Here is a 57,671-nt window from a genome sequence, read left to right as displayed (position 1 = left end):
CGCTGTACATCACCGGGGCCGACTCGCCGCAAGACGCCGAAGCCGCGGCGGTGCGCCATATCGAACAAAAAGAACGAACGGCGTGGACCAATGTCGCCACTGGAATGGAGACGGTCAAGGAGACGGACGGAATACCGAAGCAGCAGCCGTAAACCTCAGCTACGGCGCAGAATCAGGGGATTGCCTTCAGGGGATGGCCGGCGCGCCGGTATCGGCGACCGTCGGGGGAGGTCCGTCGAGCGCCTGTTTGAGGTCGGCGACGAGACTGATCACGCCTTCGAGGATCGCCAGGGCCCAGTCGGGATCGGAGCGCAGTACCGCCCGCAGTTCCTTGCGGGTAAAGGCAAGCAGCTCGCCATCGCTGTTCGCGTGGGCCGAGGCGGCATACGGCTGACCGGTGAGGGCGGAAAAGCCGAGAACCGCCCCCTTACTCGCCGCAAGGGTAAGGCCGTTGTGCTGGCGCGCAATCTCCCCTTCGAGAACGAGGTAGGCGTATTCGGAGGGTTCGCCAGCCGAATAGAGAGTCTGGCCCCGGTGCAAAAAGATCCTGTGCATCGCGTGTCCGTTGGGCAGGAGTTTTTTGACCACCGTCTTTGCAGACGATCGTTCCTCATGACCTTATACAGGATCGTGGGATGATGAGGGCGAGCAATCGCAACCGTGCCCGTCAGTCGGCTTCGGACTGCGCGTCGTCCCAGGTAATTTGAAGGTCGGCCCAGGCGTCGACCGCGCGGTCGAGGTCCTTTTGAACCTTGTCCAGTCGCTTGTGCTGTTCGGCCACCCGTCCCGGATCGCCCTGGTAAAGGTCGGGATCGGCCATGGCCTCGATCAGCCGTGCCTTTTCGCTCTCGAGCGTTTCCACCGCGCGCTCTGCCTGGACGAGCTGCTTCTTTAGTGGCGCCAACGCTTCGCGGCGTTGTTCGGCGAGCCGGCGCCGTTCCTTTTTGCTGCCCGTGGCCTTGTTGCCCAAGGCCTTGTTGCCCGTGGTGCCATCCTTGGCGGAGGCGTTGCGATTATCCGCGCCGCCGCTCCGGCCCAGCAACAACGACCGGTAATCCTCCATGTCGCCGTCAAAATCGCTGACCGTGCCGCCGGCGACCAGCCAGAGGCGATCGGTCGTCAGCGCGAGAACGTGCGGATCATGGCTGACCATGACCACGGCCCCGGTGAAATTGTTGATCGCCTCGATCAGAGCCTGGCGCGATGCGACGTCAAGGTGATTGGTCGGCTCGTCGAGCAGAAGGACATGCGGGCGGTCGGCGGTCATCAGCGCGAACAGCAGGCGCGCTTTCTCACCGCCCGAAAGGTTGCCGATCTTCGTCTCTGCGCGCTGCTGAGAAAAGCCGAAGCGGCCGAGTTGGCTGCGCAGGGCGACCTCCGCGTCACGCGGCCGCCGTCGGCCAAGCTCGACGACCGGCGTCACGGCAACGTCGAGTTCCTCCGCCTGATGCTGGGCGAAGTAGCCGACTCGCAGCTTTCCGGAGCGGACAAAGGCGCCGGCGGACGGCTCCAGCCGGCCGGCCAGCAGCTTGATCAAGGTGGACTTACCGTTGCCATTGGCGCCGAGCAGGCCGATGCGATCGTCCGCATCAAGGCGAAGGGACAGTTTCTTCAACACCGCCGTGCCGTCGTAGCCGACGTCGAGCGCATCCATGGTCATTAGCGGCGGTGCTAAAGGGTCCGGTTCGGGAAAGGTAAAATCGACGGCGCCCTCGTCCTGCAAGCGGACGATCGGTGGCAGGCGCTCCAGCATGCGTAGCCGCGATTGTGCCTGCTTCGCCTTCGAGGCCTTGTAACGGAAGCGATCGACGAACGACTGAAGGTGCGCCCGCTGGGCATCAACCTTCATGCGCATCTTCTCGCTCTGCTCGAGGCGAGCACGGCGGGTTTGCTCGAAACGGTCGTAACCGCCTTGATAGAGCGTCAGTTTACCGCCTTCAAGATGGAGTATTTCCTCGACTACGCGGTTCAGCAGGCCGCGGTCATGGCTGACGAGCAGGAGCGTGCCGGGATAGGTGCGCAGATAATCCTCAAGCCAAAGGGCCGCTTCCAAATCGAGATGGTTGGTCGGCTCGTCGAGCAGCAGCAGGTCGGGTTGGGTGAACAGCAGGGCCGCCAACGCCACGCGCATCCGCCAGCCGCCGGAGAATTCGGCGCACGGCCGCTGCTGCGCTGCCTCGTCGAAACCCAACCCGGCGAGGATACGGGCGGCGCGAGCTGGAGCGGTGTGGGCATCGAGGTCGCGTAGACGTGTGTGAATCTCAGCAATGCGATGGGGATCGGTCGCGGTGTGTGCTTCGGCTTCAAGGCTCGCCAATTCACCATCGGCGTTCAACACCGTTGCGATCAGACTCTGTGGACCGCCGGGCGCTTCCTGGCGGGTGATGCCCACCCGCCAACGCGCCGGCATCTCGATGCGGCCTTCCTGCTGTTCGATATCTCCAACGATCAGCCGGAGCAGTGTCGTCTTGCCGGTTCCATTGCGCCCGACCAGCCCGATTCGATGGCCGGGATTGACGCTTGCGTCGCTCTGGTCGAAGAGCAGACGCGAGCCGATGCGGTAGGTAAGCTTTTCAATGCGCAGCATGCGGCGGGGTTTAGCACGCGCGTGCGAGCGAAGAAACACGCCGCCCGTCTTTTGCGACCCACCGACGCAGCTCTGACGCCGCGACGGTCAAGACAGGTGGGCGAGGGACTCGAATGTTCGCGTCAGACGTCCACTTTCCTCAAGGATGGCCTCGACGAAGCGGTCATGTTCGGGCATCGGCATCCCGCGATAATCGCGAAGGATCTCCGCGGCTGCCCGTATCACTGTCACGGACGTCCTCCACTCGTGCTCCGCGAGGGGGAATCCGTCATCGTGCTCGCCCATTTCTATCGTACCGATCTGTTCCGAGGCGGTTGACGAACTATATTGCGCTGCAGCATTTGCCAATCAGTACATATGCATTCTACGGCATCAGCGCAATCAAATTTCTCCGCGCCCACGTCTCCCCTGCTGTGCTGCTGTCCTAATCACGCCGACGCCGACACTATTTTGTTCGATTTTCATCAAAAAAATTCAACCATCAGGATACTCTCGAACAGGGTATTTCGCAATGAGATTACCCAAGCGATTGATGCCGGTTTGCCAGCGCAGCAACCACCGAGCGAGTTACGCTTTTGCAGCATGGCGGTTACACCCGGGCAGGCGCATGCTATGCGCGGCATGGCTGTTCGCGGCCGTGATTCTTATCGTCACACCAAGTCCTTTGGAGAGTTCCATGGCGGCGGACGGCGAGGGGTCAGGAGTGTCCGCCGGCAAAGGGGTATTCATGGATTTCGCAACCTTGATCCGAGCGAGCAGTCCTAATTCATGGTTGGTGGCGCCCAAGGGCCTGGAGATTCCGCCCCCACCGCCAGATGGCGAATCGCCAGTGTTCAACGTGCCACCCACCGATCTGGCACAGGCATGGATCGCGATCATCAAACGTCAGCCGCGCGTCACGGTGGTTGCTGTCTCGCCCGACGGCCGGCACATCGAAGCAAGACAGGTGAGCAAGGTGTTCGGCTTTATCGACGATATCAGCGCGGCGATTGTGCCTCTCGGCGCGACCGGCTCGACGATCGCCGTCTATAGCCGCTCGCGTGTCGGCTACTGGGACCTCGGCGTCAACCGCGCCCGCGTGCGCGCGTGGCTCGCTGCGTTGAGTGAACGGATCGCCACCACTGGGCGTGACTGAATCCACCGATCTGAGCATGTCCCGGCTTTAGGACGATACCGATCCGGCCCGCCGGCAGCGTGCCCCTGGTTAGGCTGGTATCATCGAAGAGCGTGAACCGCGCCGGGTTTCCCGAAGGCGGGTTTGTCCCAGTCCTACGCTGCCACGGCGCGGGACTCCAGTTCGGCGTCGTAGCTCGCCTCGACCGGCTGGACATCGCCGAGGTCGGTGTGTCCCGTGTGCCGCGTGGCGGCTCGCCGGGTAACTCCTTCGCATAACGGCCTGGTTTTATTGGCGCGCCCGAGAGGACTCGAACCCCTAACCTCTTGATCCGTAGTCAAGTGCTCTATCCAATTGAGCTACGGGCGCATCGGCGCCGCGACGGGCGCCTTCGAGAGCCGCGCGCTAGCGCGGAAGGCAGGGAACCTACCCGTTCGCCGCGCCCTTCGCAACAACAGTCGTTGCAAAAAATCGCAGCCTCGTCCGCGGCCATCACGGGCGTGCCCGAACCAGATACGAATAGGCAAGAAAAGCGAGCGGTGGTTGGCGGAGAACGCAAGCCTGCCCGGTGGCCCTCACCAGGGGGTGGCCGATCGCGCGGGGCGGCAGCCCCGACGGACGGGCCCCGTGGCCGGCCCCTGCTATGGTGACCCCGTGATGGCTTGAGCGATTGCCTTGGGCTGGGATGCTGTGGTGGGGCGCCCGTTTCGGCACGAAGGTGGGGGATTTGCGATGAGCCTCAGTCTCGTTTTCGAATCTGGAATGTACTCCTGGGTCGGAGTCTCGTGGCGGATAACGTGCTCCGCCGACGGACGCTACGTGGCGTTCGTTTACGGCGATCCAGACGGCATTCCGCATACGATGCGTGCTGACGTCGAAACAGGAGCGATCGTCAACATCTCCTTGAAGGCGGATGGGACGTTTGCAAACGGATATGACGCGGCGATTTCCGCTGGTGGTCGTTATGTCGTCTTTGAAGACTATGTTAGGGGCGAAGACTATGTTGGGGGCATTTTAAGCGCTTTTGTCAGGGATACAGAAACGCAAGACATCACGCGGGCAGACATCGGTGAAAACGGCGCGCTGCCAAACGGGGATGTCAGTTATTCCCGATCGAGCCTGTCGGCCGATGGTTGCTTCGTTGCCTTTGGAAGTAATTCATCGAACTTTGTTGAAGATAACAATAACGGCAGTCCGAACGTTTTCGTTAAGGATTTGCAAACCGGCGTATTGACGCGCGTCAGCACTGCGGCCGACGGTACGCAAGGAAACGGGAGTTCATACGAGGCGTCAATCTCGGCGGACGGGCGATATGTGGCATTCTCGAGCGCTGCCTCCAATCTCGTCCTGGACGATACGAATGACTGGGACATTTTTGTCAAAGACTGAAGAGTGGCGCGATTGTACGGGTCAGTATGGCCAACGACGGTACGCAAGCAAACGGCCCATCTGTATTTGCAAGCATATCCGCCGACGGAAAGGTCATTTATTTTTTTTCAGCATTGCTACAAATCTGTTCCAATGGGATACCAATAATTCCTACGATCTATTCCGCGTAACCGATTTCCTCGCCCACCTGATCGAGGGCGACAATACCGGCATCATCTCGTCGGCGGGGTTGACGATGAGACTCTGGCCGGGTACGCGGGGGCGGACACTCTGTACGGACAGGGCGGCGGGGACGTGATCCTCGGCAACGAAGATCGCGATCTTCTCTATGGCGGCGCCGGCGCCGATACCCTCGATGGCGGAACCGGCAACGACCGGCTTCATCGCGGCAACGCCGGCGACGTTGTCCGCGGTGGTCGGGGGCACGATACCCTGATTGGCGGGCTCGGCGCGGATACGCTCGAGGGCGGGATCGGTCACGATCTCTTCATCGTCAACGCCGGTGCTTCGGTCGTCGGCCGCGGCGATGTGATCCAGGACTTCACGAGCGGCGAGGACCGCATCGACCTTAAGGGCGCGGGCGTGACCGCCTTTATCGGCGATGCCGGGTTTACCGGTCACGACGGTGTGATCGAGGCCCGCTTCGATGCCGCTCAGCAGCACCTCGAGGCCAACCTCAACGACGACGGCATCTTTGGCTCCGGGGATCTCGTCATTTCTGGCATCCACACCATCACCGCCGCCGACCTCGTTCTCGCCTGACCCGTCGTTCCCGGCGAGGAGACCTTTCGGCTCACCTCACTGCGGGTTTTCGTCGATCAACCTCTGGACGAAGCGATAGCGCGATATATGCCACCTTCGTCGCCGTCGCCGTCGCCGTCGCCGTCGCCGTCGCCGTCGCCCCGCTGTCGCGGCGCGCCTCGAATTCCCCGGTCGAGGTATGATAGATCTCGATCGACAAAGCCGCTTGGCCTTACTCAGCGGCAAGCGAAGGGAGCGGGGATGTCCGAAGCGCGCACGCCAGCCAAGATCCATTCGTCCTCCTGGCACGAGATGCACCGGGAAGCCGTTGACCTCGCCGGCCGGCTCGCCGCTTGCGGCCCGTATCGCGGCATCGTCGCGATCAGCCGCGGCGGCCTGGTTCCGGCGGCGATCGTCGCCCGGGTGCTCGGCATCCGCCTGGTCGAGACGCTGTGCATCTCCAGTTACGACGGCGAGATCAAGGGACCGCTCGAGGTGCTCAAGACCGCATCGAGCGAAGTCGGCGACGGTGACGGCTGGATTCTTATCGACGATGTCGCCGATACCGGGTCGACCGCCGAGGCCGCCCGCCGGATGTTGCCGCGCGCGCGTTACGCGACGCTCTACACCAAGCCCGCCGGCCAGCCCTTCGTCGATACCTTCATCCGCTTGGTCGATCAGGACGTCTGGATCGATTTTCCCTGGGATCGGGATCCGGCGCCGAAAGCGTGAACGAAATGCGTGATGAAACACCAGGATTCGTCAAAAACAACCAGAAAATACACGCCTTGCGTGCGAAATCGTGGGGCGTTGACCCCATCGGCGAAAAAGGTCACGCGACGCGCCATGCTGTTGCCCGGGGCCTCGGTTTGCCTCTAGTGTCACCCGTCTCGGGCAGAACACGGACCTTCGCAGGAGGCCGGATCTGCCGTGCAGCGGCGCCATCCGGCGACCGGAAGCGGGTCAGGGAAAACGTTCAATGACACTTACATGCGGGTTTCGCACAGCGGCGCTTGCAATCGCGTTGGCGATTTCGGTCCCTGTGCTGGCAAAGGCGCAAGGTGCGGGTGCGCTCGTGCCGTTGCCGGCGGCGATGCAACAGGCGGCCACGAAGTATCTACCGGGGGTCGTTGGTGATCCGGTGCCGGCGTTTCCGATCGATCCGGACCTTGCGATGCTCCGTGCCGGCGAGCGGACCTATGCCATCGTCAGCGGCGCCGACGCGGGAACGACGGAACAGCACGTCATCACCCCTGTCGCTGGCGATAAGACCGGCAGGCAATGGCGCTATCAAGTCGGCGACCGCGCCGTTTATCTCCAGGACACGCCGGGCAAAAGCTTGACGATCGTCTCCGAGGCAGACGGCGATCAGGGTGTTTTGACGCGCTACAATCCACCCGAGCCGATGCTGATCGCCGGGATGAACGCGGGCGACAGCAAGCACCTCAAAATGAAGGTCAAGGTCTACGACATTTCCGATCCCGACGACCTCGAGCACGAGGGTGCGCTGGATGTGACGCTCACCTATGTCGGTGCGTACAAGGTCACGGTTCCGGCGGGAACCTTCGATGCGGCCCTGCTTCGCTGGGACTTCGAGGGAACGGTCGGACCGGCGACCGTCAAGGATATCCAGGGCCGGTTCGTCGCGCCTGGCGTCGGCATGGTTGCTGCGGCGGAACATCGCAACGTTGCCGCGTTCTTCGTCTATAACGACGACACCAAGGTCGGAAAGGTGCTGGCAACGGCGCCGTGAGCCCGCAAGGCCACCCGCGATCAGCGCACCGCAGACGACGGCTTTGATGCTGCGCGGGCAATTCAGGCGAGCTTGCGCAGCAGGCCCTCCCCGGATGCCCGCGTTTCGCACTTAGTCGCCATTGGAACACGGCGACGTCGCCGGTCGCGCACCGCTCATCGGCATGGGAGCACTTTTCCTTTGATGCCAGACGGCCCATGATCGCGATAACCCTCGCCAGTGTTTCTTAGGCGTCGATTTGGCTGGAGGACCGTGCGTGCGAAGAACGCTTTTTGGAATTCTCACTGTCCTTGCAGCATGCTCGCAGACCGCCGAGCCGCGGACGGTTACGGTCTGTACCGGCGGACACTGTGTGCAGCAGGACCCCTCAGTGGTCACCACCGAGCGCGCGGCCGTTGCCCCCACGGCCAAGACCGACAGCCACATCGCCGACCTCGAAGCACTGGCCCAGAACGATCCAAGCGCCGCCTATGATCTCGCGCTGCGCTATTTCCGTGGCGACGGCGTGCCGCAGGACAGTTACCGGGCACTGCAGTGGATGCGCAGCGCCGCTGAGCGCGGCAATGTTCCGGCGCAGACGGCGCTCGGGCGCCTCTATTTCACCGGTCTCGAAGAAATGGGCTCGGACCTGAACGAAGCGTCGCGATGGCTGTCCGCCGCGGCCGCGAGCGGGGATGGCGAGGCACGAAAGCTTCTTGTCGAGGTACAGGAGGCTCAAGCGAACGACGCCGTCTATCGTCGGCAGCTCACGGACTGGCGTTACCAGACTTATTATTATTGGTCACAGGGACTAAGCTATCGCTGGTACTGGAATACACGATATGGTCGATACTACCCATATTGACAGATATTGACGGCGGCAAGAATTAAATCTTGGAAACATTCTCTGGTATCGGCCCGGGGGTGCGGAGAGGAAGGCTGGGGAGCCGCGCGTGGAATCCTTCAAAACAGGCAGCGTCGGCAGGTGGTTAACCCTTCGTTAATCGGTTTCGTGTCATGCTGCCCGCCGATCCACCCTCAAATGCCACGTTGGCTTGGCCGCGCGGGGTGATTCAAGCGCCACGGAGGACGATGCGGTGACCATCGGCAGCAGCTTGAACACGGCACTTGCAGGCTTGCAAACCGCGAGTTCGGGCATTGATGTCACCTCGCGGAACATCGCCAACGCCAACGACTCCGGCTATTCGCGCAAGACGCAGGTGACAAGCACCAGCGTCGACGGCGCGCCCTACGTTGATCGCGTGCAGCGCGCCGTGAACGCCGGGTTGCAGCGGACTTCGCGGGATGCTGCATCGAATGTCGGCCGGCTGGATGCGCTCTCTCGCTATGCCAGCCAGCTTTCCGTCGAATTTGGCACGCCAAGCGACGCGACGTCGCTGTCAACGTTGACGTCATCGCTCGGAGATACCTTCGTTGCGCTCGCCGCCAGTCCGGAGTCCGACACCGCCTATACCGAGGCAGTAAACGCGGCGCAGAACCTGACGACCAGTATTCGAGGCCTCTATCAGCGGGCCCAGAGCGTTGCGACGAACGCCGAAAATGAACTCGGCGAGGCGGTTTCGTCGGTCAATAAGGACCTTCAGCTGATCAATTCACTCAATACTAAAATTCTGGCGACGACAAACGGCGATACGACCGATCTGGAAGACCAACGCGATCAGGCGATCGCGAATGTCGCATCAATGCTCGACATCACCACCTTTACGCGCCCGGATGGCGGCGTATCCGTCTACACGAAGAACGGCACGGCGCTCGTCGACGCCCAGGCCAACACGATCTCAGCGCAGCAAATCGCCGGAACCGGGCCGGTCCAGCTCCTGGTGGAACTCGGCGCTGGCTTATCGACGTCGGCCCAGATATCGCCACGCTCGGGTGCGATAAAGGGACTTCTTGAGGTTATCAATACGACGGTCCCGGATATTCAAAGTCAGCTCGACTCCTTCGCCGATACGCTGACGACGTCATTGAACGGTGTCGGGGTGGAGTTATTCAATGACGGCGGAACAACGACCTACGATTCGGTTTCAACCCCGTCACAACTTTACGGTTACGCCAATCGTATTGCGGTGAACTCCACGATCGTCAGCGCGCCCACGTCCATTCGCGACGGCAATTCCGCTACGGCACTGGCCTTGGGCGATACAACCTTTATTGATGCCGTCGTCGGTGTCTTTCAGTCGAGCGCGCTGTCGTTCAGCGGGCCGGGCATGTCCGCGACGGGCAGCCTCGCTGGTGCGGCATCGGGGATCATCACCGGTCAGAGCAATAACCAGGCGCATCTCAAGGGCGATCTCGATGCCGAACAAGCAACGCAAACCGCCATAGACGCTCTCATTTCCTCGGAGAGCGGCGTCAATCTCGATGCCGAGTTTTCTCATCTTTTGGAACTTCAGCAAGCGTACGCGGCGAACGCCCGCATCGTTTCGACGACGCAAAGCCTGTTCAGCACTCTGATGGTCGCCGCCGGCGGTCCGGCGATCGGCTAGCCCGGGAAGGGGCGCGTAAGCGGACAAACGTCGTCGGCAGCGCACGCACAACCCCGCGCGTCCGCGACCCTCAATCCACGACCGGCAATCCACGACCGGCCGCTTAGGATTCAGCGTGCCAGCACCGTACTTTATCATTCGCCCCTGAAAACGCCGAAGCGCGCTCGTCATCAAAACCTCCTCGCTTCTTATCGCGGTCTGATAAAGCGCCTCTCTCATTCGCGGAGGCGGGGATCGCGCGCATCGTCGTGGAATTTGCCGCATTCTCGCCGTATCAGAGATTGCACGCCCATTGTGGGGGACGGACAGAGAGTAGCAGCGAAAGCGCGGGGCTGGTTTTCATCCATGCTGGGGTGGTGGCGGGGCGGTTGCGTGAAGGATGTCGCGAGCACGATCGGCCCGTCCCGCGCGGCTGCGGGATGCCGGCGAAAGAGAGCGTATTATGGTGGCGGCGGATGCGGATCTGCGGGCCTGGATCGGCCGCAGCGAGACGGCGAGCGAGCGGATGGATCCCGGGCGGGCGCAGGCGCTGGACGCTGCGCTCGATCGCAGCGGACCGCCGATCGAGGACGGCGACGAACTGCCGCCGTTGCGTCACTGGCTCTACTTCTGGCCGTGTGCCGCCAGCTCGGGCCTTGGCCGCGACGGACATCCGCTGCCCGGCGGCTTCCTGCCGGACGTCGGCGCGGCGCGGCGCATGTGGGCAGGCGGGCGGCTTCGCTTCGAGGCGCCGCTGATCGCTGGCGCGCAGGTACGGCGGACCTCGACCATCGCCAGCGTTTCCGAAAAGGCGGGTCGATCCGGCCGCCTGGTGTTCGTCACCGTCCGGCATGATTTCGAGATGCCCGCCGGACTCGCCCTCGTCGAGGAGCAGGACATCGTCTATCGCCAACAGCACGGCGACCCGCCGGCACCGCATGGCGATGATGGGGCCGACGCGCCGGCGCCGGGACCGCCCGCGGCGCCGATTGCGGCGAACGCCGCTTGCGGCCAGCCGATGCGGGCCGATCCAGTGCTGCTGTTCCGCTATTCGGCGCTGACCTTCAACGCCCACCGCATCCACTACGACCGCGACTACGCGACGGGAGTCGAGGGTTACGCCGGGCTGGTGGTGCACGGCCCGCTGCTGGCGACGCTGCTGATCGATGCGGTGCGCGCGGCATGGCCAGCGGAAACGCTTCGCTCGTTCGCGTTCCGCGGCCTCCGCCCGGTGATCGACGGCGCCTTGTTCACCATCAACGCCCGCCGCGACGGCCCCGCCGCTGACGCCTGGATCGAAACCGCTGACCGGCAGGCGGCGATGCGCGCCCGCGCCGTCTTGGGGTGAGGGGGCAGCGCGGCTCCGCCCGATCTCCGGAGTTCATTGGCCGTGTACCGCCCGACTCTCCCATAATGGAATACTGTTCGACAGGTCGCGAGCGAAGAAGGTGGGGTGGGTTAAGCAAAGCCTTGCGCGCGCAAACTCCTCGGCTTTGCCAACACCGTCGTCGCTCGCGAACCGCAGCCTCTTTTCTCGATCCGACGGTAGTGGACGCGCCCCGTCCGAGACGGGCGTTGACTGGCGCTTGTGCCTCTCTACCATCGTGGGCGTGCCAGACGGCCGGATGGCCGCCTTCGCCGGTTGGTCTCGGCCGATCGGTGGGGAGGAAAGTCCGGGCTCCACGGAAACACGGTGCCGGGTAACGCCCGGCGGGGGCGACCCCAGGGAAAGTGCCACAGAAAGCAAACCGCCGGCCGGGGTCAGCGCATGGCGCGCCGGCCTGCCGGTAAGGGCGAAAGGGTGCGGTAAGAGCGCACCGCGTTCCCGGTAACGGGGACGGCATGGTAAACCCCACCGGGAGCAAGACCAAATAGGGACGACACGCCGGGCCTCGCCCGGCAGGCGGGTCTTCGCGCCGTCGTCCGGGTCGGTCGCGCGAGGCGTCCGGTAACGGGCGTCCCAGATGAATGGCCATCACCCGCGGCGACGCGGGAACAGAACCCGGCTTACAGGCCGTCTGGCACCCGCCTGCTCGCAGGCGGAAACGCCGCGCGCGTTGGCCGGTCGCGCTGGGCGCATCGCCGAGCACTGGGCGCGCAGCGCCGACCGCGAGGCGGGAGCGGGGCTCACCCCTGTTCCCCATCGCTCGTGCCGGCCATCCCGCGCCCGCACCAGCGATGGGGAACAGAACATAAATAGAACAAATAATGATCAAAAAAATCAGCTCGTGGGCCCGCGATGCATGCGATTCGCAAAAGTGGGGTCTGAGACGATCATGGCCCCTTGATTTTGTGCTCGAGCGTCCACTGCGACTTAACTTGCCAACATCTGCCCCAATCGCCGCCGGCTGTGGATAAGCACTTCGAAAGACCAGATGAATCCATACCATCCCATTGACCACCATTAATGCCCATGATATCCCATTAGTAGACGGTGCGGCGGTTCAGCCTGGAGCGAGGACTGGGCGAACAAGAACGGGGTAAATCGCGGCGCCCAAGCTCGGAGTTTCCGAAGGGGCTGCAATGCCGCTATTGGTCGGCCAGCACACCAACAGGATCGACCGGAAGGGCCGCGTCTCCGTGCCGAAGCAGTTTCGTGATTTTTATCAGGCGAGGGGCGGGGCGTTTGCCGGCGTCTACGTGTTCCCGTCGCCAAAGCTGGCGGCCATAGAGGGAAGCGACGAACAGTTCATGGAGCGGATCGCGGCAAGCCTCGACGACCTCGCCTTGTTCTCCGAAGAGCAGAATGACCTCGCGACGGTGATCCTCGGCAGCGCCCACGCGTTGCCGTTCGATCCGGAGGGCCGCGTGGTGCTGCCCGCGGAACTGCTGGCCTACGCCGGCCTCGACGGCGAGGCGACCTTCGTCGGTCGCGGCAATACCTTCCAGATCTGGCATCCGGATGCCTACAGGGGGCGTCACGCCGAGGCGGCTGAGCGCGTGCGCGAGCGCGGCGCGACGCTGAGTCTGAGGCCGGGTGCGCGGCCGGGACCGGAGGTGGGGCGATGAGCACGCCCGTGGTCGCGAACGGTGCGCCGGAAGTATCCGCTTACCCGGTCCATGCCCCCGTCATGCTGGAAGAGGTGCTTGAAGCGCTGGCGCCACGCGCCGGGGCGGTCATCGTCGATGCCACGTTCGGAGCGGGCGGCTACAGCCGGGCCGTGCTCGAGGCCGCCGCGTGTTCCGTTGTCGGGATTGATCGCGACGCCGAGGCCTGCGCCAGGGCGACACCACTGATCGCGGAGTTCGCCGGGCGGCTCAGCATCGTGCGCGGGCGGTTTGGTGACCTCGCCGACCTGGCGGCTGAGCGGGGCCTCGAGCAGATCGACGGAATTGCCTTTGATCTCGGCGTTTCCTCGCCGCAGATCGACACGCCGGCGCGGGGGTTCTCCTTCCGCTTCGACGGCCCGCTCGACATGCGCATGGACACGCTCGGTGGCGCGACCGCCGCCGATGCGGTGAACCGGCTGGCGGAGCGTGACCTTGCCGATCTGCTGTTCACCCTGGGGGGCGAACGCGCATCCCGGCGCATCGCCGCCGCGATCGTCCGTGCCCGCGGCCAAGCGCCGATCGAGACAACCGCCCGGCTGAGCGAGATCGTCCATTCGGTGCTGCCGCGCGCCGGCGACGGGCTCGATCCGGCGACGCGGACGTTTCAGGCCCTGCGCATCTGGGTCAACGACGAACTCGGCGAACTCGACCGCGGCCTCATTGCGGCGGAGCGCCTGCTCGCGCCCGGCGGCCGTCTCGTCGCCGTCGCCTTTCATTCGCTGGAGGATCGGATCGTGAAGACATTCCTGAGGCAGCGCTGCGGCGCCGCGGCGCGGGTCTCGCGCCACGCGCCGGAGGCGAGCGCGGCGCAGATGCCGCTGGCGCCGAGCTTTCGGCTGATGACCCGCAGGCCGCTGCGGCCGCGGGACGAGGAGGTCGAGCGTAACCCGCGTGCCCGCTCGGCGCGGCTGCGGGCGGCAGAGCGCACGGATGCGCCGATATGGAGCGGACCGGTCGGAGCGGGACCGGTGGAAACGAGGAGGGCGGCATGAGCGGCTGGTCGACGTTTGTAAGGCAGGCGACGGCATTGTGCCTGCTGCTGGCGGTGGCACTTGCGGTCGTGCTGCTGACGGTGACCCATCAGGTCAAGGGGCTGGAGGAAGAACTCGGCAGCCTGCACGAGAGCATCGCCGACGAGCAGCAGACGATCCACGTGCTGCGCGCGGAATTCAGCTTCCTCGCCGATCCGGAACGGATTCGTCGGCTGGCCAGCGCGCATCTCGGTCTGGTTCCGATCGAGCCGACGCAGTTGAGTTCGTTCGCCGCGCTTGATAACAACGCGCCGCGCAAGCCAAACGATGGAACGATCGTGCGCCCGCGCGCCGGGGTGCGAGTCGCCTCTGCGGAGCGCCGCTGATGGCCGGAGGGGGAGGATCGCCCAAGTCGCGCGCGGCGGCGGTCTATCTCGACGGCGCACGGCACCGGGCACTTGATACCGCGCGTAACCGCCTGCTGGCGACGGGTGTGATCTTTGCCTTGGCGTTCACGGTGATGGCGGGGCGTCTCGTCGATTTGACCGTTCTCGATGGCGGGCGCGATCACCCCCACGCCGCCGGCGCCTCCGTCGCCAAGGCGGATGTTCGCGGCGATATCGTCGACCGCAATGGCGCGGTGCTGGCGACCAGCCTGCCGACGGCCTCGGTCTATGCCGATCCGAAGGAGGTCCTCGATCCGGATGCGGCGGTCACCGCGTTGGCGCGCGTGCTGCCGGACCTCGATACGGCGGTCGTCCGCACCCGGCTGAACAGCCCGTCGCGCTTCGTCTGGGTGCGGCGCGGCCTCACGCCCGAACAGCAGCAGCAGGTCAATAGCCTCGGCATTCCCGGGATCGGGTTCGTCACCGAGCGGCGCCGGGTTTATCCGCATGGCGCTGCCGTCGCCCACGTCGTCGGGTTTACCGACATCGATGATCACGGCATTGCCGGCGTCGAGGAGTCCTTCGATAAGTCCCTGGCGGCGGGCGAGCGACTCCGGCTTGGTCTCGATATCCGCGTGCAGCACATCCTGCGCCATGAGCTTGAGGCGTCGCGGGTCGAATTCCACGCCCTCGGTGCGGCGGGAATGGTGCTCGACACCACGACCGGGGAGGTCATCGCCATGGTCTCTCTGCCCGATTTCGATCCGAACGAGCCGGTGCTCGACCCCGAAGACGATGCCCGCTTCAACCGGGTGACCAAGGGTGTCTACGAGATGGGCTCAACGATGAAGCTGTTCACCGTCGCCTCGGCTCTTGATACGGGGACGACATCGTTGACCGGGGGCTATGATGCCAGCCGGCCGTTGCACGTCTCGCGCTTTACCATTTCCGACTACCACGCGAAGAACCGCTGGCTGTCGACGCCGGAGATCTTGATCTATTCGTCGAATGTCGGTGCGGCACTGATGGCGCTCGACGTCGGCACGACCTTGCAGCGCCAATACCTGCAGCGGCTCGGCCTGCTGACGCCCGCGGCGATCGAACTGCCTGAAGTCGGCAAGCCACTCATCCCGTCGCCTTGGCGTGAGATCAACACGATGACCGTGGCGTTCGGTCACGGTATCGCGATTACGCCGCTGCAGCTGGTGAACGGCGTTGCGGCACTGGTCAACGGCGGACGTCTGCGCCCGGCACAGCTCGAATATCAAGAAGACCGTTCCGCTCGCGCCGGCACGCCGGTTATCTCGCCGAAGACATCGAAGGAGATGCGCATGCTCATGCGCCAGGTCGTGCTGCACGGCACGGGCAGCAAGGCCGACGTCCCCGGATACAAGGTCGGCGGCAAGACGGGTACCGCGGAAAAGCTGGCCCACGGACATTACATCGCCAAGGCGCTCATCTCGTCGTTCATCGGTGCGTTTCCGATCGACGATCCGAAGTACGTCATTCTCGCGATGCTGGACGAGCCGAAGGGGAACCGGTCCACCGCCAACTATGCCACTGGCGGTTGGGTAGCAGCGCCGGTGGTGGCGCGCCTCGTCCGCCACATGGCGCCGCTGCTCGGCATTCCGCCGGTACCGGACGACGAGTTGCCGGACGGTGTGCGCAAAGCTTCGGCGGAGCGTGATCGCCAGCGGGCGCTGCCTGCGGTGGGACCGCGACCACTGCCCGCCATGGCAACGCAACCGGAACGGCCGCTCGCGCCCAAGGTCGCGGTTCTGCCAAACGCGGGAAAGAGCCGGGAAAAGCGGTTTGCAGCTAACTGAACTCCTGTCGGGATTGGGCGAGACCGTGTACGCAGCCGAGATTTCCGGCCTACGCATCACCGGGCTTACCGCGGATTCGCGACAGGTCCAGGCCGGGTTCCTGTTTGCCGCGCTCGCGGGCAGCCGCGCCGACGGCAACGCTTATATCGACGACGCGGTGCGCCGCGGCGCGGCGGCGGTCCTTGCCGCGCGCGGCACGGTCCGCCAGCCCGGGGCGGACCGTGGTGCGCTGGCACCCGTGGCGCTGATCTTCGACGACAACCCCCGCCGGCGATTTTCGCTGCTCGCCGCCCGCTTCTACGCCCGTCAGCCCAAAACCATCGTCGCCGTCACCGGCACGAACGGCAAGACCTCGGTCGCCTGGTTCACCCGTCAGATCTGGGCGAAGCTGGGTCACGTATCGGCCTCGCTCGGCACCCTCGGGCTTGACGCGCCGGGAATGCGCCGCGCCGGAAACCTGACCACGCCCGATCCCGTGGCCCTGCACCAGTCCCTCGCCGCTCTCGCCGACGCCGGCGTCGATCATCTGGCGATGGAGGCGTCGAGCCATGGACTCGACCAGTATCGTCTCGACGGCACGCGCATCGCCGCGGCGGCGTTCACCAACCTGACGCGCGATCACCTCGATTATCACCAAACGATGGATGCCTATCTCGCGGCGAAGCTGCGCTTGTTCTCGGAGTGCGTTGCCGACGGCGGGGCGGCGGTGATCTGCGCCGATTCTCCTTATGCCGCGAGCGTGCGCAACGTTGCCGAAGCACGCCAACTGCGTGTGCTGACCTACGGTCGCACCGAAGGTGCTGATCTTCGCATCGTAGCGATCGAACCGGTTGCCGAGGGTCAGCGCGTGCGGCTGGCGGTGGGCGGCAGCTTCCGCACGGTCGACCTGCCGCTCGCCGGAAGCTTCCAGGTGGAAAACGCACTGGCGGCGGCCGCGCTCGTGATCGTCACCGGCGGCGATCTTGACACTACGATCGATGCGCTGCCCAGCCTTGCTCCGGTTCGCGGACGGATGGAGCGGGTGGCGCAATCGCGGTCCGGCGCTTCGATATACGTCGATTACGCGCATACGCCGGACGCGCTCGCCGCGGCGCTGACGTCGCTGCGCCCACAGGTCCGCGGCCGTCTGGTCGTCGTCTTCGGCTGCGGCGGCGATCGCGATGCCGGCAAGCGTCCGCAGATGGGGCGTCTCGCCGCCGAGCTCGCCGACCGGGTGGTTATCACCGATGACAATCCACGCAGCGAGGACGCCGCTGCCATCCGCGCTGCCATCCGCGCCGCGTGCCCCGACGCCGAGGAGATCGGCGGGCGCGGTGAGGCGATCGCCGCTGCGGTGGGCATGCTGGCCGCCGGTGATGTCCTGTTGATCGCCGGCAAGGGGCACGAGAGTGGTCAGATCGTCGGCGGAACCGTCTTGCCGTTCGACGATGCCGAGGTCGCCCGCGATGCCGTTCGGGGGGAGGACGCGTGATGGATGTCCCGCCGCTGTGGTCGAGCGATGATGCGACGCGCGCGGTGAACGGCCGGTCGACCGGATCGTGGGTCGCGTCGGGCGTATCGATTGATTCGCGCACGCTCCGGCCCGGCGATCTGTTCATCGCGCTCAACGGTCCAAACTTTGACGGTCACGCCTTTGTTGCCGATGCGCTGGCGCGCGGCGCGGCTGCGGCGCTCGTCTCGCGGCCGCTGCAAGGGATTGACGATCGCGCGCCGCTGCTCGTCGTCGACGATACGTTCGATGCGCTCTGGGCCCTTGGTCGTGCTGCGCGCGCGCGCAGCCGGGCCGGCATCGCCGCCGTGACCGGCAGCGTCGGCAAGACCGGGGTGAAGGAGGCCCTGCGCCTGGTGCTCGGACGGCAGGGGCCGACACATGCGAGCGAGGGCAGCCTCAACAATCATTGGGGTGTTCCGCTCAGCCTTGCCCGGCTATCGCCGTTCGCTGCTTATGCCGTCTTCGAGATGGGAATGAACCATGCGGGCGAGTTGACGCCCCTCAGCCATCTCGTTCGCCCGTCGGTGGTCGCGATCACCACGGTCGACGGCGTGCACAAGGCGCACTTCGCCTCCCTGGAGGCGATCGCCGATGCCAAGGCGGAGATCTTCGACGGGCTGCAGGCGGACGGTACCGCCGTCCTTTATCGCGACAGTCCGTACTTTGCCCGGCTGACGCGCCTTTCCGGTGCCGCTGGGGTAGCGCGGTTGATCAGCTTCGGCAGCCACCCGCATGCCGACGTCCGCCTGCTCGAGACGTCGTCCGACGCCAACGGCGCGTCCGTGGTCGCGAACGTCGCCGGAACCCGGGTGGCCTTTCACCTCAACGTCGTCGGCCGCCATTGGGTGACGAACGCGCTGTGCGTGCTGGCGGTGGCCGCGGGGCTCGGCGCCGATGTGCCAGCCGCCGCCGCCGCTCTCGCCGATGTCCGCGCGCCGAAGGGACGCGGGTTACGAGCGAGTGTTCTCGTTCCGGGCGGCTCCATCGAGGTGATCGACGACAGCTACAACGCCAGCCCGCCGTCAATGGCGGCGGCGCTCGACGTTCTCGGCTACATCCGGCCGCGCCCCGGCGGACGACGAATCGCGGTCTTGGGTGACATGCTCGAGCTGGGAGACGAGGCACCAGCCTTGCACGCGGCGCTCGCCCGGCCGATCGCCGATAGCGCTGTCGATCAGGTCTTTACCGCCGGCCCGCTGATGGCTCATCTGCACGCGGCATTGCCGGCGGCGGTGCGGGGCGCGCACGCGGCCGATTCGTCGGCCCTCGCGGGCATCGTCGCATCGTCGGTCCGGCCGGGCGACGTCATCAGCGTCAAGGGTTCGGCAGGAAGCCGGATGCGCCGTGTCGTTGATGCGCTTTTTGCCCTCGGTGAAGACGAAAACAAGGACGGCGCACCTGCTGCTGCCGGGAATCAAAACTGATCATGCTCTACCATCTATTCGTTCCATTCGCCGAAGAATTTATTGCTTTCAATGTCTTTCGTTACATTACCTTCCGCTCGGGAGGTGCGCTGCTGACGGCGTTGCTGATCAGCTTTTTCGTTGGCCCGGGACTGATCCGCATGCTGCGCGCCCGGCAGAACGGCGGTCAGCCGATTCGCGCCGACGGTCCGGAAAGCCATCTGCTGACCAAACGCGGTACGCCGACGATGGGCGGGTTTCTCATCCTGCTAGCGCTGACCGTCTCGACGTTATTGTGGGCCGACCTCGCCAACGGCTTCGTGTGGGTGGCGCTGATGGTAACCATCTCCTATGGCGCCATCGGCTTTCTCGACGACTACCGCAAGATCGCCTACCGCAACAGCCGCGGGTTGCCTGGCCGGGCCAAGCTGTTCCTGCAGGTGATTATCGCCGGATCGGCGGCGTTGTGGATTACCCAGCTCACTCCGGTGCCGTTGCAGGACCACCTCGCCGTTCCGTTCTTCAAGAACTTGCTGATCGATTTCGGCTGGGCCTACATCCTGTTTGCCATCGCCGTTATCATCGGCGCGTCCAACGCGGTCAATCTCACCGATGGGCTCGATGGCCTTGCCATCGTCCCTTCGATGATCGTCGCCGGTGTTTTCGCCCTTGTCGCCTATCTCGTCGGCAACGCGGTGTTCGCCAACTACCTGCAAATTCACTACGTCCCCGGCACCGGCGAACTCAGCGTCTTCTGCGGCGCTTTGATCGGCGCCGGGCTTGGCTTCCTGTGGTTCAACGCCCCGCCGGCGCGTGTCTTCATGGGAGATACCGGCTCGCTCTCGCTCGGCGGCGCGTTTGGCGCGATCAGCGTTTCAACCAAGCATGAACTGGTGCTGGCGATCGCCGGCGGATTGTTCGTGCTGGAGACCGTCTCGGTGATCGTCCAAGTCGCCTCGTTCAAGCTCACTGGTAAGCGCGTGTTCCGCATGGCGCCGCTGCACCATCACTTCGAGAAGATGGGCTGGGCGGAGCCCACCATCGTCATTCGCTTTTGGATCATCGCCTCGGTCCTGGCGCTGATCGGCCTGTCGACGCTGAAACTGAGGTAGCCGCCGATGATCGACCTCGGCTTTCTCGACGATCGCCCCTATGCCGTCCTCGGTCTTGGTCGGAGCGGCCGTGCGACGGCACGCGCACTCGTGGCCGCGGGCCGCACCGTGATGGCATGGGATGACGATGCCGGCGCGCGTGCCACCGCCGTCGCCGAAGGGGTGCCGATCGTCGATCTGCGGACCGGCGTTCTGGGCGATTCGGTGGCACTCGTCCTCAGCCCCGGTATTCCCCACACCCATCCCGCGCCCCATCCGATCGTTGCCCGGGCGAAGGCCTTGGGAATCGAGGTCTATGGCGACATCGAGCTTTTGTTTCGCGCCGCACCCGAGGCGACGTTTGTCGGGGTTACGGGCACCAATGGCAAGTCGACGACGACGGCTTTGATCGGTCACATCCTCGCCGCCGCCGGTGCGGACTACCGTATGGGTGGCAACCTCGGGCCACCTGTTCTGGATTTTAGTCCTACACACACAAAAACTATTTGTGTTTTGGAGATGTCATCATATCAATTGGAGCTAACGCCAAGTTTAGTGTTTAATGTCGCTGTGCTGCTCAACATATCGCCCGATCACCTCAACCGCCATGGCGGACTGGAGGGTTACATCACCGCCAAGCGGCGTATTTTCGCCGGTGAATCGGCGGGTGGCACGGCTATCGTAGGCGTCGATGATGCGCACTGCCGCGACATCTGTCGCGAACTCACCCAGCGCTGCGACCGCCGGGTTCTCGTCGTCTCTGGAATCCGCCGCGTCGGCGGCGGCGCGTTTGCCGAGGACGGCATTTTGTCTGACGCGATCGACGGTGGTCCGAAGCCGATGCTCGACCTCGTCACAGCCCGCGCGTTGCCCGGCGCCCACAACGGACAGAACGCGGCCGCCGCCTATGTAGCGGCCTGTGCGCTCGGCATCGATCGCGAGGTCACGCTGAACGCGATCGCCGACTTCCCCGGTCTCGCGCATCGGCAGGAGGCGATCGGAACCATTGATGGTGTCACCTACGTCAACGATTCAAAAGCGACCAATGGCGATGCCGCGGTGCGCGCGCTGGTCTGCTACGACGACATTCACTGGATCGCCGGCGGCCGGCCGAAGGAGGATGGTCTCGAGGCGGTTCTCCCATGGCTGGACCGGGTAAGTCACGCGTACCTCATCGGCGAAGCTGAAGAGGCGTTTGCCCGCGACCTCGACGGCCGGGTACCGGTCACGCGCTGCGGAACGCTCGACCGGGCGGTGGCGGCGGCAAGCGGTCGAGCGGAGCCGGGCTCTGTGGTGCTGCTGTCCCCGGCGTGTGCCTCGTTTGATCAGTTCGCCAATTTCGAAGCGCGCGGCGATGCCTTCCGCGCCCTGGTGGAGGCGCTGGAACGATGAGCATCGCCTTTGCCCGCACCGATAAGAGTCTGCTCAGCCGCTGGTGGTGGACGCTTGATCGCTGGACTTTGGCGGCGGTGCTGCTTATCGCCGCGCTTGGCATCGTCCTGACGATGGCGGCTTCGCCGCCGGTGGCCGAGCGCATCGGCCTTGATCCGTTCTACTTCGCCCGGCGGCAGGCGTTTTATGTCCCGTCGGCGCTGATCGTCATGGTGGCGACATCGCTGCTGTCGCCGAAGGGCGTGCTGCGTGCCTCGGCGATCATGCTCGTCGTCTCGTTCCTCGCCACCCTCGCCACGCTGTTCATTGGCGCCGAGGTTAAGGGGGCGACGCGCTGGCTTTATATCGCCGGTGTATCGATCCAGCCCTCGGAATTTCTCAAGCCGGCGCTCGCGGTGGTCAGCGCCGCATTGATCGCCAACAGCCGCTCAAAGGAAGGAATCCTCGGCTATCCACTGGCAACACTGCTGCTGGCGGCATCCTGCGCGATCCTCATCCTGCAGCCGGACATCGGCACGACCCTCCTGCTTTGCGCAGGATGGTGCCTGCAGATTTTCCTCGCCGGCTGTCCGCTGGTGCTGATCGCCCTGATCGGGCTCCTGTTCATTGCCGGCGGCGTGGGCGCCTACTTCATGTTCGAGCATGTGCACCAGCGGATCGATCAGTTCCTCGATCCGGCAAGCGGCGAGGGCTATCAGGTCAAGCGGGCGATCGAGGCGTTCCACAGCGGCGGGCTGTTCGGCCGTGGCCCGGGCGAGGGGCATGTCAAGGAGGTCCTGCCGGACGCGCACGCCGACTTTATCTTCGCGGTCGCCGGCGAGGAATTCGGCCTGTTTCTCTGCCTGCTGCTCGTCGGGCTGTTTGCCTTTGTGGTTCTGCGCGGCTTTATACGCGCGTTCAAGGACTCCGACCTGTTTGTTCTGCTGGCGGTCGGTGCCCTGCTGGCGCTCTTCGGCATGCAGGCGCTGATGAACATGGCCTCGACCATGCATTTGATGCCGCCGAAAGGCATCACCTTGCCGTTCATCTCCTACGGCGGTTCGGCGACGATCGCGCTCGCCTGGTCCGTTGGTATGGTGCTGGCGTTGACCCGCGACCGGCCTGACCCGGGAGGGCGTCGATGACTTCCGATCGCGTTCGTGTCGTTCTCGCCGCTGGCGGGACCGGCGGCCACGTTTTCCCGGCGGAGGCGCTCGCCTCGCAACTCTGCGAGCGTGGCGTCGAGCCGGTTCTGTTCACCGACCATCGCGGGGTTTCGTTTCACGGCGAGATGCAGGTCAGGCGTATCCGCGGCGGCGGGATTGCCGGCAAGACCTTGTCGCAGAGGGCGCGCAGCATGGCCGCGCTCGGCACGGGTCTGCTTGAGGCCTCATGGGCATTGCGGCGCCTACGGCCGAGCGCCGTCGTCGGCTTCGGTAGCTATGCGTCGGTGCCGACGGTGCTGGCGGCAAGCTTCGCGGGTATCCCGGTGATCCTGCACGAGCAGAACGCCCGCCTCGGCCGCGCCAACCGTCTCCTGGCACGGCGCGCTCAGCGCATCGCCACCGCCTTCGACGTCGTCGCCGGCCTGCCGGAGGACAGCGCGCATCGGGTCGTGCGCACCGGCATGCCCGTGCGGCCATCGTTTGCCCGGCTTCGCGACCGGGCCTACCAACCACCCGAGCCGGGCGGAGCGATCCGCGTGCTCGTTCTCGGCGGCAGCCAGGGGGCGCGGGTGTTCGGTGATGTGCTGCCGGCCGCGGTCGACCGGCTGAACGCCCGCCTGCGCACGCGCCTGCTCATCTGCCAGCAGTGCCGACCGGAATCGCTCGATGCGGTCGAGGACGCCTACCGGCGCATCGGCATTCACGTCGAGCTTGCCAGCTTTTTTGATGACGTTCCGCAGCGCTTGGCCAGCGCGCACCTGCTGATCGCGCGCGCTGGCGCCTCGACGATCGCCGAGATCACCGCGGTGGGTTGCCCGGCCGTGCTGGTGCCGTATCCCTTCGCCGCCGACGATCACCAGACGGCGAACGCGCAGGCTATCGCCGAGGCCGGTGGTGCCTGGCTGATTCCGCAAGCTGCCCTGACGCCGGAAGGACTCGCCGCCCGCCTCGAGGAGGTGGTCGCCCATCCGCAGATGCTGTGCGACGCCGCCGCTGCGTCGCGCGCCGCCGGTTTCGAGCGGGCCGCCGGCCGTCTCGCCGACCTCGTGCTCGAAGTCATCGGCTCGGCGCCACGCGAAACCATCATCACCGGCGGGAGGCTGGCCGCATGAAAACGATACCGATGGATATCGGTCCCATTCACTTCGTCGGTATCGGCGGCATCGGCATGAGCGGCATCGCCGAGTTGATGCACAGTCTCGGGTACCGGGTGCAGGGCAGTGACCGCGCTGATGGCGCCAACGTCCGGCGCCTGGTAGGCAAGGGTATCCCGGTGACGATCGGGCACGGCGAGGCCAATCTCGGCGACGCCCAGGTCGTCGTCATCTCCTCGGCGGTCAAGGCCGACAACCCCGAGGTCGCCGCCGCCCGCCGGCTGCTGATCCCGGTGGTACGCCGCGCCGAGATGCTGGGCGAGCTGATGCGTCTGAAGTGGTCGATTGCCGTCGGCGGCACCCACGGCAAGACGACGACGACCTCGCTCGTCGCTCAGGTGCTCGACGCCGCCGGCCTTGATCCGACCGTCGTCAATGGCGGCATCATCAATGCCTGGGGTTCGAACGCGCGGCATGGCTCCGGCGACTGGATGGTGGCCGAGGCCGACGAATCCGATGGCACGATGGTCAAGCTCCCGGCGACAATCGCCGTGATCACTAACATCGATCCCGAGCATCTCGACCACTACGGCACCTTTGAGGCGTTGCGCGAGGCGTTCGTTACCTTCGCCGCCAACATCCCGTTTTACGGGATCGCCGCTCTGTGCGTCGATCATCCCGAGGTGCAGGGAATCCTGCCGCGCCTTCTCGACCGCCGTGTCGTTACCTACGGATTTAGCCCGCAGGCGGACGTGCGCGGGATAGACGTGCGTGCCAACGGCGAGGGGGTGCGCTTTTCCGCCGTGATTACCGACCGCAAGACCGGCGCCAGCCGGACGGTCGCCAACCTGTTCCTGCCCATGTTCGGTCGGCACAACGTCCAGAACGCCCTGGCGGCGCTGGCCGTCGCCGGCGCCGTCGGCATCGACGATGCAGTGGTTGCCCGCGCGTTCTCGACCTTCGGCGGCGTGAATCGGCGGTTTACCCGCTGCGGCGACGTCGATGGCATCGCGATCATCGATGACTACGGTCATCATCCCGTCGAGATCGCCGCCGTTCTCGCCGCGGCACGCACGGTGGCCAAGGGCCAGGTGATCGCCGTCGTCCAGCCGCACCGCTATAGCCGCCTGCAGAACCTGTTCGAGGGGTTCTGCTCGTGCTTCAACGATGCCGACGTGGTCGTTGTCGCTGACGTCTATCCGGCGGGCGAGGACCCGATCGCAGGGGTCGACCGCGATGCGCTGGTCGACGGTTTGCGGGCGCGCGGCCATCGGCGCGTGCTGGCGCTGGCCGACCGCGGTGACCTTGCCACGACCATTTCCGAGCTTGCATACCCCGGTGATCTCGTCGTGTGTCTTGGCGCCGGCAATATCAGCCAGTGGGCGCACGCGCTGGCCGGTGAGGTCACTGAATTGCGACGCGGCAGGGCGGGAGCTGCGGCATGATGCCGGCGGCACGTGCCCTGCCCCGACTGATCGACCGGCTGCCGGACGTCCGCGGCCGCTATGCCGAGGCCGTCCCGCTGGCGCCGATCACCTGGTTCCGCGTCGGCGGACCGGCAGAGGTGGTGTTCCGGCCGGCCGATGCCGAGGATCTCGCGGCGTTTGTCGCCGCCAAGCCGGCCGACGTCCCGCTGACCGTGCTGGGTGTCGCATCCAACCTGTTGGTGCGCGACGGCGGTATTGCCGGCGTCGTCGTGCGCCTGGGGCGCGCATTCGCCGCCATTGACGTGAGCGACGAAACCATCACCGCCGGGGCCGGAGCGCTCGACGCCAATGTCGCGCGAACGGCCTGCGAGGCGGGCGTTGCCGATTTCGAGTTCCTCTCCGGCATCCCGGGGACGATCGGCGGCGCGCTGAGGATGAACGCCGGGGCCTACGGTAGCGAGATCAATGACGTTCTGACCGGTGTGCGGGTGATCGACGAGGCGGGTGTGATCCGCCGGGTGGGTACAGCGGACATGGCCTTTTCATATCGTCACTGCGGCGCACCCGCCGGATGGATTTTCCTTGAAGCGGCCCTGCGCGGCAGGGCCGGAAACGCCAGCGCAATCGCCCGACGCATGCAGGAGATCCGCGCGGCGCGCGATGGCACCCAGCCGGTGCGCGCGCGGACAGGCGGATCAACCTTCGCCAATCCGTCGGGAGCGAAGGCCTGGGAGTTGATCGATCGGGCCGGCTGCCGCGGCCTCGTGCTCGGCGGCGCCCAGGTCTCGCCACTGCACTGCAACTTCCTGATCAATACCGGCTCCGCTACCGCCGCCGATCTCGAGGCTCTGGGCGAGGAGGTGCGCCGGCGGGTTTTCCTTGAAACCGGCGTGGCGCTCGAGTGGGAGATTCACCGCATCGGCGTGCCGTCGGCCGATCATCGCCTGGAGGCGATCCAATGATCCATCGCCTGGAGGCGATCCAATGACAACCAGCGTTGCCGTGCTGATGGGAGGGTGGTCGTCCGAGCGGGAGGTCTCGCTGGTCAGCGGCGCAGCCGTGGCGGCGGCGCTGACCGAAGCCGGCTACGCAGTGCGGACCATCGACGTTCCGCGCGATCCGGCGCGGCTGCTGGCGCAGCTCGATCCACGCCCCGATGCGATCTTCAACGCACTGCATGGCCGCTGGGGCGAGGACGGCACCCTGCAAGGTCTGCTCGATATTCTCGCCATTCCCTATACCCACTCGGGGTTGCTGGCATCGGCGATGGCGATGCACAAGCCGACGGCGAAGCTGATGTTCGAGCGAGCCGGCATTCCGGTCGCCGAGCACGTCGTGGTGACCCGCGCTGAATTCGCCGCGGGCGATCCGCTGCCGCGCCCCTACGTTATCAAGCCGCTGAACGAGGGATCGAGCGTCGGTGTGCGCATCGTGCGCAACGGTGCCAACGTCGCCGTGATGAGCGATGAATGGACCTTTGGCGAGCGGGTGATGATCGAGCGCTTCGTGCCCGGCCGCGAGTTCACCGTCGCGGTGATGGGTGACCGGCCGCTTGGCGTAACCGAGATCACCACCGATCGCGGCTTTTATGATTATGACGCCAAATACGCGCCCGGCGGATCGCGCCACGTCGTGCCTGCCCAGGTTGACCCGGACATCTATGCGCAAACCATGGCGCTGGCGGTCAAGGCGCATCAGGCGCTCGGATGCCGCGGCGTTAGCCGCGCCGACCTGCGCTACGACGGCGAACGCCTCTACATGCTCGAGGTCAATACCCAGCCCGGCATGACGCCAACGTCCCTGGTGCCGGAACAGGCGTCGTTCGCCGGCATTCCCTTTCCCGAACTGGTGCGCTGGATGGTGGAGAACGCGGAGTTTGACCGATGATCGCAAGGCGTGGGCAATCGCGCGAAAAGCGCGGACAGAAGCGCGCCCGCGTCGCGCCATTCTGGCGGTCGCGCCCGGCGATATGTGGCGGCGCCGCGTTGCTGATCGGGGCGGTTGGTTTGGGCGGATGGCTGGCGTGGCGGGCGGAGCTGCCGCAGAAGTTGACCGACCGCAGCGTTCACTCGCTGGTCGCGACCTCGGCCAGGCTCGGCTTTGTCGTCCGCGACGTCTTCGTCGTCGGTCGGACGGAAACGCCGAAGGCGACGCTGCTCAACGCGCTCGGCGTCCGTCGCGGGGTTCCCATCCTCGCCATAGATCTGGAGGCGGCACGTGAGCGCGTCCAGCAACTCCCTTGGGTCCGTGACGCCTCCGTCCGCCGCGTCTTGCCCGATACCGTCATCGTCGAACTCGTCGAACGACGGCCGCTGGCCCTCTGGCAGCATGACAGCCGCTTCGCGCTGATCGACGAGACCGGGCAGGTGATCCTGCGCGACGACGTCGGGCCGTTCAGTGACCTCATGGTCGTTGTCGGCGAGGATGCGCCGGCCAATGCCAGTGCCCTCGTGCAGATGTTGGCACGCGAGCCGGATTTGATGCGCCGGGTCAAGGCGGCTGTGCGGGTAGGCGGGCGGCGGTGGAACGTGCACATGGCTGACGGCATCGACGTCAAGCTGCCGGAGCAGGAGCCGGAACAGGCGTGGCGCCGCCTGGCGGACTACCAGCGCCAGTACAACATTCTCGACCGGCCGGTCCAGACGCTCGACCTGCGGTTTTCCGACCGGCTGGTTGTCCGTCCGGTGGACGGCAGCGTCGAGGGAAAGGGTGCGTAATTTGGTCGCGGGCCTGAACCATTCGATACCGGACCATACGATAAGGGAAAAGCGGTGAAGCGAAATAAAGCGGCGGCACAGACGAAGGTGCGCAACGGCTTGATCGCTGCGCTCGACATCGGGACGACGAAGGTGTGCTGCCTGATCGCACGCGCCGGCAGCGGTGATGCGCTCGACGTCGTTGGCATTGGGCACCAGGCCTCGCAAGGGGTTCGCGGTGGCACCCTGATCGATCTCGACGGGGCGGAGACGACCATCCGCTCGACCGTCGAGGCCGCGGAGCGGATGGCTGGCGACAATATCCGCGGCGTCGTTGTCAACGTTTCGGCAGGCACGCCGCGCTCTCGGCTCGTCGCCTACGAGGTCGGCGTTGCCGGTCACGAGATCGGCGATGCCGATTTAAGGCGCATCCTTGATCCGCTCGGGTTCGCCGAGGCCGTGCCCGACGAGCACGATATTGTTCATGTCATTCCCGTCGGCTATTCGATCGACGGCTGCCGTGGTGTGCACGATCCGCGCGGGATGTTCGGCCAACGCCTCGGCGTCAACCTGCATCTGATCACCGCCTCGCTCGGTGCGGTGCGCAACGTCGCCACCTGCGTGACCCGCTGCCACCTCGAGGTCGAGGGCAAGGTGGTCTCGCCCTACGCCGCGGCTCTCGGTTGCCTGGTCGACGATGAAACCCAGCTTGGTGTAACGCTGATCGACGTGGGCGGGGGCACCACCTCGGTCGCGGTGTTCTTCGATTCCGAGCTGATTCACACCGACAGCATCCCCGTCGGCGGGTTGCACGTGACCCGGGATCTGGCGCGAGGCCTGTCGACGCCGATGACCCAGGCGGAACGGATCAAGACGCTCTACGGCAGTTGCCAGCCGTCGCCATCGGATTCGCGGCAGAGCGTCGAGGTCCCGCCGATCGCGGACGACGGCGCCGCCGAGCCGACGCATGTCCCGCGCTCGATGCTTGTCGGCATTATCCGCCCGCGCATGGAAGAGATCTTCGAGATGGTGCGCACCCGCCTGAAGGACGCCGGCTTCGATCGCGTCGCCGGCCGGCGGACGGTGCTCACCGGCGGCGCCTGCCAGCTCGCTGGGGCATCGGACCTGGCGGGGCAGATCCTCGACAAGCAGGTGCGCATCGGCCGTCCGCGCGGCGTCGCTGGCCTGCCGGAAGCGATGACCGGCCCGGCGTTCGCTACCTGCGCCGGTCTGCTCCGCTTCGCTGCCAACCAGGCGCGCGAGGGACTCGAACCGGTCTATCGCCCCGCCGAAAACCCGAGTGGCCGTTTCGGCCGTCTCGGCCAGTGGTTGCGTGAAAATTTCTAATGGGTTCTGAGCTGGATCAGACCAAACTCGAACGGAGGCTCACAAATGTCCATTAACCTCGGTTTCCCCAACGCCAGTCCGACACCGGAACTCCGGCCCCGGATCACCGTCATCGGTGTTGGCGGCGCCGGTGGCAACGCCGTCAACAATATGATCCGCGCCGGCCTCGAAGGCGTCGAGTTCGTCGTCGCCAACACCGATTCGCAATCTCTGGCCCAATCGTCCTGCGATCGCCGGGTGCAATTGGGCGTCACCGTCACCCAGGGCCTCGGCGCTGGCTCGCGTCCGGACATCGGCCGGGTCGCTGCTGAAGAGGCATTGGAGGACCTGATCCAGGAGATCCGCGGCTCCAACATGGTATTCATCGCCGCCGGGATGGGCGGCGGTACTGGCACCGGTGCCGCGCCGGTGATCGCCCGCGCCGCGCGCGAGCAGGGGATCCTCACCGTCGGTGTGGTCACCAAGCCCTTCCATTTCGAGGGGCAGCACCGCATGCGCATCGCCGATAACGGCATCGAGGAACTCGAGCAGTTCGTCGATACCCTGATCATCATCCCCAACCAGAACCTCTTTCGCGTCGCCAATGAGCGCACCACCTTCGCCGACGCCTTCAACATGGCCGACGACGTGCTGCACTCGGGCGTGCGCGGCGTCACCGACCTGATGGTCATGCCCGGCCTGATCAATCTCGACTTTGCTGATATCCGCGCGGTGATGAGCGAAATGGGCAAGGCGATGATGGGTACCGGCGAGGCCACCGGCGAGCGGCGCGCCCTCGACGCGGCCGAGGCGGCGATCTCCAACCCGCTGCTCGACGACGTCTCGATGAAGGGCGCGCGCGGCGTGCTGATCAACATCACCGGCTCAATGGACATGACTCTGTTCGAGGTCGACGAAGCCGCCAACCGCGTCCGTTCCGAGGTCGATCCCGACGCGTTCATCATCTTCGGCTCGACGTTCGACGAGGCGATGGAGGGTCGCATCCGCGTCTCCGTGGTGGCGACCGGCATGGACAGCATCGCCGCGGCGAAGCCGGTTCCGGCGACGAATGCTCCCGGCGGGGGTGTCGTGCGCAGTCTCAGCGAAGCGCGGCAGCAACAGGCGGCGCGCTCGCGCGAAGCGGTTGCCGGTGAAGCGGTGGCAGGCCGTTTTGCGGGCGAGGAGGGTGGTCTGGCGACGGCGCCCGCGGCTGCCGCTGATCATGAGATGGAGCGCTGGCAGGGCGAGGCGGCAACCGCGTCACGTGAGCCGGTGTTCTACGCCGCAGCGGAAGGCGGGCAGGCATCGGGCACGTTCGGCGCGCCGATTTCGGTCGCCCGCCCGGTTATCGGCGATGCTCGTCCGGCCGCGGATGTTTCTGCCCCTCGGGCGCAGGACGGCGAGGGTCAGCGCGGCAAGATGGCCAACCTGTTGGCGCGCGTCATGGGCACGACACCGACGCGCCCGCACAAGCCGGAAGCGACGGAAAGCGACGAAGTCCAGGCGCCCGCCAAGCGCCAGCCGCGGTTGGGCGGTGTCGGTGCCGAGGAACGGCTTCCGGCCTCGCAGGCCGAGGACGATCTTCTCGACATTCCGGCGTTCCTGCGCCGTCAGGCGAATTAAGCGCGCTGTCTGCCGACGTTTCCCGTCTGCCGACGGCTCGGCGTCGGCAGCGGGCCGGATGATGGGCCGCTAGGCGACGGCGGAAAGTGCCGTCAGACGCGGCGATGGAGGGCACCGCCGAAGGGCGGTGCTCTGTCGTTCGCTGCGGGGGGGGGGGGGGAATGCAGCGCGGACGGCGCGACAAAATCGCGTCGGCGTCTTGCATCTGCGGCGCGCCCGCGTGCTATAGTCCCGACCGAAGATAATCGTTCTCGCAGCAGTGGCTATTCGCCGATGTTCGATCTGGCTTCACCCAGCCGCCGCAAAACCGCTTTTGCCTGTTCCGCGCTCGTCGCCGGGCTGCTGGCGCTAACCGCCTGCGGCACGACGGAGGAGCCTTACGTCGAGCGTTCGGTCGACGAGCTCTACAATCAGGCGATGGACCAGCTTGATGGGGGTGACTACAAGAAGGCGGCGAAAACGTTCGATGAGGTCGATCGTCAACATCCGTATTCGAGCTGGGCGACGAAGGCAGAACTGATGTCTGCCTACGCGTCGTATCAGGCGAACGAGTATGACGACGCGGTCAACGCCTGCGACCGCTATATCGAACTGCACCCGGCCAACCCCGACGTTCCGTACGCCTACTACCTCAAGGGCCTCAGCTATTACGAGCGGATTTCCGACATCCATCGCGATCAGGAAATGACCGAACAGGCGAAGCGCGTGTTCGCGGAGCTTATCAGCCGCTATCCCGATAGCGAATATGCGCGCGATGCCCAGTTGAAGATCGACCTGTGCAACGATCACCTTGCCGGCGCGGAAATGGTCGTCGGTCGCTACTACCAGGAGCGCGGCTTTCAGCTCGCCTCGCTCAATCGCTTCCGCACCGTTGTCGAGAAATATCAGTCGACGACCCACGTGCCGGAAGCCCTGCTGCGCATGACCGAGGTCTATCGCGCGCTCGGGATCGACGACGAGGCGCGCAAGACGGCGGCGGTCCTCGGCTACAACTTCCCGCAGTCGCAATGGTATGCCGACGCCTACGCTCTCGTCGGCGGTGACGCGGGCAATGCATCGGCGCAACCGGTGGGGGCCTCCAGCCTCCGGTGAGCAGGACGGGCGGCATGCTGTCCTTCTTGTCGATCCGCGACGTCGTTCTCATCGATCGTCTCGATCTCGAGTTCCCGCCGGGCCTGTGTGCGCTCACCGGCGAGACCGGTGCCGGTAAATCGATTCTCCTCGATGCGCTCGGCCTCGGCCTCGGCGCCCGGGCGGACGCACGGCTGGTGCGTCATGGCGCCGCCCAGGCCTCGGTCAGCGCCCGCTTCGAGATTCCGCCCCGGCACCCGGCCCACGCCATGCTGGCCGAGCAGGGCTTCGAGGCCGAGGACGGTCTCTTGCTGCGCCGCGTGATCACCGCCGAGGGGCGCTCGCGCGCCTTCGTCAACGACCGGCCGGTCAGTATCTCGCTGCTGCGCCAGCTTGGCGAAACCCTCGTCGAGATCCACGGTCAGTTCGACAATCAAAGGCTGCTCGATCCCGCTGCCCACCGCGCGCTGCTCGACGCGTTCGGGGTGATCGAGGGCGAGGCCGCCGCCTGCGCTGCCGCCTGGCGGACATGGCGCGCCGCGTCGGAGGCACGCGCCGGTGCCGAGGCGGACCTCGAGCAGGCGCGGCGGGACGAAGACTATCTCCGCCATACCTTGGGCGAGCTGGGCGAGCTTGCCCCGCAGGCGGGCGAGGAAGAGGAACTCGCCCGCCGCCGGGCGCTGCTGATGAATGCCGAGAAGCTGATCCAGGCGATCGCCGATGCGATCGCCGCGCTCGAGGGTGACGCCGGGCGCGGAGTCGTCGTCGGCTTGCGCTCGGCGCTCCGCCACGTCCAGCGCGCAGCCCCGAAGTTCGACGGTCGTCTCGATGACGCGGAAGCCGCGCTCGATCGGGCGCTGAGCGAGGCGATCGAGGCCCAGGCTTTGCTCGAGCGGGTACAATCGTCGGCCGATCTCGATCCGCGCGAGCTGGAACGGATCGAGGAGCGGCTGTTCGCCCTGCGGGCGCTGGCCCGCAAGCATGGCGTTGCCGTCGACGCCCTCGCTCAATTGCAACAGGACCTCGCCGCGCGCGTCAGCGGCCTGGAAGACGGCGAGGCGGTTCTGGCATCGCTGCGACGCGACGAGAGCAAGGCGGCGGAGCAGTTCCGCGCCGCGGCGCAAGCGCTGAGCACCCGCAGAGCTGCCGCCGCCGTGCACCTTGATGCCGCCGTTTGTGGTGAGCTGGAACCGCTGCGCCTCGGCCGCGCCCGCTTCGTCACCCGCGTCGAGCCGCTCGAAGAGCGCGACTGGGGCGCCCACGGCCAGGACCGGGTGGCCTTCGAGGTGGCGACCAACCCGGGCACACCGCCCGGCCCGATCGCCCGCATCGCCTCGGGCGGCGAGCTCGCGCGGTTTACGCTGGCGCTCAAGGTGGTGCTCGCCAGCGCCGATCCGGTGCCGACCTTGATCTTCGATGAGGTCGACGCCGGCGTCGGCGGCGCTGTCGCCTCGGCGGTCGGCGAGCGCCTCGCCCGGCTCGGGCGCGACGTCCAGGTCCTCGTGGTCACCCACTCGCCGCAGGTGGCGGCGCGCGGCGATCACCAGTGGCGCATCGTCAAGACCGTTGCCGGCGAGCAGACGCGCACCTGCGTCGATGTCCTCGACCGGCCGGGCCGCACCGAGGAGATCGCCCGCATGCTCGCCGGCGCGAAGATCACCGACGAGGCACGGGCCGCCGCCGAAAGCCTGCTCGCCGGCTCGCCGGCATGAATGCGACGATTCCGCCGCCTGTCGAGGATCTGACCCGCGAGGAGGCTGAGGCCGAGCTTGCGACGCTCGCCGAAGCGATCGCCCACCATTCCCGCGCCTACTATCAGAACGACGCCCCCGAGATCAGCGATGCGGACTTCGACGCGCTGGCGGTGCGCAACGCCGCGATCGAGGCGCGCTTTCCCGATCTCGTCCGCGAGGATTCGCCCTCGCGCAAGGTCGGCGCGCCCGCCGCCGCCGGCTTCGGCAAGGTTCAGCACGCCAAGGCGATGCTGTCGCTGGAGAACGGTTTCAGCGAAGGGGACCTCATCGACTTCATCGACGGCGTGCGCCGGTTCCTCAAGGAGTTGCGCGCCGATCCCGGTCAGGTGCTGGAGATGATGGCTGAGCCCAAGATCGATGGGCTGTCGATCTCGCTGCGTTACGAGGATGGGCGGTTCGTCGTCGGCGCCACTCGCGGCGACGGCTATACTGGCGAGAACGTCACCGCCAACCTTAAGACGATCAAGGACATCCCGGCGACGATCGCGGGCGCGCCCGACGTCTTCGAGGTGCGCGGCGAGGTCTACATGACCCGCGCCGACTTCCAGGCGATGAACGCGCGCCAGGAGGAGGCGGGGGGCAAGGTTTTCGCCAACCCGCGCAACGCCGCCGCCGGCTCGCTGCGCCAGCTTGACCCCGCGATCACCGCCGAGCGCCCCTTGCGCTTTTTCGCCTACGCCTGGGGCGAGACCAGCGAAACCCCCGCGGCTACCCACGAGGCGTTCCTCGCCCGGCTGCAGGCGCTGGGCTTTCCGGTCAATCCCGAAGCGAAGCTCTGCCGCTCTACCGAGGAGATGATCGCCTTCTATCGCGACATCGGCGCGCGGCGGGCGAGCCTGCCCTACGACATCGACGGCGTCGTCTTCAAGGTCAACCGCATTGACTGGCAGGAACGGCTCGGCTTCGTCTCCCGCGCACCGCGCTGGGCGCTCGCCCAGAAGTTCGCGGCGCAGCGGGCGCAGACCCTGCTCAGGGAGATCCGCATTCAGGTCGGCCGCACCGGCGTGCTCACCCCGGTCGCGGTGCTGGAGCCGATCACCGTCGGCGGCGTCGTCGTCAGCCGTGCCACCTTGCACAACGAGGATGAGATCGCCCGCAAGGACGTCCGCGTCGGCGATCAGGTCATCGTCCAGCGCGCCGGCGACGTCATCCCGCAGATCGTCGGCGTCGTCGCCGAAGCGCGGCCGGCGGATGCCATCCCGTTCGCCTTTCCCGACCACTGCCCGGAGTGCGGCAGCCTCGCGGTGCGCGAGCCGGGCGAGGTGGCACGGCGCTGCACCGGCGGGCTGATCTGCCCGGCGCAGGCGCTGGAGCGGCTCAAGCACTTCGTCTCCCGCAACGCCTTCGATATCGAGGGGCTGGGCGAACGGCACATCGAGGCGTTCCGTGCCGATGGCCTGATCGCTACGCCCGGCGATATTTTTCGCCTCAGGGCGCACGGCGCGGCGATCGCCGGCCGCGACGGCTGGGGCGAGAAGTCGCGCGATAACCTTTTGGCAGCGATCGAGGCGCGGCGAGCCATCGCGCTCGAGCGCTTCATCTTCGCGCTCGGCATCCGCCAGATCGGCCAGGCGACGGCGCGCCTGCTCGCCCGCCACTATGGCGCGCTCGTCGCTTGGCGCGCGGCGATGCAGGCGGCGGCGGACCCGGAGAACGAGGCATGGCGCGAGCTGGTCGCCATCGAGGGCATCGGCCCGTCCGTGGCCGCCGATCTCGTCGCCTTCTTCGCCGAGCCGCACAACCGCGCCGTTCTCGATGACCTCGCCGGCGAGCTCACCGTCGAGCCGTTCGTCGCCGCGACCACGACCGCCTCGCCGCTCGCCGGCAAGACCATCGTCTTCACCGGCACCCTCGAGCGCATGACCCGCAGCGAAGCCAAGGCCCGCGCCGAGGCGCTGGGCGCCAAGGTCACCGGCTCGGTCTCCAAGAGCACCGACTACCTCGTCGCCGGCGCCGACGCCGGCTCGAAAGCCACCAAAGCCGCCGCCCTCGGCGTGTCCGCGCTCAGCGAAGCCGAATGGCTGACCCTGATCGGCGAGGGGTAGGGCGGATAGCAGGCTCTGCGGCGCGACTGGCCGAGTCTGCTTTATCCCATGACCGACTATTCGGCGCTTCGAATTGCTGGCGTCCGCAATGGCTCCTAAAGTGTCGAGACGCGGTAACAACATCAAGCTGGCAGCTTGGCACCTGATTACGCTGCGGAACGCGAACCACTTACGATGTATCATCCCGGTAACGTAGCGCGTCGACGACTGCAGCCATCGCCCGCGAGAGCTGGCGGCGGCTGGGGTAGTAGAGGTGGTAGCCCGGGAAGGGCGGGCACCAGTCGTCCAGCACGCGGACCAGCGAACCGGCGGCGAGGTCGCTCCGGACCAGCTCCTCCATGACGTACGCCAGCCCGGCGCCGGCTGGCGCCGCCGCGCGCTGGAGCCGCGAGTCGTTGACCACCATGCGCGCCTCCGCCCGGACGTTGAGGGCGCGGCCGTCCCGTTCCAGGTCCCACACTGCCACCCCGCCGTGGGTGGGGAAGCGCAGGCCGATGCAGTCGTGCCGGGCCAGTTCGTCGGGCGAGGAAGGCGTACCGCGCGCAGCGAGGTAGTCCGGCGAGCCTACTACCGCCATCCGCAGCTCCGGCCCGATGCGGACCGCCACCATGTCCAGCGCCAGCGTCTCGCCCAAGCGCACGCCGGCGTCGAACCCCTCGGCCGCGATGTCGACCAGGCCGTTGCTTACCACGACCTCAGCGCGAAGGTCGGGGTAGCGCGGCAGGAGCTTGGCAAGGGCGGGGGTCAGGATCGTCTCGGCCGGGTGGTCTCCGGCGGTGATCCGCACGGTGCCGGCAGGCTTGTCGCGCAGATCGCTCAACCCTTCCAGCTCCGCGCCGACCTGGTCGAGGTACGGCCCCACCGTTCGCAGCAGCCGCTCGCCCGCCTCGGTGGCCGACACGCTGCGCGTCGTTCGCGTGAGCAGGCGGACGCCCAGCCGCTCTTCCAGTCTGCGGATCGTGGCTGAGCGCCGACGGCGAAACGCTGAGCCGGGCGGCGGCGCGAGGAAGCTTCGTTCGCGCGCGACGGAAAGAAAAGCGGATAGGTCGGCGATCGGGTCGCGGGGCATTGCTGACGCTCGTTCACAAGAACATGCGTGTTGTTACGTCTAATCGACACAGCGCCGGACGCCTAGATCGTTTCAAGCAAAGGAGGCGAGACATGCAGACCGTCACTGACGTTCCGGTGTGCGCTTGAACAGGCGCAGCCTGCTCAAGCTCACGGGCGCGACCGCCGCCGTCCTGGGCGCGACGGCGCTGCCGGGCGGTGCGGCGATCGCGCAGGGCACGGATGCTTGGGACAAAACCTTCCCCAGGAGCGACCGCGCTGACCACTGCAAGGTCGCCTACACCAATCGGCTGGGCATTCGGCTTGTCGCGGACCTGTACAGCCCGCGCAATTGGGACCGGTCGCGGCGGCATCCCGCACTCGTGGTGGGCACGCCGTTCGGCGCGGTGAAGGAGCAGGCGTCGGGACTCTACGCGCAAACTATGGCCGAGCGCGGCTTCGTGGCTATCGCTCACGACCCGTCCTATGTCGGCGAGAGCGGCGGCAAGCTGCACCGCACTGCCTCGTTCGAGGCGTTGGTCGAGGACTTCAGCGCCGGCGTCGACCAGCTGGGGCGACTGCCGTTCGTAGATCGCGAGCGCATCGGCGTGCTCGGCGTCTGCGGCAGCGGCGGCTTCGGGCTGGCGGCCGCGCAGGTCGACCCGCGCATCAAGGCCGTCGCCACCGTCGCGATGTACGACATCGGCCAGGCGATGCGGCAGGGCTTGGCGGACCGGCTCGACCTGTCGGCCTTCCGGCGCAAACTCGATGCGGTCGCGGCCAGCGCTGGGCGGAGGTCGACGGCGCGGCCCCGCTGATGGCGTCCGGCACGCCCGAGCGGCTGACGACGGACTCGACCGCGATCGACCGGGGAGTTCTTCGACTACTACCGCACGCCGCGAGGGAGCCACCCGCGTGCGACCACGGCGTTCCTGCGCACGAGCCACGCGCCAATGGCGCTCGGCTCGGCGTTCGACCACCTCGACTGGATCTCGCCGCGGCCGCTGCTGTTCGTGACCGGCGACCGCGCGCACTCGCGAGCGTTCAGCGAACAAGCCTTCCGGCTCGCGGCCGACCCGAAGGAGCTGCTGGTCGTGCCGAACGCCGGTCACGTCGACCTCTACGACGGGTCGACCTGATCCCATTCCGACAAGCTCGACGCCTTCTTCCGCACTCACCTCGCATGAACCGGAGAGCAGCCATGAACATTAAGCTGCTCGCCGCGCTCCTGCTGGCGCTGCCGCTCGCGGCCCACGCGCAGCAGGCATCCCGCGCCAACCCGCCGCAGCAAGGAGCCGTGCGCATGGAATACATCCGAAAGGTCGACCTGAAGACGGCGCGAGGCCCGGCGGAGAACTTCACGGGCGTCGTGACCATCACCGGCCAGTTCCAGCGCCCGGAGCCGTCGCGCGTCGGCGGCGCCATCGTTCGGTTCGAGCCCGGCGCCCGCACCGCCTGGCACAAGCACCCACTCGGACAAACGCTGCTCGTCACCGAGGGCATCGGCTGGACGCAGGTCGAGGGCGAGCCGAAGATCGAGTTCCACGCCGGCGACCAGCTCTGGTGCCCGCCGGACCAGAAGCACTGGCACGGCGCGACGGCAACGACGCCGATGACCCACATCGCCATCCAGGAGTCGCTGAACGGCTCGCCCGTGACCTGGATGGAGCACGTCTCGGACGAGGAGTACCTCGCCGGACCCGCCACCCGACCCGAAAGGTAAACCATGCGCGCGACCATCATGCCCCGGGCGCACGACGTCCGGATCGACACCGTCCCCGACGCCGCGATCGTGGAGCCTACCGACGCGGTGATCCGCATCACCCGCGCTTGCATCTGCGGAAGCGATCTGTGGCCCTACAATGGCGGGCCGAATGTAGAAGGCCAGCGCATGGGCCACGAGGCAATCGGCGTCGTGGAGGATGTTGGCAGCGAGGTCCGGCGGATCAGGCGCGGCCAGGTCGTGATCATGCCGTTCGCGGACTCTGACGGTGCATGCGTGTTCTGCGAGGAAGGGCTGCACACCTCGTGTGTTCACGCCGGCTTCTTCGGCAATGGGACCGGCCTGGACGGCGCGCAGGCGGAGGCGCTGCGCGTGCCCAACGCCGACGGGACGCTCTATCCGCTCGATGTGGGCGAGGACGACGCGCTCATGCCCTCGCTGCTCACCCTGTCGGACGTGATGGGCACCGGCCACCACGCGGCGGTGACGGCGCGGGTGCGCCGCGGCGGCACGGTGGTGGTGGTCGGCGACGGCGCTGTCGGCCTTTGCGGCGTCATCGCCGCCAGGCGGCTCGGCGCGGAGCGGATCATCATCATGGGCCGCCATGCCGACCGCGTCGCGCTGGCAAAGGAGATCGGCGCCACGGACGTGGTGAGCGAGCGTGGGCCGGAGGCGGTCGAGCGCGTGCGCGAGCTGACCGGCGGGTTCGGCGCGCAGTCCGTGCTCGAATGCGTCGGCACCGGGGTGGCGATGGAGACCTCGATGAGCATCGTCCGCGCCGGCGGCGCGGTCGGGCGGGTCGGCGTCCCTCATTATGAGGCGATCGCGGGCGCGCAGCCCATGTTCTTCCAGAACGTGATCGTCGCCGGCGGCCCCGCGCCCACCCGTGCCTATATTGACGAACTCCTGCCGGACATCATGGAGGGCCGTATCCAGCCCGGCCGCGTGTTCGATCGCACGGTCGACCTCGACGGCGTGCCCGACGGCTACCGCGCCATGAACGAGCGCGAAGCGTTGAAAGTGCTGATCCTGCCTTAGGCCGAGCGAGACGGCACGCCGCCCGAACACATCCGAAAGCTTGAACAGAAAGGAAATATCATGGCCAGACCCGATCGATTCACCGGCAAGGTGGCCTTCGTCACCGGCGCCGCCAGCGGCATCGGCCGCGCGACCGCGATCGCCTTTGCGGCCGAGGGCGCACGCCTCGCCATCCTCGACCGGACCGCGAACGGGCTGAAGGACACGGAGGCGGCTGTGAGGGACGCCGGGGCGGAAGCGCTGGCGATCGTCTGCGACGTGTCGGCGCCCGAGCAGGTCGAGGCCGCCGTGGCGCAAGTGGTCGAGCGCTTCGGCCGGCTCGATATCGCCTTCAACAACGCGGGCGTCGAGAACAAGCCCGCGCCGCTTCACGAGATCGAGCTGGCGGAGTGGGACCGCATCATCGGCGTCAACCTGCGCGGCACGTTCGTGTGCATGAAGCACGAGATCGCGCAGATGGTACGTCAAGGCGGCGGTGTGGTGGTGAACACCTCGTCGGGTGCGGGCATCCGCGGCGTTGAGGGCGGCGCGGCCTACACCGCGTCCAAACATGCGCTGATCGGCCTAACGCGGTCCGCCGCGCTTGACTACGCCAAGCGTAACATCAGGGTGAACGCGATCCTGCCCGGTAACATCGAAACGCCGATGATGGACCGCTTCACCGGGGGCGACATCCAGAAGGCGATCGTCCTGGAGCCGGTTGGGCGGCTCGGCAAGCCGGACGAGATTGCAGAGGCGGTGCTGTGGATGAGCTCGGACCTGGGCGGCTTCGTCACCGGCTCGGCGGTGGTCGTCGACGGTGGCTGGTCGCTGTGAACCGGCCGCGCGACGTTACGCGCTGGATCGCGTGCATCATGCTCAGCACGGCGCTGATGGGATCGGCCGGCTGCGGACGAGCCGAGCCGTCCGACACACCGGCGAAAGCCGATGCCACTCCGCCAGACGTCGGCAAAAACAGGAGACCGACAGTGTCTACCATCGAGATCGTCTCCGGCGACCGTCGCTGGACGGCCCGGATCGACGACACGCCGGCCGCGCGCGACTTCCTCGCGCAACTTCCCCTGAAGCTGACGCTGAAGGACTTCGGCGGCAACGAGAAGATCGCCGATCTGCCGCGCCGGCTGACGCGCGAGGGCGCGCCCGACGCAATTACCCCCCGGGCGGGCGACGTCGCCTTCTACGCACCGTGGGGCAACCTCGCGATCTTCTACGGACACGGGCATCATTCGCCGGGGCTGGTCCCACTGGGCCGAATTGAAGGCGACGTGTCCGCGCTCGCGGGCGGGCGACCCGTCACGGTTTCGATCGATCGAGCCGCGACGGGTGGCTGAACAGCCGTTTCGCGCAATCAGCGTACGGCACATCTTGAGCGGTCGCGCGGCTGCCAAGGAGTCTAGTCGGCCGCCGTCACGGGTGATCGCTTTCGAGTTCCGAAGCGATCACGCCGGAGCGGAGCATGATCAGGCCGCGTCGTTTTCAGACCCGTCGACCTTCCCCTGCCCGTTCCCCTTGTCGCCCTCACCCTCGGCCGTGCGCGTCGGCGGCCCCGATCCCGGCGCGAGCGGTTCTCGCGAAAGGCGCGATCGAGATTGCTTGGACTCGCACCGTCGGTCGCGTGCGACTTCGACGAGCGCATGGTATCCACATGGCTGTGCTTCTCGTCTCGCTCGCCGCCACCGCCGGACCGCATGCTGACGCGCGGGTTGGTACTTACCGCGCCCTCAGGGTAAGCCGGACCCGGCTCGGGAGGGGGCTTGGTCGCAGGCCCCAGGGCCGCCCCAGCGATCTGTGTTCGGATGCTTTTTCGGCATGCGGGTCGCTCCATCGCAGACGGAAAGCAAACACACGCACGCGCGCGGGGTTCCAGAGAGCACCTACAACGCGACGGGAAAGTGGCTTCGCCGGATGGATTACGGGAGGCAGCTCGAGCAGCTAAGCGCAACGCTTGATCGTCTTCACGTTGACTCGGAACGGGCCTCGGTCATTCCGGCGTACGATGACGCTTTAGATCCCGTTGCAGTCGTAGCGGAGGTCGCTTCCCGCATTCGACTTTCGACGCGAATGGCGATTTCCATCCGTCACCTCTCCTAATTTCGACCATCGCCCTCCCACGCCCGCGACATCATCATTCTCCCTCATATAGGGTAGTTTGGCTCGACGTCGTGGCGGTGGGGGGGTAGCATCGTTGGGTGCGGGTGCGGGAGGATCGATGCGAGGGTGCGGATTGGCAGCGCGCGGCGGGCGTAGACGGGCGTTCGTTGCGGCCGCGGTGCTGGCGGGTGTGCTCGCCGGCTGTTCCTCGCCGGCCACGGACGGCGATAGCGGTGCGAACGCGGCGGCGGACGGTGGCGATCTCGTCGGGACGAGCTGGACGGTGCAAAGCATCGGCGGGAGGCCGGCGATCGACAGCCCGCAATCGATGCTGATCTTCCAGAGCACCACCCTTCTCGTCGGCGACGGCGGCTGCAATACCTTCTCCGGCGCCATCGGCATCGAGGGCGGGCGCATGCTCATCGGCCCGCTGGCATCGACACGCCGGGCGTGCGACGACGCGATCATGGCTCAGGAGGCGGCGCTCTTGAGCGCGCTCGAAAGCGTACGCAGCTTCCAGGCCAACGAGCAGGTGCTGCTGCTGTTTGGCCCGGCGGGGACGCAGACGGTGGCGCTGTCGCGCACGCCGGCGCCGCTCTAGGCCCGGGGCCGGGCCCAGGGCTAGGCTTGGCCCAGGGCTAGGCTTGGCCCAGGGCTAGGCTTGGCGGCGCCCCTCTCGATTTTCGCTCCCGGGCGGCGGCCGGCCACGACCGCCGGTGATCACAGCCAGCCGATGCGCCTGAACCACAGGTAAAGGACAACGCAGCTCACGGCGATGAACGCCAGCACCACCGGATAGCCCCACTCTACGTGCAGCTCGGGCATGACGTCGAAGTTCATCCCGTAGATGCCGGCGATCGCCGTCGGCACGGCGAGAATGGCGGCCCAGCCGGCGAGCTGGCGCATGACGTCACCCTGGCGGTTGGCGGCGAGCAGCAGGTGGGTATCGAAGGTCTGATCGAGCATGTCGCGCAGGATATCGATGCTCTCGTTCACCCGGATGACATGGTCGTGCACGTCCTGGAAGTAAGGGCGCATCTCGGCGTCGATGAACGGCACCTCCATCCGCCGCAGGCGCGTGCATACGTCCATTAGCGGCGCGGTCACCCGCCGCAGGTGCAGAAGGTCGCGGCGCAGGGCGGCGATGCGCCAGACGGTATCGGCGCCAGCACAGCTTTTCTGCACCGCGTCCTCGATGTCATCCGCCTGCCGTTCGATCGAATCGACGATCGGCGTATAGTTGTCGACGACGAAATCCATGATCGCGTAGACGACGAAGTCCTCGCCGTGGCGCAAGAGCTTGGGCATCGCCTCGGCGCGGGCGCGCACCTCGCCGTAGGACGAGGTATCGCCGTGGCGCACGGAGATGACGTAGCCCTTGCCGGCGAAGACGTGGGTCTCGCCGAAATCGACCGCCTCGCCGATCAGGCGCGCGGTGCGCAGGACGATGAACACCGAATCGCCGTAAACCTCGACCTTCGGGCGCTGGTGGGCACGAAAGGCGTCCTCGATCGCAAGGTCGTGCAACTGGAACTGCCGCTGCAGGCCGCGCAGCAGGTCTTGCGGTGGCTCGCGCAGCCCGACCCAGACGAAGCGCCCGTCGCGATCGCAGAACTCACCGCAGCGGGAGATATCGAGGTCGGCGACGCGCCGGCCGCTCTCGTAACCGCAACAGGCGACGACCGCCCCCGGGTCCGGCTGGCCATCGTTGCCGCCGTCATTGCCGCCATCGTTCCAGGGACTCTCCCGGGGGAAATCCCGAAAGCTATCGTGGGGGCCGTCGTCGCCTGCGCTCATTTCAGCGGGGACCGCCGTCAGACGACGGTGAGGCGGACGTCGATGTTGCCGCGGGTCGCATGCGAATACGGGCAGACGATGTGCGCCTTGGCGACGAGATCCTCAGCCTGCGCCTTGTCGATCCCCGGCAGGGCGATGGCAAGGCCGACGTCGATACCGAAACCCTCGCCGTCGTCGCGCGGACCGATGCCGACGGTGGCGGTAACCGAGGCGTCTTCAGGAATGCGGATCTTGTGCTTGCCAGCGACGAACTTCAGCGCGCCGAGAAAGCAGGCGGAATAGCCACAGGCGAACAACTGCTCAGGATTGGTGCCGTCGCCGCCGCCGCCGCCAAGTTCCTTTGGCGTCGTCAACTTGACGTCGAGCGTGCCGTCGGCGGTCTTCGCGCGGCCATCGCGACCGCCGGTGGCGCTTGCCTTGGTCGTATATGCGATCTTCATCCCTTGATCTCCAATCCCGGTTGGTTCAGCGGCTCGCCACGGCCGGCAGGACGCACGCCCGGGCCCGCCTCAAACAGATGGTAACGCCAAGCGCGACAGCTATGTCCGCACTTCGTCGATGACGCCGTGAATGAAGCGAAGTTTATCGATCACCGCGGGCGCGAGTACGAACGGATAAAGGTCGGGCTGGCCCATGCTGCGGTTCAAGCTATTGACCGCGTAGGTCAGCGGCAGCCAAACGTCGATCAGATCGTCGAATTCGGCCGCGCCGTAGGGATCGAAGTCGACCACCGCGTCAAGCGACGGATCGCCGACGGCGCGCGGCTTGACGCGGATGCCGAAGGCGTGCGCCGTCTCCAGGGTATCGACGATATGCATGTAGTGGGCCCACGTTTCCGCCCAGTCCTCCCAGGCATGAGTGCTGGCGTAGGCGCTGACGAACCGCTCGCGCCAGTTGGCGGGTGGCCCGTCGCGGTAGTGGACCTCCAGCGCTTCCGTGTAGTCCTGCTGCTCGTCACCGAACATCTGACGGAAGGAATCGACCCGCCCGCCGTCGAGAATCAGCCGGTCCCAGTAGTAATGCCCGACCTCGTGGCGGAAGTGACCAAGGAGGGTGCGATAGGGCTCGGCCATGTTCTGGCGGTGCTTCTCGCGCTCGGCATCGTCGGCCTCGGCGATGTTAATGGTGATCAGTCCGTCGTCATGCCCGGTTATAACCTTGGCGCTCTCGCGGAATGTCGGGTCCGGATCGGCGAGGAAATCGTAAGCAAGGCCGCGGGTGACGTCAGCGGATTTGACGATCAGCGGCAAGCGCAGCCGCAAGATGGCATAGACGAGGCGGTGCTTGGCACCCTCCAGCCGCCGCCAGGCATCGACGTGATCGGCATTGGTGAGATCGGGAATGGTCCGGTTCAAGGCGCAGGCGCGGCACAGCGTCTGTTCCGCGTTTACCGGCAGCAGCCAGTTGCAGACATTGTGGACGGCGTTCTCACAATAGCGGACCGCCTGCGGCGGCGTGGCCAAGGTGCTCAGGCTCCCGTCAGGCGCACGGCTCAGGGCGGTCAGCGCCATGATCTCGGGCAGAAAGCCGAGCGGCGCCTGGCAATGCTCGCAGCGCGTGTTCTCGAAGTAAACGAGTTGACCACAGTTCTGGCACGCAAACAATTTCATGGATATAGACCTGATACTCGCCGGATTAAGCGAAAGAACTGATGACCGGGCGAGCGGCGTGCCCCACCCGACGCCAGCAGCGTTCAAACGAAACCGCCGATGGATAGTTCCGGGCGCTGCCGCAGAAGCCTGGGAAGATCACTCGCTGATGCGGATGCAGACTTTGCCGAAGTGACGCTGGGCCTCGAAGTGGGCGAAAGCGTCCTGCACCGCATCGAAGCCAAAGGTGTGATCGATCACCGGTTGGATATGGTGCCGCTCGATTGCCCGCGCCATGTCTTCGAAATCGTCGCGCGATCCGACAGTAACGCCCTGCAGGCGCAGGTTGCGCATGACGACCAGCGGCAGCGTCACTTCGCTTCGCGCGCCGGCGAGCACGCCGATGAGGCTGAGCGTGGCGCCGATGCGGGCGGCGCGGATTGAGCGCTCCAGCGTGCCGGCAAGCTCGACGATGTGATCGCATCCGTCGCCGCCAGTCAGCGCCTTCACCCGGCGATCCCAGTCGGGATCGGTCCGGTAGTTGATCGTCTCGTCGGCGCCGAGAGTCTTCGCCCGCTCGAGCTTGCCGTCGTCGGACGAGGTGATGATCACCCGCGCCCCGGCCGCCTTGGCGAACTGCAGGGCAAAGAGGGCGACGCCGCCGGTGCCCTGGATCAGCACGGTGTCCATCGGGCCGACCTTGCCCTGGCCGATGACGGCACTCCAGGCGGTAACGCCGGCACAGGGAAGGCTCGCCGCCGCCTCGTCGCTCAGATGGACAGGCACGCGGCAAACGACCTCGGCCGGAAGGCAGACCTTCTGCGCCAGCATGCCGTCGATATCGCCGCCGAGGCTGAGGGCGAATTTCTCCGGCGTCGCCGGGCCGCCGATCCAGCTCGGAAAGAAAATCGGACAGGCGCGATCACCAAGCTTGAGCCGGCTGACCCCCTCGCCCACCGCCGTCACTTCACCGACGCCGTCAGACACCGGGATCAGCGGCAGGGTATAACGCGGGCCATAGCCACCGCGCACGACGAGGGTGTCGCGATAGTTCAGCGACGCCGCGCGCATCGTCAGCAGCACTTGGCCCGGGCCGGGCACGGGGTCGGCACGCTCGGACTTCTTCAGGTGTTCAAGCCCAAAAGCCTGACGCATCTCCCAAACGAACATGGACGATTTCTCCTTAATTTCGGTCCCAATCTCAGCCTCGGTATCGCGCGACGGTGTGCCCGACTCTTGCCGGAACGGCGACGTGCGATCATAGTTCTTCGCAGCTGGGGAGAATATCGCACCGTGCCAAGCTGTCGGCCTGTTGTCTGCGGCTCGATCGCTGGTCGTCCGGGCCGTTTCGGCGTCGCCATGCACACCGCCGCCTACCGGGCGCTCGGCCTCGATTACGTCTACGTCGCCTTCGGCACCGAGGACACCGCCGGCGCGATGGCGGCGATGCGCGCGCTCGGAATACGCGGTCTTGGCGTGACCATGCCGCACAAGCTGCGCATCGCTGCGTTTCTCGACGCACTCACCGACGAGGCGCGGGCAATCGGCGCGGTCAATACCGTGGTCAACGACGACGGGCGGCTGACCGGCCACAACGTTGACTGGATCGGCGCCTTGCGCGCGTTTCGCGAGGTCTTCGAGCCCGCCGGACGCACCGCCGCCGTCGTCGGTGCCGGTGGCGGTGCGCGCGCCATCGCCTGGGGACTGAAGCACGCCGGCTGCACGGTGAGCGTCTTCAATCGCAACGAGGCCGCCGGCCGCGCCCTCGCCCTGCAGATGGGCGGCGAATTCGCCGGCGCGCCAGCGGCCCTGGCGACGATGCCGGAAACGACGCAGCCGTTCGATCTGATCGCCCACGCGACGCCCGTCGGCTTTCATGATCCTACCTCATCGCTGATCCCGCCGACGGCGCTGCGCCCGCAGACGATCGTGTTCGATGCGGTACCGATGCCGATCCGCACGAAGCTTCTTTGCGACGCCGAAGCGGCCGGATGCAGGACGATTCCCGGACTCCGCATGCAGCTTCACCAGGCGGCGTGCCAGTTCGAGCTCTACACCGGCAGGACGCCCGATCTCGCAATTCTGGAACGGGCCCTTTGCACGGCGATGGCAGAGACCACATAGAAACGAGGTGATTTAACCGCACGACGAGATCGGACAGTGATGGGGCAAGAATGCGCGCGAAAATCGATGAACGACTGGCGCAATTGGGCATCGTTCTACCAACGGCTGCGTCACCGGCGGGATCGTACCTCCCGTTCGTATTTGTCGGCAGTCAGTTGATCGTCTCGGGTCAATTGCCGATCGAAGACGGCAGCGTGGCCTGCTGCGGGCGCATCGGCACGGAGGTCAGCGTCGAGGCGGGGTCGGCGGCCGCGCGCCTGTGCGGTCTCAATCTGCTGGCTCAGGCCCGGGCAGCCTGCGACGGCGATCTCGACCGGGTGCGGCGGGTCATCCGCCTCGGCGGTTTCGTGCAGGCCGGCCCCGGCTTTAGCGATCACCCCAAGGTGATCAACGGCGCCTCCGAACTCATGGTCGAGGTCTTCGGCCCGGCGGGGCGCCACGCGCGTTTCGCCGTCGGCGCATCATCCCTGCCGCTGAACGCCGCCGTCGAAATCGAAGCGATGTTCGAGGTCGCCTGACGATAAAAATCACACCGGCAAACCTCACACCGGCAAACCTCACACCGGCCGATGTCGGCACCGGCTGACCTGAGCGCGGCGCTGGGCGTCGCCATCGCCATCGCCATCGCCGCGATCGCCTGGCGGCGCGGTTCCCTTTCGAATTCGGGAGCCGTCGCCGCCACTGCCGTTGGTGCGCTGGTGTTCTGCGCCGGCGGTTTTGCCGCCGGATTGTTGCTCGTCTTCTTCTTCGTTTCCTCAACCCTGCTGGGCCGCCTCTCCGCGCCAAGCAAACGGCGGGCGGCGGAAAAAGCCGTCAAGGGCGACCGCCGCGACGCCGCGCAGGTCCTCGCCAATGGCGGCCTCGCCGCCGCGCTCGCGCTGGCCGGCGCCCTCCTGCCCTGGCCCGGGTGGGGAGCGGCCTTGGTCGGGACATTGGCGGCGGTAACCGCCGATACCTGGGCGAGCGAAATCGGCACGCTGAGCCGGCAGGCACCGCGCTCGATCCTCACCGGCCGGCGCATCGAGGTGGGGCTCTCCGGCGGCATCACCGCGCTCGGCACCGTCGCCAGCCTGCTCGGCGGCGCGGCGATCGGATTGTGCGCGGGCCTCACCGCCGGCGCGCCGCTGCGATGGACGGCGATCGGCGCCGGCGCCGGGCTGCTCGGCTCACTCGCCGACAGCGCGCTCGGTGCCTCGGCGCAGGCGCTCTACGCCTGCCGCATCTGCGGGGAACGCAACGAGACGCCGCGCCACTGCGGCGGGCCGAGCACACTGATCCGCGGCCATCCCGCCATCGACAACGACGTGGTCAACGCCGTCGCCGCACTTTGCGGCGCGCTGGCCGGCCTCGGCCTATGGGCGCTGCTCTCCCTCGCCGCCGGCTGAGTGATCGTTCAGGACCGCCAGCGCCGCGTCGATGTCGGCCTCGGTGTTGTAAAGGTGCGGAGCAAGGCGCAGGGCGCCGGCGCGCACCGCGACGTGCACGCGCGCGCCCGCGAGCGCATCGGCGATGGCGCGGGTCTGCGCCCGCTCGTGGGGAGCGATGAACACCAGCGTGCTGCGCTGGGGGCCGGCCCGCGGGCTGAGCAGCCGGTAGCGATCGCCATCGAGGCCGTCGATCAACCGCTGGACCAGACGCTGGTCGTGGGCGGCGACCGCTTCGATCCCGCGTTCGAGCAGAAATTCGATCGCCGCCGTCCATGGTACGAAGTTGAAAAAATTGGCGGTGGCGAAGATGTCGTAGCGTCGCGCCCCGGGATCGCCGCGCGGGGTAATAAGGTCGAGGACTTCGCGGCCGAGGTCCTCGGCGCTCAGCACCGACAGCCAGTAGTTCTGGTTGTAGGTGAGCTGGCCGAGAAGCTCCGGGCGCATCCAGCAGAAGCCGGTGGCGTAGGGTCCGCACAGCCACTTCCAGCCGACCGAGACCACCGCATCGACCGGCGCGCTGCCAACGTCGAACGGCCGGGCGCCCAGCGCCTGCGAGGCGTTGACCACGAACAGCACGCCGCGCTCCCGGCAGACAGCGCCGATCGCGGCAAGGTCGATCGCCCAGCCCGAGAACGAGTGCACGAAGGTCAGGCACAACAGCCGGGTGCGCGGGCCGATCGCCGCGGCGATCTCCCCGGCATCGAGCACGCGGCCGCGCGGGGCGAGCAGCCTTAGGGTGACGCCGCGCGGTTCGAGCCCGGTCCACGGCAGGATGTCGGTGGGAAAATCCCCCTCCATCGCCAGCACCTCGTCACCCGCCTGCCAGGGGATGCCGTTGGCGAGGAGATGAAGGCCGTAGGAGGCGCCGTTGGCGAGGATGACCTCCTCGGGCGCCGCTCCGATCAGCCGGCCGATCGCCGCCTTGAGCCGCGCCGGCACGCCCGCAAACCGCGCGGAGGTCAGCTCCCACGGCTGCGCCTTCCAGCGCACCGCCTCTTCGGCCACCGCCCGCGCGCACGCCGGCAGCGGGCCCTGATGCGCGCAGTTCAGCCAGTGCTGGCTGGCGAGGTCAGGAAAGTCAATCTCAGGATCACCGATCATTAGGTGCAGAGTGGCCCACCTTCGCCCCCGCAAGCAAGCACCCAGCCACGGCGGGGATCATCACGTCCTGGAGCGGCAGTTCGTCGCCAATAGCGACGATCGCCGATGGCGTGAAGCGGACGCTGGCTGTGTCTGCAATGCAGTCGGGAGCGTCCAAAGACCCGTAGGCCGGAAGACCCGAGACCGGGGGGAGGGTTGTCGTGGCAGAGGTCTCAACGAGGGAAAAGCCCTCGGTTGGTTAGGCCTCAGCCTCTATTCTTTCCACGAGTGTGGCGCCCCAATCATCGGGCTGCGCTTGCAAGAACGCCCTGATGCAGTCTGCTTCAAGCACCTCCCTGGATGATCCAGTCACCTTAGCCGCCTCTCTTGAGTAGTCGTGATGGTTCGTCTCTGGATGGGCGGTAAGGCGTTGATCGAGGTCGAATTCATAACTTTTCAGGAGTTCCGCCTTTCCTTGATCGGAGAGGAATACCAGTTTTTCCGGGGCAATAGAACCTGGAAGGCGGTATATCTTTTCCGCATCCAATTCCGGTTGATCCCCATCTCGTACGCCAATAGCTTTAACACCGCTTTTTCGTAAAATGGTCACAGCGCCCTTGGCTGCCTCTGCGTCACCGAATGGTAGTACCTTTGTCCGCCTCAGAAGAGACGGACGTTTCATTTTGATTATCTCCCCAAGAAGATTGAGCAAAAAGTATCTTCAACGCAAACAATCAGGTGGCCGTCGTTCCCTTCAGTCAGGGTATTGCGCAGATGGATTGACGATAGGCGGTCATATACTTTGACGCCATCTCTGTCGCGCGCAAGCATCTTTCGCCCTTCGGGGGGCAATGCGCGGATCATCGCCGAGGAATGAGTTGAGAATATAACTTGATGGCCACGCCGAAAGCTGACGTCCATCAGATATTTTGTAAACTCATATTGGGCGAACTCATGGAGGCTGGTTTCAGGCTCCTCCAGGATAACTAGGGACTGAACAGGGCAACTCTCAAGGAGACGGATCGTATGGATAACACGCCCTTCCCCGAATCCCATGTTGTTCTCAGAATATACGGCATAGAGCCGTCGCGCCATTCCAAGCTCGGCCTTACGTGTGGCGCTTTCTACTCCCTGAAAGAAAACCTCGTCATAGTTATTGCCGAGTATACTCGACGCCCACTTCTTCCCATCTTCCACTTCTGCTCTTTCTGAAAGGGTAATCTGCTTGGCGCTGTATATCGTTAGGTCTCTCCGCTCCACCTTGGGTAGATAGAACGTGAGCCCGACGTAAATTGAGGCTTTTTCGGGTTGTCGCTTGTATCCGCTCCATTCCTTTGCGGCCCGGCTTACCGTGTGAGAGCTTGATCTTCGCTGGGGGTATTTGTTTGATAGCGATACTCTACACTGGAGTTATCTTCAAATGGCTTCGGGTCCGCCACTGATACAGGAAAAAAATCTTTGACATAGAACCTCTTGTAATCTTCTGCGGTTGAGAGGTTCTTGTGCGCACATAAAAGAAGCTGGCCGATCGTGCTCTTACCTGCACCATTTAATCCAGTTATCGCAGTAACTGGATATTCGAATTCCATATCGCATTTAATTCCCCTAAAACCTCTTACACAAACCTTGTTAACGCAAGCGCCAAAATTGGCGTAGCGGCGCGCCTTTACGAATTTCGACGCCAACTTCTCACTCACATCTGCCATTCACGAGCCTTGTCTTCACGCACAAGCGGTGTTACATCTCGCCATTGATCATTGCCGAATGAAGCGCGGTAGCCCACTTGGGCGTATTTGGAACCTGCGTCGGAATACGCCCAAGTGGGCTATTCCGACCTACCACGCTCGCAGATGAGCAGATAGCGGACCTTCCTCACAAGAAGGGCTGAATCGACCCTCCTGGGATAAAGCAGACTCGGCCAGTCGCGCCGCAGAGCTTGCTATCCGCCCTACCCTCGCCGATCAGGGTCAGCCATTCGGCTTCGCTGAGCGCGGACACGCCGAGGGCGGCGGCTTTGGGAGCTTTCGAGCCGGCGTCGGTGCCGGCGACGAGGTAGTCGGTGCTCTGGAGACCGAGCCGGTGACCTTGGCGCCCAGCGCCTCGGCGCGGGCCTTGGCTTCGCTGCGGGTCATGCGCTCGAGGGTGCCGGTGAAGACGATGGTCTTGCCGGCGAGCGGCGAGGCGGTCGTGGTCGCGGCGACGAACGGCTCGACGGTGAGCTCGCCGGCGAGGTCATCGAGAACGGCGCGGTTGTGCGGCCTGGCGAAGAAGGCGACGAGATCGGCGGCCACGGACGGGCCGATGCCCTCGATGGCGACCAGCTCGCGCCATGCCTCGTTCTCCGGGTCCGCTGCCTCGGCATCGCCGCGCGCGCCAAGCGACGAGCGCGCCATAGTGGCGGGCGAGCAGGCGCGCCGTCGCCTGGCCGATCTGGCGGATGCCGAGCGCGAAGATGAAGCGCTCGGAGCGCGATGGCTCGCCGCGCCTCGATCGCCGCCAAAGGTTATCGCGCGACTTCTCGCCCCAGCCGTCGCGGCCGGCGATCGCCGCGCCGTGCGCCCTGGAGGCGAAAAAATATCGCCGGGCGTAGCGATCAGGCCATCGGCACGGAACGCCTCGATGTGCCGTTCGCCCAGCCCCTCGATATCGGAAGGCGTTGCGGGAGACGAAGTGCTTGAGCTGCCCAGCCGCCTGCGCCGGGCAGATCAGCCCGCCGGTGCAGCGCCGTGCCACTCGCCCGGCCGCGCGCACCGCGAGGCTGCCGCACCCGGGCAGTGGTCGGGAAAGGCGAACGGATGGCATCCGCCGGCCGCGCTTCGGCGACGACGCCGACGATCTGCGGATGACGTCGCCGGCGCGCTGGACGATGACCTGATCGCCGACGCGGACGTCCTTGCGGGCGATCTCATCCTCCGTTGTGCAAGGTGGCACGGCTGACGACGACGCCGCCGACGGTGATCGGCTCCAGCACCGCGACCGGGGTGAGCACGCCGGTGCGGCCGACCTGAATGCGGATCTCCCTGAGCAGGGTCTGCGCCCGCTGCGCCGCGAACTTCTGGGCGAGCGCCCAGCGCGGGTGCGCGGGAGACGAAGCCGAGCCGTTCCTGCCAGTCAATGCGGTTGACCTTGAAGACGACGCCGTCGATGTCGTAGGGCAGGCTTCGCCGCCGCGCGCCGATGTCGCGATAGAAGGCGATCATCTCCTCGGTAGAGCGGCAGAGCTTCGCTTCGATTGACCGGAAAGCCCAGCGCCTGCAGCCGGGCGAGGAACGCCTCGTGGGTAGCCGCGGGGTTTCGCTGGTCTCGCCCCAGGCGTAGGCGAAAAAGCGCAAGGGGCGGGCGGCGGTCACGCTCGGATCAAGCTGGCGCAGCGAGCCGGCGGCGGCGTTGCGCGGGTTGGCGAAGACCTTGCCCCCCGCCTCCTCCTGGCGCGCGTTCATCGCCTGGAAGTCGGCGCGGGTCATGTAGACCTCGCCGCGCACCTCGAAGACGTCGGGCGCGCCCGCGATCGTCGCCGGGATGTCCTTTGATCGTCTTGGGGTTGGCGGTGACGTTCTCGCCAGTATAGCCGTCGCCGCGAGTGGCGCCGACGACGAACCGCCCATCCTCGTAACGCAGCGAGATCGACAGCCCATCGATCTTGGGCTCAGCCATCATCTCCAGCACCTGACCGGGATCGGCGCGCAAATTCTGAGGAACCGGCGCACGCCGTCGATGAAGTCGATGAGGTCCCCTTCGCTGAAACCGTTCTCCAGCGACAGCACGCCTTGGCGCTGAACCCGCGAAGCCGGCGGCGGCGGGCGCGCTGACCTTGCGCGAGGGCGAAACCGCGGACGAGATCGGGAGGAGCGCGCCTCGATCGCGGCGCGCGTTGCGCACCGCCAGCGCGTCGAAGTCCGCATCGCTGATCTCGGGGGCGCCGTTCTGATAGTAGGCGCGGAATGGTGGGCGATCGCTTCGGCGAGCGTCGCTAGCTCGGCCTCAGCCTCCTCGCGGGTCAGATCCTCGACAGGCGGCGGATCGTCGCACCATGCCGGCGAGCCGGCGAGCAGGCTTTCGGCGGCGGCCCGTGCCTCGTCGGTGATCTTCGCGCCGGCGAGCATGCGGGCGATCTCCTCGGTGCGGCCCGGCCGTCGAGGACATCGACGCAGGTGCGCGTCTGCTCGCCGGCAACGGTCTTGACGATGCGCCACCAGTGATCGCCGCGCCGCCACCCGCGGCGAGGGTGACCACGAGGACCTGACGTCCCGCCTGAGCGCCGGGCGAGGCACTCGCCGACCGTCGCGAGTGACAGTGCTGCGGACGCCGGCGTCGACCCCATCGAAGATCAAGGTCGGCACCGGATCGGCGCTGGCGAGCACCACCTGAGCGCCAGCGTAAACCGCGCGAGCTTGCCGCCCGAGGCGATGCGGGCGATCGGGCCGGGCGGTGTGCCCGGCTGCCACCTCGAAGGCCACCCGGTCCTGGCTGGCGCTCCCAGTCGCGCTCTTCGAGCGGCTCGACGCGGTGACGAAGCGGGCGCGGCCGAGGCGCAGCGGTTCCAGCTCACCACAAACGGCGGCATCAGCGTGCACGGCGGCGGCAGCCTGCGGGTGCTCAGCGCTTGCGCCGCGGCGCGGAACTGCTCCGCCGCCTTGCCTCGTCGCGTCGCAGCGATGCGCCAGAACCGCCTCGCCGTCTTCCAGGCGCGCCGACGCGCGCGGCGAGGTCCTGTTGCAATTGAGCGAGGGCGTCGGACGGCAACGCCATGCTTAGGGCCAGCGGCCGCAGGGCGAACAGCCGCTCTCGATCCGTTCCAGCTCGCGCGGATCGAGATCGGCCGACGATTGTACCCGCTCGAGCAAAGCCTGGGCCTCGATCGCCTCGCTCAGCGCCCGATCGAGCGCGGCTTCCGCGTCATCGAGACGACCGTCGAACTCTCCTGGGCTGCGCGCTGGACGTGGCGGAGCGCCGAGCGCAAGCCGACGACGACCCGCGCCCGGCGTCACTCGAGCGCGGCGATCGCATCGGCGATCGCCTGGATCAGCTTCTCGGCATTCATCAGCAGCGCCCGGCGGCGGGCGAGTTCCTCTTCCTCGCCCGCCTGCGGGGCAAGCTCGCCCAGCTCGCCCAAGGCATGGCGGAGATAGTTCGTCCCGCCGCGCCTGCTCGAGGTCCGCCTCGGCACCGGCGCGTGCCTCCGACGCGGCGCGCCATGTCCGCCAGGCGGGCAGCGCAGGCGGCGGCCTCGCCTCGATCACCCCGAACGCGTCGAGTAGCGCGCGGTGGGCAGCGGGACCGAGCAGCCTTTGATTGTCGAACTGACCGTGGATCTCGACGAGGGTTTTCGCCAAGCTGGCGCAGCAGCGAGATACTGACCGGCTGGTCGTTGACGAAGGCGCGCGAGCGGCCGTCGGCGGTGAGCACGCGGCGCAGCAAGAGACCGTCCTCGGCCTCGAAGCCCTGCTCGGCCAGCATGGCGGGCCGGGTGCCGGGGCGAATCGAAGCGGGCGCTGACCGAGGCCTGGGCGGCGCCATGACGCACCAGCCGTGCGTCCGCCCGGGCGCCGAGGCCGAGGCCGAGCGCATCGAGGAGAATCGATTTACCGGCACCGGTCTCGCCGGTGAGCGCACAGGCCCGGCGGGAACTCGAGATCGAGACGATCGATGAGAACGACGTCGCGGATCGACAAGAAGGACAGCATGCTGCCCGTCCTGCTCACCGAGGCTGAGGCCCCACCGGTTGCGCTGATGCATTGCCCGCGTCACCGCCGACGAGAAGCGTAGGCGTCGGCATACCATTGCGACTGCGGGAAGCCAAAGCCGAGGACCGCCGCCGTCTTGCGCGCCTCGTCGTCGATCCTGGAGCGCGCGATAGACCCGGTCATGCAGCAGGGCTTCCGGCACGTGGGTCGCTCGACTGATATTTCTCGACAACGGTGCGGGAAGCGATTGAGCGAGGCGAGCTGGAAAGCCGCGCTCCTGGTAGTGACCGACGACCATTTCCGCGCCGGCAAGGTGATCGCTGCACAGGTCGATCTTCAACTGGGCATCGCGCGCATATTCGCTATCGGGATAGCGGCTGATAAGCTCGGCGAACACGCGCTTCGCCTGTTCGGTCATTTCCTGATCGCGATGGATGTCGGAAATCCGCTCGTAGTAGCTGAGGCCCTTGAGGTAGTAGGCGTACGGAACGTCGGGGGTTGGCTGGGTAAGCTCGATATAGCGGTCGCAGGCGTTGACCGCGTCGTTACACTCGTTCGCCTGATACGACGCGTAGGCAGACATCAGCTCTGCCTTCGTCGCCCAGCTCGAATACGGATGTTGGCGATCGACCCCATCGAACGTTTTCTCGCCTTCTTGTAGTCACCCCATCAAGCCGGTCCATCGCCTGATTGTAGAGCCCGTCGACCGAACGTCGACGTAAGGCTCCTCCGTCGTGCCGCAGGCGGTTAGCGCCAGCAGCCCGGCGACGAGCGCGGAACAGGCAGCAAAGCGGTTTTGCGGCGGCTGGTGAAGCCAGACCGAACATCGGCGAATAGCCACTGCTGGGAGAACGATTATCTTCGGTCGGGACTATAGCACGCGGCGCGCCGCAGATGCAAGACGCCGACGCGATTTTGCTGCGCCGTCCGCGCTGTATTCCCCCGCAGCGAACGACAGAGCACCGCCCTTCGGCGGTGCCCTCCATCGCCGCGTCTGACGGCACTTTCCGCCGTCGCCTAGCGGGCCCATCATCCGCCCGCTGCCGACGCCGAGCCGTCGGCAGACGGGAAACGTCGGCAGACAGCGCGCTTAATTTGCCTGACGGCGCAGGAACGCCGGAATGTCGAGAAGATCGTCCTCGGCCTGCGAGGCCGGAAGCCGTTCCTCGAGTACCGACACCGCCCTGCATCCGCGGCTGGCGCTTGGCGGGCGCCTGACTTGCCTCGTCGCTTTCCGTCGCTTCCGGCTTGTGCGGGCGCGTCGCGGCCGTGCCCATGACGCGCGCCAACAGGCTGGCTATCTTGCCGCGCTGACCTCGCCGTCCTGCGCCTGAGGGGCAGAAACATCCGCGGCCGGACGAGCATCGCTGATAACCGGGCGGGCGACCGAAATCGGCGCGCCGAACGTGCCCTGATGCCTGCCCGGCTTCCGCTGGGTGGCGTAGAACACCGGCTCACGTGACGCGGTTGCCGCCTCGCCCTGCCAGCGCTCCATCTCTACGATCATGGCAGCGGCGGGCGCCGTCGCCAGACCACTCCTCCTCGCCCGCAAAACGGCCTGCCACCGCTTCACCGGCACCGCTTCGCGCGAGCGCGCCGCCTGCGGGTGCCGCGCTTCGCTGAGACTGCGCACGACACCCCGCCGGGAGCATTCGTCGCCGGAATCCGGCTTCGCCGCGGCGATGCTGTTCATGCCGGTCGCCACTTCACGGAGACGCGGATGCGACTCTCCATCGCCTCGTCGAACGTCGAGCCGAAGATGATGAACGCGTCGGGATCGACCTCGGAACGGACGCGGTTGGCGGCTTCTGTCGACGTCGAACAGAGTCGGCGTCCATTGAGCCGGTGATGTTGATCAGCGGCGCCGTGCTGCCGCCCTTCATCGAGACGTCGTCGAGCAGCGGGTTGAGATCGCCGCCTCGGCCGCGTCGAGGGCGCGTTGCCGCCGGTGGCCCTCGCCGGCACCCATCATCGCCTTGCCCATTTCGCCTATCACCAAAGCGGATATCAGCAAAGTCGAGATTGATCGCTGGGCATGACCATCAGGTCGGTGACGCCGCGCACGCCCGAGTGCAGCACGTCGTCGGCCATGTTGAAGGCGTCGGCGAAGGTGGTGCGCCTGGCTGGCGACGCGAAAGAGGTTCTGCTTGGTGATGATGATCAGGTATCGACGAACCGCTCTGAGTTCCTCGATGCCGTTATCGGCGATGCGCATGCGGTGCTGCCCCT

Annotated in this window: 50 protein-coding genes, 1 tRNA gene, 1 other RNA gene and 5 pseudogenes (1 of these 57 running past the window's edge); 38 read left to right on the top strand and 19 right to left on the bottom strand. The window is 66.4% G+C overall.

What is annotated here, in order from left to right; genetic code table 11:
* Positions 1-152 carry the end of a CBS domain-containing protein gene (locus IPK66_18110; GenBank protein ID MBK8177095.1) on the top strand. Its footprint begins 466 nt before the window's first position, so the window shows 152 of its 618 coding nt (coding positions 467-618); the start codon falls outside the window, past its left edge; its stop codon occupies positions 150-152.
* A gap of 34 nt (positions 153-186) precedes the next feature.
* Here IPK66_18110 and IPK66_18105 read toward each other — a convergent pair whose 3' ends face one another.
* The 3 genes from IPK66_18105 to IPK66_18095 form a co-directional block, all read right to left on the bottom strand.
* Positions 187-555 carry a cyclic nucleotide-binding domain-containing protein gene (locus IPK66_18105; GenBank protein MBK8177094.1) on the bottom strand — a complete coding sequence of 123 codons (369 nt, stop codon included), beginning with the start codon at positions 553-555 and terminating at the stop codon, positions 187-189.
* Positions 556-667: 112 nt separating this feature from the next.
* The gene (locus IPK66_18100) at positions 668-2,587 is read right to left on the bottom strand and encodes an ABC-F family ATP-binding cassette domain-containing protein (protein MBK8177093.1); all 1,920 of its coding nucleotides are present in this window, start codon (positions 2,585-2,587) and stop codon (positions 668-670) included.
* Positions 2,588-2,674: 87 nt separating this feature from the next.
* Entirely contained in the window at positions 2,675-2,818 is a 144-nt protein-coding gene (locus tag IPK66_18095; protein MBK8177092.1) for a hypothetical protein, read from the bottom strand.
* Positions 2,819-3,263: 445 nt separating this feature from the next.
* On the opposite strand from IPK66_18095, the gene IPK66_18090 reads away from it, so the two are divergent.
* A complete protein-coding gene (locus IPK66_18090) occupies positions 3,264-3,722 on the top strand; it encodes a DUF1499 domain-containing protein (protein MBK8177091.1) in 459 nt (152 codons plus the stop codon).
* 271 nt (positions 3,723-3,993) lie between these two features.
* Here IPK66_18090 and IPK66_18085 read toward each other — a convergent pair.
* Positions 3,994-4,070, bottom strand: a tRNA-Arg gene (locus IPK66_18085).
* 450 nt (positions 4,071-4,520) lie between these two features.
* On the opposite strand from IPK66_18085, the gene IPK66_18080 reads away from it, so the two are divergent.
* From IPK66_18080 to ligA (IPK66_17950), 27 genes are all read left to right on the top strand, one after another.
* Positions 4,521-5,090, top strand: a complete 570-nt coding sequence (locus IPK66_18080) for a hypothetical protein (GenBank protein ID MBK8177090.1) — start codon at positions 4,521-4,523, stop codon at positions 5,088-5,090.
* Positions 5,091-5,384: 294 nt separating this feature from the next.
* Positions 5,385-5,852: a M10 family metallopeptidase C-terminal domain-containing protein gene (locus IPK66_18075; protein ID MBK8177089.1), complete on the top strand. Its 468-nt coding sequence runs from the start codon at positions 5,385-5,387 to the stop codon at positions 5,850-5,852.
* Positions 5,853-6,092: 240 nt separating this feature from the next.
* Positions 6,093-6,563 (top strand): xanthine phosphoribosyltransferase, encoded by a 471-nt coding sequence (gene gpt, locus IPK66_18070; protein MBK8177088.1) that lies wholly within the window; start codon positions 6,093-6,095, stop codon positions 6,561-6,563.
* A 247-nt stretch (positions 6,564-6,810) separates the two neighbouring features.
* Positions 6,811-7,584, top strand: coding sequence for a hypothetical protein (locus IPK66_18065; GenBank protein MBK8177087.1), 774 nt, complete (start codon positions 6,811-6,813; stop codon positions 7,582-7,584).
* Between the two features lie 256 nt (positions 7,585-7,840).
* A complete protein-coding gene (locus IPK66_18060) occupies positions 7,841-8,428 on the top strand; it encodes a sel1 repeat family protein (protein ID MBK8177086.1) in 588 nt (195 codons plus the stop codon).
* Between the two features lie 232 nt (positions 8,429-8,660).
* Entirely contained in the window at positions 8,661-10,070 is a 1,410-nt protein-coding gene (gene flgK / locus IPK66_18055; protein ID MBK8177085.1) for a flagellar hook-associated protein FlgK, read from the top strand.
* A 442-nt stretch (positions 10,071-10,512) separates the two neighbouring features.
* Positions 10,513-11,397, top strand: coding sequence for a MaoC family dehydratase N-terminal domain-containing protein (locus tag IPK66_18050; GenBank protein ID MBK8177084.1), 885 nt, complete (start codon positions 10,513-10,515; stop codon positions 11,395-11,397).
* Between the two features lie 265 nt (positions 11,398-11,662).
* An RNA gene (rnpB, locus tag IPK66_18045) (RNase P RNA component class A) lies at positions 11,663-12,075 on the top strand.
* Between the two features lie 497 nt (positions 12,076-12,572).
* The gene (locus IPK66_18040) at positions 12,573-13,058 is read left to right on the top strand and encodes a division/cell wall cluster transcriptional repressor MraZ (GenBank protein ID MBK8177083.1); all 486 of its coding nucleotides are present in this window, start codon (positions 12,573-12,575) and stop codon (positions 13,056-13,058) included.
* The gene (gene rsmH, locus IPK66_18035; protein ID MBK8177082.1) at positions 13,055-14,092 is read left to right on the top strand and encodes a 16S rRNA (cytosine(1402)-N(4))-methyltransferase RsmH; all 1,038 of its coding nucleotides are present in this window, start codon (positions 13,055-13,057) and stop codon (positions 14,090-14,092) included. The genes IPK66_18040 and rsmH overlap by 4 nt, the downstream gene beginning before the upstream one ends.
* Complete coding sequence (locus IPK66_18030; GenBank protein ID MBK8177081.1) at positions 14,089-14,457, top strand: cell division protein FtsL; 369 nt, start codon at positions 14,089-14,091, stop codon at positions 14,455-14,457. Before rsmH ends, IPK66_18030 begins: the two co-directional genes overlap by 4 nt.
* Positions 14,457-16,283 (top strand): penicillin-binding protein 2, encoded by a 1,827-nt coding sequence (locus IPK66_18025; GenBank protein MBK8177080.1) that lies wholly within the window; start codon positions 14,457-14,459, stop codon positions 16,281-16,283. Before IPK66_18030 ends, IPK66_18025 begins: the two co-directional genes overlap by 1 nt.
* On the top strand, positions 16,270-17,754 hold the full coding sequence (locus IPK66_18020) for a UDP-N-acetylmuramoyl-L-alanyl-D-glutamate--2,6-diaminopimelate ligase (protein MBK8177079.1): 1,485 nt from the start codon (positions 16,270-16,272) through the stop codon (positions 17,752-17,754). The genes IPK66_18025 and IPK66_18020 overlap by 14 nt, the downstream gene beginning before the upstream one ends.
* The gene (locus IPK66_18015; protein ID MBK8177078.1) at positions 17,754-19,199 is read left to right on the top strand and encodes a UDP-N-acetylmuramoylalanyl-D-glutamyl-2,6-diaminopimelate--D-alanyl-D-alanine ligase; all 1,446 of its coding nucleotides are present in this window, start codon (positions 17,754-17,756) and stop codon (positions 19,197-19,199) included. The genes IPK66_18020 and IPK66_18015 overlap by 1 nt, the downstream gene beginning before the upstream one ends.
* Positions 19,200-19,201: 2 nt before the next feature.
* Positions 19,202-20,290 (top strand): phospho-N-acetylmuramoyl-pentapeptide-transferase, encoded by a 1,089-nt coding sequence (locus tag IPK66_18010; protein MBK8177077.1) that lies wholly within the window; start codon positions 19,202-19,204, stop codon positions 20,288-20,290.
* A gap of 6 nt (positions 20,291-20,296) precedes the next feature.
* Positions 20,297-21,661 carry a UDP-N-acetylmuramoyl-L-alanine--D-glutamate ligase gene (locus IPK66_18005; GenBank protein ID MBK8177076.1) on the top strand — a complete coding sequence of 455 codons (1,365 nt, stop codon included), beginning with the start codon at positions 20,297-20,299 and terminating at the stop codon, positions 21,659-21,661.
* Positions 21,658-22,785, top strand: a complete 1,128-nt coding sequence (locus tag IPK66_18000) for a cell division protein FtsW (protein ID MBK8177075.1) — start codon at positions 21,658-21,660, stop codon at positions 22,783-22,785. The genes IPK66_18005 and IPK66_18000 overlap by 4 nt, the downstream gene beginning before the upstream one ends.
* On the top strand, positions 22,782-23,918 hold the full coding sequence (gene murG / locus IPK66_17995; protein ID MBK8177074.1) for an undecaprenyldiphospho-muramoylpentapeptide beta-N-acetylglucosaminyltransferase: 1,137 nt from the start codon (positions 22,782-22,784) through the stop codon (positions 23,916-23,918). The genes IPK66_18000 and murG overlap by 4 nt, the downstream gene beginning before the upstream one ends.
* The gene (locus IPK66_17990) at positions 23,915-25,345 is read left to right on the top strand and encodes a UDP-N-acetylmuramate--L-alanine ligase (protein MBK8177073.1); all 1,431 of its coding nucleotides are present in this window, start codon (positions 23,915-23,917) and stop codon (positions 25,343-25,345) included. The genes murG and IPK66_17990 overlap by 4 nt, the downstream gene beginning before the upstream one ends.
* Positions 25,345-26,289 carry a UDP-N-acetylmuramate dehydrogenase gene (gene murB, locus IPK66_17985; GenBank protein ID MBK8177072.1) on the top strand — a complete coding sequence of 315 codons (945 nt, stop codon included), beginning with the start codon at positions 25,345-25,347 and terminating at the stop codon, positions 26,287-26,289. The genes IPK66_17990 and murB overlap by 1 nt, the downstream gene beginning before the upstream one ends.
* 22 nt (positions 26,290-26,311) lie before the next feature.
* A complete protein-coding gene (locus tag IPK66_17980) occupies positions 26,312-27,214 on the top strand; it encodes a D-alanine--D-alanine ligase (GenBank protein ID MBK8177071.1) in 903 nt (300 codons plus the stop codon).
* Positions 27,211-28,044: a cell division protein FtsQ/DivIB gene (locus IPK66_17975; protein MBK8177070.1), complete on the top strand. Its 834-nt coding sequence runs from the start codon at positions 27,211-27,213 to the stop codon at positions 28,042-28,044. The genes IPK66_17980 and IPK66_17975 overlap by 4 nt, the downstream gene beginning before the upstream one ends.
* A gap of 54 nt (positions 28,045-28,098) precedes the next feature.
* Positions 28,099-29,370: a cell division protein FtsA gene (gene ftsA / locus IPK66_17970; GenBank protein ID MBK8177069.1), complete on the top strand. Its 1,272-nt coding sequence runs from the start codon at positions 28,099-28,101 to the stop codon at positions 29,368-29,370.
* A gap of 45 nt (positions 29,371-29,415) precedes the next feature.
* Entirely contained in the window at positions 29,416-30,972 is a 1,557-nt protein-coding gene (gene ftsZ, locus IPK66_17965; protein MBK8177068.1) for a cell division protein FtsZ, read from the top strand.
* Between the two features lie 273 nt (positions 30,973-31,245).
* Positions 31,246-32,064 (top strand): outer membrane protein assembly factor BamD, encoded by an 819-nt coding sequence (locus IPK66_17960; protein ID MBK8177067.1) that lies wholly within the window; start codon positions 31,246-31,248, stop codon positions 32,062-32,064.
* Positions 32,065-32,078: 14 nt separating this feature from the next.
* Positions 32,079-33,755: a DNA repair protein RecN gene (recN, locus tag IPK66_17955; protein ID MBK8177066.1), complete on the top strand. Its 1,677-nt coding sequence runs from the start codon at positions 32,079-32,081 to the stop codon at positions 33,753-33,755.
* Positions 33,752-35,842, top strand: coding sequence for an NAD-dependent DNA ligase LigA (ligA, locus tag IPK66_17950; protein ID MBK8177065.1), 2,091 nt, complete (start codon positions 33,752-33,754; stop codon positions 35,840-35,842). Before recN ends, ligA (IPK66_17950) begins: the two co-directional genes overlap by 4 nt.
* A 169-nt stretch (positions 35,843-36,011) precedes the next feature.
* On the opposite strand, the pseudogene IPK66_17945 reads toward ligA (IPK66_17950), so the two are convergent.
* A pseudogene (locus IPK66_17945) lies at positions 36,012-36,911 on the bottom strand (LysR family transcriptional regulator).
* Between the two features lie 118 nt (positions 36,912-37,029).
* On the opposite strand from IPK66_17945, the pseudogene IPK66_17940 reads away from it, so the two are divergent.
* From IPK66_17940 to IPK66_17915, 6 genes and pseudogenes are all read left to right on the top strand, one after another.
* A pseudogene (locus tag IPK66_17940) lies at positions 37,030-38,028 on the top strand (alpha/beta hydrolase).
* 164 nt (positions 38,029-38,192) lie between these two features.
* Positions 38,193-38,612, top strand: a complete 420-nt coding sequence (locus IPK66_17935) for a cupin domain-containing protein (GenBank protein ID MBK8177064.1) — start codon at positions 38,193-38,195, stop codon at positions 38,610-38,612.
* 3 nt (positions 38,613-38,615) lie between these two features.
* Entirely contained in the window at positions 38,616-39,650 is a 1,035-nt protein-coding gene (locus tag IPK66_17930) for an alcohol dehydrogenase catalytic domain-containing protein (GenBank protein ID MBK8177063.1), read from the top strand.
* A 60-nt stretch (positions 39,651-39,710) separates the two neighbouring features.
* Positions 39,711-40,466, top strand: coding sequence for a glucose 1-dehydrogenase (locus IPK66_17925; protein MBK8177062.1), 756 nt, complete (start codon positions 39,711-39,713; stop codon positions 40,464-40,466).
* A gap of 56 nt (positions 40,467-40,522) precedes the next feature.
* Positions 40,523-40,981 carry a hypothetical protein gene (locus IPK66_17920; GenBank protein ID MBK8177061.1) on the top strand — a complete coding sequence of 153 codons (459 nt, stop codon included), beginning with the start codon at positions 40,523-40,525 and terminating at the stop codon, positions 40,979-40,981.
* A gap of 878 nt (positions 40,982-41,859) precedes the next feature.
* Positions 41,860-42,342 (top strand): META domain-containing protein, encoded by a 483-nt coding sequence (locus IPK66_17915; protein MBK8177060.1) that lies wholly within the window; start codon positions 41,860-41,862, stop codon positions 42,340-42,342.
* Positions 42,343-42,461: 119 nt separating this feature from the next.
* Here the strand turns inward: IPK66_17915 and corA are convergent, their stop codons facing one another.
* From corA to IPK66_17895, 4 genes are all read right to left on the bottom strand, one after another.
* On the bottom strand, positions 42,462-43,538 hold the full coding sequence (corA, locus tag IPK66_17910) for a magnesium/cobalt transporter CorA (protein MBK8177059.1): 1,077 nt from the start codon (positions 43,536-43,538) through the stop codon (positions 42,462-42,464).
* A 17-nt stretch (positions 43,539-43,555) separates the two neighbouring features.
* The gene (locus IPK66_17905) at positions 43,556-43,978 is read right to left on the bottom strand and encodes an organic hydroperoxide resistance protein (protein ID MBK8177058.1); all 423 of its coding nucleotides are present in this window, start codon (positions 43,976-43,978) and stop codon (positions 43,556-43,558) included.
* Between the two features lie 99 nt (positions 43,979-44,077).
* Positions 44,078-45,148: a putative zinc-binding peptidase gene (locus tag IPK66_17900; GenBank protein MBK8177057.1), complete on the bottom strand. Its 1,071-nt coding sequence runs from the start codon at positions 45,146-45,148 to the stop codon at positions 44,078-44,080.
* 138 nt (positions 45,149-45,286) lie between these two features.
* Entirely contained in the window at positions 45,287-46,297 is a 1,011-nt protein-coding gene (locus tag IPK66_17895; GenBank protein MBK8177056.1) for an NAD(P)-dependent alcohol dehydrogenase, read from the bottom strand.
* Between the two features lie 123 nt (positions 46,298-46,420).
* Here IPK66_17895 and IPK66_17890 point away from each other — a divergent pair, with 123 nt between their 5' ends.
* Genes IPK66_17890 through IPK66_17880 form a run of 3 tightly spaced genes read left to right on the top strand, consistent with a single transcriptional unit; the run spans position 46,421 to position 48,636 of the window.
* The gene (locus tag IPK66_17890) at positions 46,421-47,251 is read left to right on the top strand and encodes a shikimate dehydrogenase (GenBank protein MBK8177055.1); all 831 of its coding nucleotides are present in this window, start codon (positions 46,421-46,423) and stop codon (positions 47,249-47,251) included.
* 50 nt (positions 47,252-47,301) lie between these two features.
* The gene (locus tag IPK66_17885; protein MBK8177054.1) at positions 47,302-47,769 is read left to right on the top strand and encodes a RidA family protein; all 468 of its coding nucleotides are present in this window, start codon (positions 47,302-47,304) and stop codon (positions 47,767-47,769) included.
* A gap of 51 nt (positions 47,770-47,820) precedes the next feature.
* Positions 47,821-48,636: a DUF92 domain-containing protein gene (locus IPK66_17880; GenBank protein ID MBK8177053.1), complete on the top strand. Its 816-nt coding sequence runs from the start codon at positions 47,821-47,823 to the stop codon at positions 48,634-48,636.
* On the opposite strand, the gene IPK66_17875 is transcribed toward IPK66_17880, so the two are convergent.
* From IPK66_17875 to IPK66_17830, 10 genes and pseudogenes are all read right to left on the bottom strand, one after another.
* A complete protein-coding gene (locus tag IPK66_17875) occupies positions 48,604-49,779 on the bottom strand; it encodes an aminotransferase class V-fold PLP-dependent enzyme (protein MBK8177052.1) in 1,176 nt (391 codons plus the stop codon). The genes IPK66_17880 and IPK66_17875 overlap by 33 nt on opposite strands.
* Before the next feature lie 238 nt (positions 49,780-50,017).
* The gene (locus tag IPK66_17870) at positions 50,018-50,440 is read right to left on the bottom strand and encodes a hypothetical protein (protein ID MBK8177051.1); all 423 of its coding nucleotides are present in this window, start codon (positions 50,438-50,440) and stop codon (positions 50,018-50,020) included.
* A gap of 5 nt (positions 50,441-50,445) precedes the next feature.
* Positions 50,446-50,955, bottom strand: a complete 510-nt coding sequence (locus tag IPK66_17865; GenBank protein ID MBK8177050.1) for an AAA family ATPase — start codon at positions 50,953-50,955, stop codon at positions 50,446-50,448.
* Positions 50,956-51,104: 149 nt separating this feature from the next.
* Positions 51,105-51,464, bottom strand: a complete 360-nt coding sequence (locus tag IPK66_17860) for a hypothetical protein (GenBank protein ID MBK8177049.1) — start codon at positions 51,462-51,464, stop codon at positions 51,105-51,107.
* 166 nt (positions 51,465-51,630) lie between these two features.
* Positions 51,631-53,861 (bottom strand): annotated as a pseudogene (gene ligA / locus IPK66_17855) (NAD-dependent DNA ligase LigA).
* Positions 53,862-54,509: 648 nt separating this feature from the next.
* Positions 54,510-54,746: a hypothetical protein gene (locus IPK66_17850; protein ID MBK8177048.1), complete on the bottom strand. Its 237-nt coding sequence runs from the start codon at positions 54,744-54,746 to the stop codon at positions 54,510-54,512.
* A complete protein-coding gene (locus IPK66_17845; GenBank protein ID MBK8177047.1) occupies positions 54,743-54,925 on the bottom strand; it encodes a hypothetical protein in 183 nt (60 codons plus the stop codon). The genes IPK66_17850 and IPK66_17845 overlap by 4 nt, the downstream gene beginning before the upstream one ends.
* A 794-nt stretch (positions 54,926-55,719) precedes the next feature.
* Positions 55,720-56,091: pseudogene (gene bamD / locus IPK66_17840) on the bottom strand (outer membrane protein assembly factor BamD).
* Positions 56,092-56,739: 648 nt separating this feature from the next.
* Positions 56,740-57,135 (bottom strand): hypothetical protein, encoded by a 396-nt coding sequence (locus IPK66_17835; GenBank protein ID MBK8177046.1) that lies wholly within the window; start codon positions 57,133-57,135, stop codon positions 56,740-56,742.
* Positions 57,132-57,671 (bottom strand): annotated as a pseudogene (locus IPK66_17830) (cell division protein FtsZ). The gene IPK66_17835 and the pseudogene IPK66_17830 overlap by 4 nt, the downstream one beginning before the upstream one ends.

This window comes from Rhodospirillales bacterium, from assembly GCA_016712595.1.
In the GTDB taxonomy this organism is placed as follows: Bacteria; Pseudomonadota; Alphaproteobacteria; order Rhodospirillales; family Defluviicoccaceae; genus Defluviicoccus.
Note: the sequence above shows the minus strand (reverse complement) of the source record. Positions and strands in the feature narration are given on the sequence as shown.

Excerpts from the sequence above, each read along its gene's own strand:
- IPK66_18105 (MBK8177094.1), bottom strand. The coding sequence starts at position 555 with ATGCACAGGATCTTTTTGCACCGGGGCCAGACTCTCTATTCGGCTGGC.
- IPK66_18100 (MBK8177093.1), bottom strand. The coding sequence starts at position 2,587 with ATGCTGCGCATTGAAAAGCTTACCTACCGCATCGGCTCGCGTCTGCTC.
- IPK66_18090 (MBK8177091.1), top strand. The coding sequence starts at position 3,264 with ATGGCGGCGGACGGCGAGGGGTCAGGAGTGTCCGCCGGCAAAGGGGTA.
- gpt (MBK8177088.1), top strand. The coding sequence starts at position 6,093 with ATGTCCGAAGCGCGCACGCCAGCCAAGATCCATTCGTCCTCCTGGCAC.
- IPK66_18065 (MBK8177087.1), top strand. The coding sequence starts at position 6,811 with ATGACACTTACATGCGGGTTTCGCACAGCGGCGCTTGCAATCGCGTTG.
- IPK66_18050 (MBK8177084.1), top strand. The coding sequence starts at position 10,513 with ATGGTGGCGGCGGATGCGGATCTGCGGGCCTGGATCGGCCGCAGCGAG.
- IPK66_18040 (MBK8177083.1), top strand. The coding sequence starts at position 12,573 with ATGCCGCTATTGGTCGGCCAGCACACCAACAGGATCGACCGGAAGGGC.
- rsmH (MBK8177082.1), top strand. The coding sequence starts at position 13,055 with ATGAGCACGCCCGTGGTCGCGAACGGTGCGCCGGAAGTATCCGCTTAC.
- IPK66_18030 (MBK8177081.1), top strand. The coding sequence starts at position 14,089 with ATGAGCGGCTGGTCGACGTTTGTAAGGCAGGCGACGGCATTGTGCCTG.
- IPK66_18025 (MBK8177080.1), top strand. The coding sequence starts at position 14,457 with ATGGCCGGAGGGGGAGGATCGCCCAAGTCGCGCGCGGCGGCGGTCTAT.
- IPK66_18015 (MBK8177078.1), top strand. The coding sequence starts at position 17,754 with ATGGATGTCCCGCCGCTGTGGTCGAGCGATGATGCGACGCGCGCGGTG.
- IPK66_18010 (MBK8177077.1), top strand. The coding sequence starts at position 19,202 with ATGCTCTACCATCTATTCGTTCCATTCGCCGAAGAATTTATTGCTTTC.
- IPK66_18005 (MBK8177076.1), top strand. The coding sequence starts at position 20,297 with ATGATCGACCTCGGCTTTCTCGACGATCGCCCCTATGCCGTCCTCGGT.
- IPK66_18000 (MBK8177075.1), top strand. The coding sequence starts at position 21,658 with ATGAGCATCGCCTTTGCCCGCACCGATAAGAGTCTGCTCAGCCGCTGG.
- murG (MBK8177074.1), top strand. The coding sequence starts at position 22,782 with ATGACTTCCGATCGCGTTCGTGTCGTTCTCGCCGCTGGCGGGACCGGC.
- IPK66_17990 (MBK8177073.1), top strand. The coding sequence starts at position 23,915 with ATGAAAACGATACCGATGGATATCGGTCCCATTCACTTCGTCGGTATC.
- murB (MBK8177072.1), top strand. The coding sequence starts at position 25,345 with ATGCCGGCGGCACGTGCCCTGCCCCGACTGATCGACCGGCTGCCGGAC.
- IPK66_17980 (MBK8177071.1), top strand. The coding sequence starts at position 26,312 with ATGACAACCAGCGTTGCCGTGCTGATGGGAGGGTGGTCGTCCGAGCGG.
- IPK66_17975 (MBK8177070.1), top strand. The coding sequence starts at position 27,211 with ATGATCGCAAGGCGTGGGCAATCGCGCGAAAAGCGCGGACAGAAGCGC.
- ftsZ (MBK8177068.1), top strand. The coding sequence starts at position 29,416 with ATGTCCATTAACCTCGGTTTCCCCAACGCCAGTCCGACACCGGAACTC.
- IPK66_17960 (MBK8177067.1), top strand. The coding sequence starts at position 31,246 with ATGTTCGATCTGGCTTCACCCAGCCGCCGCAAAACCGCTTTTGCCTGT.
- recN (MBK8177066.1), top strand. The coding sequence starts at position 32,079 with ATGCTGTCCTTCTTGTCGATCCGCGACGTCGTTCTCATCGATCGTCTC.
- ligA (MBK8177065.1), top strand. The coding sequence starts at position 33,752 with ATGAATGCGACGATTCCGCCGCCTGTCGAGGATCTGACCCGCGAGGAG.
- IPK66_17935 (MBK8177064.1), top strand. The coding sequence starts at position 38,193 with ATGGAATACATCCGAAAGGTCGACCTGAAGACGGCGCGAGGCCCGGCG.
- IPK66_17930 (MBK8177063.1), top strand. The coding sequence starts at position 38,616 with ATGCGCGCGACCATCATGCCCCGGGCGCACGACGTCCGGATCGACACC.
- IPK66_17925 (MBK8177062.1), top strand. The coding sequence starts at position 39,711 with ATGGCCAGACCCGATCGATTCACCGGCAAGGTGGCCTTCGTCACCGGC.
- IPK66_17920 (MBK8177061.1), top strand. The coding sequence starts at position 40,523 with ATGGGATCGGCCGGCTGCGGACGAGCCGAGCCGTCCGACACACCGGCG.
- IPK66_17915 (MBK8177060.1), top strand. The coding sequence starts at position 41,860 with ATGCGAGGGTGCGGATTGGCAGCGCGCGGCGGGCGTAGACGGGCGTTC.
- corA (MBK8177059.1), bottom strand. The coding sequence starts at position 43,538 with ATGAGCGCAGGCGACGACGGCCCCCACGATAGCTTTCGGGATTTCCCC.
- IPK66_17905 (MBK8177058.1), bottom strand. The coding sequence starts at position 43,978 with ATGAAGATCGCATATACGACCAAGGCAAGCGCCACCGGCGGTCGCGAT.
- IPK66_17900 (MBK8177057.1), bottom strand. The coding sequence starts at position 45,148 with ATGAAATTGTTTGCGTGCCAGAACTGTGGTCAACTCGTTTACTTCGAG.
- IPK66_17895 (MBK8177056.1), bottom strand. The coding sequence starts at position 46,297 with ATGTTCGTTTGGGAGATGCGTCAGGCTTTTGGGCTTGAACACCTGAAG.
- IPK66_17885 (MBK8177054.1), top strand. The coding sequence starts at position 47,302 with ATGCGCGCGAAAATCGATGAACGACTGGCGCAATTGGGCATCGTTCTA.
- IPK66_17880 (MBK8177053.1), top strand. The coding sequence starts at position 47,821 with ATGTCGGCACCGGCTGACCTGAGCGCGGCGCTGGGCGTCGCCATCGCC.
- IPK66_17875 (MBK8177052.1), bottom strand. The coding sequence starts at position 49,779 with ATGATCGGTGATCCTGAGATTGACTTTCCTGACCTCGCCAGCCAGCAC.
- IPK66_17870 (MBK8177051.1), bottom strand. The coding sequence starts at position 50,440 with ATGAAACGTCCGTCTCTTCTGAGGCGGACAAAGGTACTACCATTCGGT.
- IPK66_17860 (MBK8177049.1), bottom strand. The coding sequence starts at position 51,464 with ATGGCAGATGTGAGTGAGAAGTTGGCGTCGAAATTCGTAAAGGCGCGC.
- IPK66_17835 (MBK8177046.1), bottom strand. The coding sequence starts at position 57,135 with ATGAACAGCATCGCCGCGGCGAAGCCGGATTCCGGCGACGAATGCTCC.